The organism is Erythrobacter sp. KY5, assembly GCF_003264115.1.
Taxonomy (GTDB): domain Bacteria; phylum Pseudomonadota; class Alphaproteobacteria; order Sphingomonadales; family Sphingomonadaceae; genus Erythrobacter.
The window spans coordinates 2,686,248-2,743,918 of the sequence record NZ_CP021912.1; the positions used below are offsets into that span (position 1 = coordinate 2,686,248).

Consider the following 57,671-nt stretch of genomic DNA (forward strand, 5'->3'; position numbering starts at 1 on the left):
GCCCGCGTCCTCGCTAGACGTGCTCCGCTTCGCTGCGCACCCGCTGCGGGCGGCCGGTCGGCCTTGCGACGCCTGCGGCGTCGAATTTTCAGGATGTTAGCGACAAAAACAAAAGGGGCCCATGAAGGCCCCTTCCCGGTTTTCTCAGATGTTGGGCGTGGCTGGCCCGAAAACCGGGTTCAGCTTTGCGGTGCCACGCTCGTCAGTCCGCGATCAGTGCGATTGCGAGATAGATCAGGATCGGGAAGCCGATACCCAGAAGGGTGCACACGACAAATCCCAGACGCCAGACCAGCGCATCGACACCCGACCAGTTCGCAAGGCCTGAGCAGACGCCGAACAGTTTGCCATTATGCTTGTCGAGGCGAAACTTGGTGGACGGCGGACCAGCGTTGTTGTTGGTCAGATTGCTCATGCGAGGGCTCCTGTTGCGAAAGTGAGAACGGCGGGGCTTGCGGGTTGAAAAGCGCCTGAAACGGTCGGCACCATCAAGACCGCGGTGATGATCAACGAACCGACAGCGGCAACGGCGCTACGCACACCCTGGCTGCCGGAGAGTTCGAAGAAAGAGTACATTCGTGTTGGTCCTTTTAAAAGAGTGGGCTTAGGCAATCGCCGGGCTGCCGGGGATAATCGCGTAAGCAAAGACGCCGGTGGAAATCACGACCGAGAAAACGGCGGCGAAAATGCGGGTGGCGGTGTCACTGGTAAACATGATGAGGGGGTCCTTTGTGTGTGCGCCTGGCCGGAATTGATCAGGCAAGCGAGGGGGTGGCGGGAACGATTGCGTATGCAAACATCGCGGCGGTCACGATCAGCGAGAAAGCGGCTGCGGCGAAACGGTTCGAGAAGTCGGTAGCGGTCATTGGTATTATGCTCAGTCTGGCATTATGCCGAGTAGCATCGTGAAGTAGCTAGTTTTCATGCGTAAGTCCCCAGGTGGCTCAGCATAACTTGGCGATCTATGCTGCTTTGGGCCCATCATTGTAATGGTCTAAGTCGATGCAACCGTGTGACAGAGTCGAGGTGGGTAGCGCCCTGTGCACTAATCGAGCAGTACGGGTTTCTCATCTTCGCAGCGTTTTGGGAACTCTGGCGATTAGCTCTCAGAAATTCCTTTTCCAAATTAACTCCGGAACGAGGAAATAGAATCGCTCCCGACGAGCAAGACTATTGCGTGGACTGCGAAGATCATTCTTTGTTGGTCCTCAGCGAGTGACGGGCTAACCTATTGATCGACCTCCACTGGTTACCGCCAGCGGGGTCATTTCTTCTGAGCCCTCGTAAACTCTCGAAGCAGCTAGCACCACGGCTCGCGGCGGCCAGACCAAGTTCGAGCAACGCCAGCACGCACCATCTGGTCGCCAATCGATCCCCGCGAATTCGTGACAATCGCGAGCGTCCGGCCATAGCGATCGGTACCTTGGCGGATGATGTTTTAGCGCTCTGAATTGAGAAGGGTCACAAGCCTATTGCGTGCGCGCACCGCTAGCCGGCGCTCGCTTTCGCAGGCCCCGTCGAGTTCTGGTGTATCGATGTCGGCAATGCGTATCCGTTCGCGCTCTACGATAAAGCTGTCGCCATCATGGACGCATGTGATCCGCACCCCTGAGGGAGGACAGATCCCGGTAGGAGAGCTCGCTGCCAGGATGGCGAGAAGGAAGCTCATCGCTCGCACCCAATACCGTCGTTGTCGCGATCTAGATGGCGCCCATAGCCAGGCTGGCCTCGTTGAACCGGCGCTGCACCGGCAGCTCGGGCGGCAGCGCAATTTGGATAGTATACTTCGCCGCTCGGGGTCCTAGTCGGTTTGCTACTAGAAGGAGCGCGATGGCAATGTCGACCGCCATTCTTGCGATCATTGTGGCACCCATCAGCGGCCGTTCGGCCAGGATGCGCGGATACCGCTGAAGAGGCGAGAAACACGACGATACCTATGAGCATGGCCACTTGAACGATCAGCAGGAACGCGAATTCTGCTTTCGCAATCCATGGAGTTCTCGTTTTACCTCGACCGTCCATGTCTTTCTCCCCCCTCACTCGCTCTTGGTATCTCGCCTGAATGCCCAGACCAGCGTGGCTGTAGCCGAGATAAGAGCTGCAACAGCAGTGATTAAAGTCGCGTCAATTTCCAGCATTTCTGCCTCCTTCGACAACGGGGTAACCAAATAGGTTATCTGTAGGAAAGCAGTTTTTGCGGGGTGAAGGAGGCACTCGTATTCGCACAGCCGCATAAATCTCCGCATCCAGCGCTAGCGTCTTCTCCGCAGATCGCAACGGCGCGATGGCTCGAAAAAAAATGTCGGAGATTGTCAATGGGTATCGAAACTATCGCACCGCTGAAACGGTGCGCAATCTACACCCGCAAGAGCACCAATCAGCGCCTTGAGCACGACGTGAACTCGCTGGTGACGCAGCGCGAAATCAGCAGCGCATACATTACGAGCCAACAATATAAAGGCTGGGTCGAGCTACCGAACCGATATGACGATGGCGGTCATTCGGGGAGCGGAATGGATCGCCCTGCCCTCTCGCAGCTCATGCAGGATATCGAAGCGGGAGAAATCGACGTGGTCGTCGTCTACAAGATTGATCGGCTAACGCGCAGTCTCGCCGACTTCGTCCGAATGATTGAGATCTTCGATCGGCGTAACATCGCGCTCGTGTCCATCTCACAGGCATTCGACACTTCCGACAGCATGGGCCGGATGATCCTCAACGTGCTGCTAACTTTCTCGCAGTTTGAGCGTGAGCTGATCGCGGAAAGGGTGCGCGACAGCATCCGCACCCGCAAACGGCATGGCAAGATGCATGGTGGCCTGCCGCCATTTGGCTACATTGCCACCCCTGACGGTCTCAAGATCGACGAGCCAGAAGCGGAGATCGTCCGGTTCATCTTCGACGAGTTCTTGAAAACGCGGCGCTACACCAAGGTCATGACCGCGGTGCGCGAGCGCAGATATTGTAGCTCTGTCAAATACTCGCCGCGCGGCAAGCCGCGTGGCGGAACTGCGATATCACCGAGCACGGTCTACGCTATCGTCCAGAATCCGATGTATGTCGGAGAAATTCGCGGGCACGATACGACCTATCCCGGAGAGCACGAGCCGCTCATCTCGCGCGATATCTGGGACGAAGCGCAGATAATTTGCCAGGAACGCAAAAAGCGCAGACCTCACAATCGCGACACTGACCACTTCCTTGCCGGCCTACTTTGGGACGATCTTGGGCGCCATATGCGGCTCGACCTGAAGTGGCATTGGGGCAAGTTCTATAAAACTTACGTCTCGAGCAACGCCATCTGGTCGCAGAAGCTATTTCTCCGGCAGTATCGTGCGAGCGCCGACCAGCTTGATGAGGTTGTTTAGGCGGCAGTCGCAGCATTCCTGTGCGATCGCATCAAGCTACGGAAGGCTTTAAAAGGGTTGGGCTTGTTCGGCGAAGACCTGGAAACATTGGCAGCAAAGGGGCCTGCGGCTTCCGACCGATTGATGGCGACCCCGAAGCCGCATCTGCATGAGCTTTTCAAGGCGATCGCACATCGCGTGGAACTTGGCGAAGACCAGGTCTCGATCGAGTTCCGTATGCTGGAAGTGCGTCGCTACCTAGAGTGGAGGAGCGAAATGAGTTTCCGTGGGCGTCCATCAAACTGGTCATGCAGCGATGCCCGGTACGAACATGTTGTGGCCGTACGGGCAGTGACCCCGGAGCGCTGGCCATCGCTCCACATCAATCCGCGAGAGGAATCCTGCAAAGGAAAGCCAGACAAGAAGCTTGTCGATCTCGTTCGAAGCGCACGCAAAGCGCAGCGGCTCGTAGAAGAGCACCGCGAGCTTGACCTTGATGCGTTGGCGAAGATCCATGGCTGTCGCACGGCGCAGTTCGCACGTTTGATCCGCCTGAATTATCTCGCTCCGGACATCGTCACCGCAGTCTTCGACGGAACACAACCTCTCGGTCTCAACAGGAAAGTCTTGCTCAATTCCAACGTACCGACCGACTGGGCCGTGCAGCGCAAGCTCTACGGGTTTCCAGCGCCCGAACGTGCAATCGACCCGCGCAATTTGTATGGTCGCGGCATGTGGCCGAGCGCGAGAATAGAAGCTCCATAGGTCAGCGACCTTCCCATGTAAGTGACAGCGTCAGCCAATGTTCACCTCTTCAGGATTGACCAAGGTAAGCGGCCGTTTGACGCTAGAGTTTGCGCCACTCGAAGATCGCGACAAGTTCTGGGGTCCTGAGATGATCCTGAGCTTGGCATTCCGATAGTGGGCGATCCGGAAGGCCATCGCGACTTCCTCGCTCGCAAAAGTCGTAGTGAATTGGCCGTCTGCCGCGTCGCTCAGAGTGCCCTCTGGTACCTCGGAATGCCACCCGCGCTCGACGCGAAATGCAATGACCAGAGCGCTGAAGGTAGGATCGGCATGATCGACATGGGCCTCTTCGAAGGTGAGCAGGTCGCCACTAATCTCGCATTCGACAAAACCGAGTTCGTCGGCATGCTCGTCAAAGAACGCCCGTTTTGCTGTTCGAATGTCCGACAGAACCGCCGCGCGACAGGCATCGGCAAATTCCTGAAACAGTGGTTTTGGCTCACCACGTATCGCCCATATGAAGCTGAAATCGGTCTCGCTGCCATCCGTGCGAATGGCCCAGAAGCCTCTCGTTGCGCCACCAGCTCCTGAATTTGTGCGCACTTCGAAATGGTCGATCCCTGCGCCAGCCTTCGAATTGTTCTCGCCATGCGCAGCATCAAACCGCTCGACCAAGGCAGCAAGGTCACTGTGATCATTCGCATCCTCGATTGGGACGCCGTCCGGATAACGATCCCGCAGCGTACGGAAATGATCAGTCGCAGCCTTCTGTGTATTCCAGACGCGTCCGTTGCTAAGGCTGATCTGCTTAGCCACTACTCGCCCACCGGCTCGGGCGAAGCCTCTGGAACACCCCCACTCGGGAGCTTCATCATCATGTTGAAATGAGCAAGATGTCCCGTTTTCTCAAAGATTTGCCGGAACACTCGCAGGTATCCCTGAACCGCGTTATCGTCTGCGGCCAGGTAGATTTCATCATGCGCGGTGTGAGAGCCATCGTGGGTCCAAGAGAAAAGAGAAGCGCAGATCTGCGCCTCCCTGCCTTCAAATTTGGCTACGATTTCATCTTGCTTCAGGCCGCCGAGCACGATCAGGTAGTTCTCGATGATCCTGCGCAAAGTGTTCTGGATCGTTAGCTTCGAGCGATCGTCATCGCGTACTTCCTCCCATAGCATTTCGTACGACGTCTTCACTGGGTTGAACCCATAGCTCTGAACCGATGAGATGCCCTCGCGCTTGCGCACGACCCAAAATGTTTCATCGCGCCTGCAATTGTCAGTTGCGCGGCTGCGGTCGAAGCTGACTTCCTTATGGAAGTAGATGTTGTGCGTGAGCACAAACACCTGCATTGCGGAGCCATTGCCGTCGCGCACATCTTTGATGACGTTTCTGATAAGCGAACTGACGACAAACAGGACGTCAGCATCCAGGCTGGACACCGGATCGTCGAACACGACGACCTTCTCTTCGGTAGTGCCGGTACCCGAAGTGCTTCCAGAAAGCATGTGATAAAAGTACAGAAACGTCACGAAGGAGCGTTCGCCCTCGCTGAGCGTGCTCCGCGCATCAGAGCCATCCGAACGAACTATGCGGTACATATCACTGCGCTCGCCCGCGACCGAGAGCTTGAAGCTGGTGAAGCCGAAGGAAATGAGTATCGAGTTAATCGCATCGACCGTCGGTTGCACGCTGGTTGCCTTGGCCTCGAGCTCTTTCAACTGGGTGTCGAACTCCGCGCGCGTTTGGCGTTTCGACGCAAGGCTCTGTTCCAAGCCTTCGATGGCTTTTGAGATCGTTCCGGTTGTTGTTTCGTAGGTTGAAAGATCAGTCTTTCGCTCTTCGATGATGAAGCGCCAGACCTGGCTTCTCAGCGTCGTTCTCGAAGCGGCCAGGTCGCGCACAAGCTCATTGTGGGACTGAATGGCTTCGTTCGCCTGCGCGACTATCTCAGCTAACGCGTTGCCGGCTCCCAGGGTGTTTTCGAGTTTAACAGCCTCGCTGGGATTGCGGCGTTTGGCATCGAGCCTTTCGATATTGAGATCGTAGGCGCGCCTGAGCGCCGCATGGCGCTCGGCCAGGACATCGTTGTCTACGAACCGCGACGTCTCGGCAAGCAAGCCTTGCACCCGTTCCTCCACGTTATTGGCGGCAGCGGCATATTGGTCGGCAAGCGCGCTGATTGCAGAAAGATCGTTCTCGTATTGACGATCGAAGAAAGCATCGAGATTGTCACGCAGGTCGGCAGGCGCGGATTGTTGGCAGAACGGACAGCGCCCGTTGGCGGGCTCGATATACTGCACACCTTGTTTCACCCAGTCGCTGTTACCTAGCTGCTCGATGAGCTTGGCGACGATCACGTCGTCGCGACCCACAATCCTGCGCTCTAGGATTGGTGCGTTTTCCATGTCTTGAAAGCCGCTGAAATCGATCGGAGCAATCGGCGCCTGTTCAGTCGCATCGGTTCGGAATGTCGTTTCCGCATGGGATTTGAGCGTATCGAGATGTACGAGTTCGGACGCGTTGTTCTCCGCTTCTGCGATAAGCTTGTCGCAAAATGCGGCCTTACTCTGCCTGTGCCCTGCCATTGCTTCTTCGAAGGCGCCCTTATGGGTTTGTTGCGATGTCCAACAAGCCTCTTCGAGCTGAGCTCTCGCATTTCTCAATTCCTGGCGCCGCCCGCCGGAGGCATCATCACCTTCCAGATTGCGTGTAAGTCCATCGATTTCGCGGTCGAGCTTTCCGATTTCACCCTGTAGCCGTTCAATTTCTTCTGCGCTTTTGGTCGAGTCCTCGCCGAGTGTGAAAATGCCCCGGAGTTGTTCGCCAAAATTGTTTTCCGCGAAGTCGCGATTGTAGACCAATGTAGCCATTGGACGAGCGTTCTCCCAGCGTATCGAATAGCCTTCTCGGGCTGCAGGATCGCTGATTGCACGGGAGATTGTCGTTTTACCGCAGCCGTTATGACCGAAAAGGAAGTTGACCTTCTTGAGGTCACCAAGCTCTACGCCCTCGGTCGGGAAACTGGCCTCGCCAGTAATTGATATGCTAGTCAGCATGGTCCCTCATCGTATTATTGTTGGGAGACTTAGCGGCACTATTGACCATTGTTCTCCAAAGAAAGTCAGAAGTCATCTTACAGATGGTGGATTGCGCCACTAAGCGCCTTGGGGCGATGCTCCATCCATGGACAAGCGTCTTTTTGTCGGAAAACATCGAAGGTCCTTTTTTCCTGCGTTGCTAGCATGCGGCGCGAGAATGCGTGATACCGCGCCTGCCAATCCGCTCTTCCTACAATATGACTGGTTAGAAGAGGCTTGTTATGGGATGACTAGCGGAAGGTTTGTACTACGAGCGGTGAGCCCAAATTTCGTTCATTTGCAGAATGGCCAAGTAAGCCCAATCATCCCGCCTCAGCGTTTGTTCGACGCTTGGTCACCCTTCAAATCAGGCAAGAATAGTGCAAAAACCGCTGCCTAATTCGCGGGTAGCGCGCCAAACGTGGTGACAAATCAGCGCCATGGCGGCATAGTTTGCCGGTGATCGCAAAGAAAGCGGTCATGGGGCTTGGTAACCCCTCCGCCAGCAGAGACTTGGCCGGTTTTCCGGCCGGGTCGCCCACGCGGATGTCCAAGGTGCAAACCCAAAGGCGGGGGCGCATCTGGGCTCTGCTGCAGATGTTACCAAGGCCCGGCTTTACGGACCTTGGGAAACGGGCATCCAATGAAGATCAGCATGAGCGGGCGTTACAGTCCCGATGAATTCGCCGAAGCAATAGATCGGGTTATTCAGAACTTCACATCGAATGGCGCGGATGAGTTCCGTGCCGTGACCCTCTACTTCAACGCGTACAGGGAGAAGCGACACCTCCAATTGCGGGACGAGGAGTCCGGCACAACAGTGCAACACCTCCAGTATGATGGACCTTTCGCACGACCGTACCGATCGATTTCACCACGAATTCAGATTGTCGATCAGCCCGATGACAAAAAGCCGAGATCATGAAAAAGTCTCTGGCAATTTCACTGCTTTTGAGTGGCATCACAATTGCGAACTCAGCGGCCAACGCGCAGACATCGCCGATCTCGACCCAGTTGACCGATGAGTTTGGTGAATACGCCTACAACGGAGGCTACGTCTGGCGCACCGGCCTGTTCGGTTCGTATCGGCATCCGCGTCGCGTACTGGAGCGCGAATGCACAGACAACAGTGGTCGTCTAGCGCATGGGCTGCGTCTCGAACGAGGCTCTGATGCGTCGGTCGTCATTGGCGGTTCGTCTTATTCTTTTGCACCGTCCGATCTCTGGGCTTTGTCGGTCGAAACCTACAATGCATATTCCCGCGAACATGATGTGTCACAGACATCTTTCGTCGTAACCTTTCCGCGCCCTGACTGGGCGCCGGTCGATGCCTGCGGTCTTTTTGGTTGTTACGCTGCAAATGATCTTGAGCCCGAATGGCTCGTGGCGGTAATGGTCCATCATCCAAAGCTTTTGGTCGTCCGAGAGGTCACTGCGGAATTGGCCTCGCAACGACTGAACCGTCGGCAAGCGCAGGACCTGGCCCAGCGCGAACGGACTCGACAGCAGGAACAGAGGGCAATCGAAGAACGAGAACGCGCGATACTGGCGCGGGCGACCGAAGACCAACGGTTAGCCCCTTGGCGAGAGGCATTGAATGTCGGAGATTGCACCAATTGCGGGATGGTCGTCGACACTCGAGGGCCGATTGTAAAAGTTCAGTTGCCTGCGAACATCAACCTTCCATCGGGTGAGCGAGAATTCTGGGCCCGGCGCTCGGAGCTCACCGATTCCGAGCCGGTCACGAATTGCCGCTTCGGTGGGTGAAAGGAAACCGCCCCGCATGCTGAGGAGGTTGAAAAATTCCGAAGATCTAAACCTCTTGGTTTTGTGACATGGCTAAGAGCAGACTGGATCTGCCTCACTCAGTCCGGGCGTTTCGCTGGTTGAACCAAACTTAGTTTCTTTCAAGCAAGGGTTCGATCTTTCACCATTTGGCGCCATGCTTTCCAAGCAATCGAAACTGCGATCAAGATAGTCCAACGACCACGACAGTATAAAACGTCTGACTACGGGCCATGCACCGATGAGAGAAGCTCAAGCTTGGGACATAAACCAATGTAGTCTCGGTTATGACAAAATGAGCCTGCATCGAGGTTATGTTTTCGGACACCCGCCTTCGACATTCAGTCTTGCCAGCGCCTCTTCCGCTGTCTGCAATCCCGGCTGCACGGGTCCGCCGTCCACCGGGATAACCCGCCCCGAACCACCTGTGGTGACGGGCGGCGAGTATACCCAAATTGTGCCGCCAGTGCGGGTCGCGGCTCGTCGCAACAGCCGACGCGCTGCTTCGCAATCCTGCGGAACTCCATCGCCGCGCACATAGCGCATGCCAAGGTCGAACTGCGCCTGCTTGTCGCCTGCCTGCGCGCGATCGAGCCAGACTTGCGCTGCAGGATCGAGGCTCGCCCGATCAATCCCCAAATAGCGTCCTGAACAGGCAGACACTGTGAAAACAACGAGCAGGAGAAGCAGGCGGCTTGCCAATGCGGCTACTGCTTGGTGGCCGAGGCCGCTTCGACCGCAGCCTTGAGTTTCTGACCCGCATCGGCAGTAACCGTCTGCACCTGGCGCTCGCCGGTGTTCGGATCGGTCTGGTGGAACCTGAATTCGGTGCCCTTGAGTGGTCCAGAGATGAGGTCGGCGATCATGATCTCGCGCTGGCGGTTCTGGTTGGTGGCGAAGGGCGCGATCAGATCGACCAGCCATACCCGCTCGCCGCTGTCCCACTCTTCGAGTGTCAGGCGGTTCTCCGGCTCGATCAAGCCTCCTTCGAGCTTCTTCTCCGCTTCGGCGCCGCACTTGGCCCACATGGCAAGCCCGACGGGCTGGCCGCCATCGCGGAAGAGGTAGAATTGCTGCTTCAGGAGAGCCGGCATGCACAGCCATTCGATATCGCCGATCTGCATCGCCTTGTGTAGCGGGGATTGGGTGAGCAGCCATGTCATCTCACCCAAGAGGTGCGAGACGGTCGGAGCGGTGCCCTCTGGGGGCGCTTGGGTAGCCATGGAAGTCCTTACGAGTAGATGTCGGCCAGAGCATATGGCTGATGCCGGTTACGCAGCTGATCTTCAAGCCCTCCAACGGGTCCAAACGCCGCCATATCCTGCCGTAGCAAGGCCAATCGGCGGCTGATGTCCGGATTGTCATTGGCAGCGTGATCGGACTTTGGCGGAATACCATGCTCGAGCCCCCCGGCACCGTCCGCGGTCAGCTCTTCGGGAAGGTCGGACACTTCCAACTGTGAGCGGATGTGGCTGCGCGCATCCAATGAGCCAAGTTTGTCTAAATCGAGCTCGGACAGGTGTATGCCGCGTTGTGCGAACCGCTCACGCGCCCACAGGTCGACCGGATCCTGACCCGCAGCGATGTTCTCGTAGCGACGGAAGAAATCCTCGCTCAGGATATCCTGCAGGCTCAGTTCCTCGATCCGCGGCATGCCATCACGCAGCCACTGATCCCGCCGCAGCGAGTTGCTCGTCGACGACGCTGTCGCCGGCTTGCGCGTTGGCTTGAAACCGAAGGCCACGTCGCCAAGCGTACCCGTCGAGCCATCGGCAAGATTGAAGACAGCGGTCGAGAGAAGGACATTTCGCCCGACCTTGTTTGTGTCCTCCGAGGCAGCGGCTCGAAGGCTGATCGAGACGATACCGTGATCGGCAAGTGTGCGCAGTTCGCCCATATCGCTGCGACCGTCATGATCGGTATCGACCCAGACCTTGAGTTCGCCGAACCGTTCGTCAAGCACCGACACGAGACCGTCACCATTGGTGTCGAACGAAGCTAGACCCTGCATTGCGCTGCGGGCCTCGGGTGCATCCAGGTAGAACGACAGTTCGCTGCCATCGTCGATTCTGCCATTTTCGTTGCGATCGACAACGAGGAACCCGTCACGGCTAGTGGTCCAACCCGTATCGTCGGCGATGCCGTCGCCATTCATGTCGAAGCGGGCCTTGGTCTTCGAGAAGCGCTCCGTCTCTATCCCGTCGCGATCCAGATCGAGCACGATCGCATCGAGATAGCCGTATTTGCGGTTCGCAAACTGCATCTCGGAGACAGCACCCATCGCTCCGGCGCGCGGATCCACCTCTCCCCTGGCCCTGCGCGGCACGATCGCCAATTCGCCGCCCATCGAAGCAACACGATACTTCTTCGCCTTACGCTCGAATGAGAGCGATGCGGCCTTGAACTCGACATCGGCATCTTTGATGCCGGTCAGCGCAGTCGCATGCGTCGAGCCGTTGACTAGGAAGGCAAAGCCGGAATCGAGTACCGTACCGACACCGCCATCGTCACGCGTGAATTCTGCACGATTATAAACGATATTGCTGCCCGCAGTAATGGTTTCGCCTGTGGCGGTTCCGACGAGACCTATCGACGCGACACCGGCCTCGGCGAGACTCAGCAATTCGCCCGCATCGGTCATGCCGTCGCTATCGCGATCGAACCACAGCTTGAACTCGACGAAGCGATCATCGCTCGCATCGAGCAGGCCGTCGCCATTGCTGTCGAACGCAGCCAAGCCTTCGAGGTCGGTTTTCGCGCCTTCCTTGTCGCCTAGGAAAGAGATCTCACCGATATCGTCGATCGTGCCATTGCCGTTCCGGTCGAGTGCGAGAAGAGCATCGCCCGCCTCGATCCAGCCCGTCCGCTCCAGTTCACCGTCGCCGTCCTGATCGAAAAGAGTAGTGCTCGCGGCCAAGGAGACGAGCCCCTCGCCGTCGCCATCAAAATCGAGGACGATCGGTGCCGCCAACCCGTATTGCTGAGCATCATCATCCTGCTCTTCAGGATCGGAGCCCTGCGCGCCTTGCGGCGTTGTCTGCTCGACGTCCTCAGGCGCGACCCAGATCAGTTCAACATCGTCCGGCAGACCTTCGATTTCCGCTTCCTGTGGAGCAGAGGGCTCGAATGCAAAGCTGATATCGCCGACCAAGCCCAGGCTTCCATCGGAGTTGAGATAATCGGTCGTGGCGAAGATCACATTGTGATCGTCGGCCGGCTCCTCGCCGGTCTGGTTCAGTGTAAGATTGAGCTGGACGATGCCTGCCTCGGTGAGAGTGCGCAGTTCGCCCTCGTCGCTGATGCCGTTCTGGTTGGCGTCCTGCCAGACGAGGAACTCCGCGAAACGCTCATCGCCTGCATCGAGCAAGCCATTCTGGTTCGTATCAAACGCGCGCAGACCCTCAAGGTCAGTCAGCGCATTTTCGAGGTCATCGGCAAAAGATATCTCCGAGCTATCGTCGATGATGCCATTACCGTTGCGGTCGAGCGCAAGCAGCGCATCGTCCGCCGCGACCCAGCCCGTACGATCCGCAATGCCATCGAGATCCATATCGAAATAGACCGTGCTCGCGTCGTAGTCGACCAGTTCGAGGCCATCGCCATCCAAGTCGAGGACGATCGGCAGGACAGCAGATGTGCCATGCTTCTTGAAGATGACGGTGACTTCTTCGACCTTCTCGACACCCGAGGCATCCTTGAGACCGATCTGCATGACGTAGTTAAGCTGGAAATACCACCTGCCGCCAAGTGTGGGGTGGTATTTGATCCCGCCTTCCCATTCGCCGTCGCCCGGCAGCGAGAAATAGAGTTTGCCAGCTGACGACCCGCTCGCCGCGACCGAGACATAGGGGTAGCCGGTATTGTCGACATCGGAACTCGAACCGCGCACAAGTCCTTTCTCGAGTTTGCTGACGCTGATAATGCGGTATGACGATGCCGCCGCGCCTGTTTCAGGATCAGTCCCGCGAACCTGGCCTATGTAGCCGGTCTTCTGATCATCGCTGACGTAGAAGGTGCGGGCCGAGCTTAGATTTGGGCCTTCGTTTTCGTCGGTAATCGTCGCCGTGAACGTCCCGGTCACCGAGCGTCCAAGCGAGTCCGTCGCTTTCACGGAAAGTGATTGGGTGGCGAGCGAATGATCGCGCACCGGAACGTAGGTTACATAGGGTTCCTGCGGCTCAGACGGGAAATATGGCTCATAGGGGTCGTTCCACCCACCGCCACCCGGACCAGGATCGGGATAGACCCAGCGCTCTTCATACCGGGTCGTAACTGCCTCATAGTCGGCTACACCCGCGGTGAGATAGACGACCCCTTGTGCGTTGATGCTCCAGATGCCCGACTGGGTACTGCCATCCGCGAATGACCAGGTCATCCCTTCGCCTTCGGGATCCTGCAACATGCTCGAGCGCAGGTTGAAGGACGGACTGAAAGCCGTGTTCGGCGGTGTCGGCCTGTTCTCCAGAATGGAGCCCGAAGCAGCCACAAGCGAATGTAGCTCGTCGACATTGCCGACATTGATCGCGACTGTGCGTTGCGATTGGGTGTATCCGGCCGCGCCGGCATTATCCCTCGCGATCACTGTATAAGAGCCGTTGGGATTGCTCATCGTGTCGTAATCGAAGACCGCGCGCGTCGTGATTGCGCCAGAGGTCGCGTTGATGGCGTAGCGTCCATCGGCAGATACGCCGCTCGCGCTGCTTCCGTTGAGGAAGTAGTAGCGCTGCTGGCCAAACGCAGTACTCGCCGAGTCCGGATCGCTGGCGCTTATGGTCGTAACAACGGTGCCAACCGCCCTGTTCTCGAGGACGGTCTGCGTCGCGACTGCCGCGAGCGCGTTTTGCTCGTTCACATTGTTGATGCCGATCGTGACTGTGCTCTGCGCCTGCTTGTACCCGGCCGCCCCGGCGTTGTCGCGCGCGATTACTGTATAGGAGCCCGACGTATTGCCTGCCTCGAAGTTGAGCGCGGCTTTCGTGGTGATGCGCCCCGAAATCGCGTCGACCTGGTAACGGCCATCGGAAGAAGTTGCGCTCGCCGTGCTACCGTTGAGGAAGTAATAGCGCTGCTGACCGAAGGCGACGGTGGCGGAATCCGGGTCGCTCGCGGCAACCGTTCCAACCAGCGTCCCCACAGCGACGTTCTCGTTAACGTTCCACGAATGGCTCGCCGGAAGCGTGTTCTGCTCGTTCACATTGTTGATGCCGATCGTGACCGTGCTCTGTGCTTGCTTGTATCCGGACGCCCCGGCATTGTCGCGTGCTATGACCGTATACGCTGCTGAGGTATTGCCTGCCTCGAAGTTGAGCACCGATTTGATCGTGATGCGCCCAGTCGATGCTTCGATCTGATAGCGGCCATCGGAGGAGGTCGCACTCGCCGTGCTGCCATTGAGGAAGTAGTAGCGCTGCTGACCGAACGTGATGCTCGCCGAATCCGGATCGCTGGCGGCGACCGTGCCAACGAGCGTTCCCGCAGCGGCATTCTCGTTCACGTTCCAGGAATAGCTCGAGGGAAGCGTGTTCTGCTCGTTCACATTAGTGACCGGAACCACGATCGTCTTGTCGACGTAGCTGCCGTCAGCATCGAAGGCGCGCACGGTGATCGTGTTCGCGGCATCGCGATTGGATGCCTCGTAATCGATATTGCCCCCGCCATTGTTGACGAGCAGGCGCCGCGTGTTGCCGGGATCGAGCACATACCGTCCGCCCGCATTGTTGAGCAGCTGGAAGTGAGTCGGCGCAGGTTTCCCCTCGGCGGTATCCGGATCGATCGCGGAAAGCAGTCCCACGAAAGTACCGCTTGCCGCGTTTTCGGCGACCGAGCCGGAAAGGCTGATATCTGTGGGCTTGCCGTTGACGACCACAGCGAGCGGCGTCCAGCCTGACGTGCGGACCGAAGAACCGTCGCGCGTCTGGACCGCGAAGCTGAGCGATGCGTCTTCGTGACGGCCTGCCGGCACCTTCATTCTGAGGCCGCTCAGCTGATTACTGGTTAGGCGCCACCAGCCCGAGGCGGACTCGAACGTCCCGACGGCCGTGCCCGACGAATTGACCAGGCTATATCCGCCGGGCAGTCCCTTGACGAGCACATCGACGCTCTCCGAACCGTCCGTGTCGGACGAGGTTGCAGCCACCGCAATCGCGATATTGGTCCCGGCATTGCCGCCTGCACTGGCAAGCTGCGTAAGCACGCCGGTATCCGCTGTCGGCGCGATGCTGAGCGCAACCCCGCCCGGATCGAGCGCTGTCCGGGTCGTGCCCCTGATCTGCGCCTTCAACTGCAGCGGCAGCGTTCCGCCCGACAGCAAATGCGTGCTGGCATTGGGCGCGAGCGTCAGCGTCACCGAACGATTGCCGCTCGTATCGGGCGTTCCATAATCGACACCCGTCACATAATCGGCGAGCGCGTGGCCACCCGATGTATAGAGCGAGAGATCGATATTACTCGCCGGAATGTCGACGCCCAGACCCTGCTCGTCTTCGAACCACGCCCGCACGGCGAAGGTAACTTGGGTGATCCCATTGTCGAGCGCTTCGACACCGCTGATGGTGCCCGTATTGCTGATCTTTGGCGGACCCAGGCGGCCCCAGTAATCTTCCATCCCGTTACGGAAGGACATGTTGCTGCCGCGCAGACTGGCCATTTGGGCTTGGGTGGTCGGACGGCTGCCGGAGGGAATCGTCGCCATGAGCGCCACCAGCGCATCGACATTCACTGGCATCGCTGCGCGATCAACACCGTCCGAGATCAGGTCAATCCTGAAGTCGCCACGATTGGGGTCGGCAAACCAGCTCTCAACTGTTACGCTGCCTTCTGTACCTGCGCTGCCAAGTAGCGTCAGGCGCAGGTCGTCACCCACCCGGTCGAACCAGATGTGATCGTAGAGCACGGACCCATCAAAGGTGAGGTGATCGAAATCAGCACCCGTTGCATCGAAGTTGCGAATCCGGTCGTTGCCCTGACCGCGTGAGACGTAGTAGGTATCATTGCCCGTGCCACCGACCAGAATATCGTCGCCAGCGCCGCCATCCAGATAATCATCGCCAGACTGTGCATCGAGCATATCATTGCCCGCACCGCCCAGCAGGTGGTCATCGCCAGCGCCGCCGTAAATCGTGTCGTTGCCTGCGCCGCCCGAAAGCACATCGGCCCCGGCCGAACCGGTCAGCGTGTCGTTGAAGCTTGAACCCTCGACCAGTTCGATACCTGATAGTGTATCGCCTTGGGCATGTCCGCCACTGCCTGTGCCATTGGCGAGGTTCACGTTCACCGCTGCATGGGAGGCAGCATAAGTGACTCCGTCGAACCCGGCACCACCGATCAGCTCGTCCGCACCAGATCCTCCATCCAAATAGTCGTCGCCGTCACCACCATCGAGCAGATCGTTACCGGCCCCGCCGATCAGGCCAGCAGCGGTGAACCCACGAAGAGGATCGGTGCCGCTCGCGCGCGCTCCGTCATTGCCCGCTTCGCCATAAAGGAGATCGTTGCCATCGCCGCCATCGAGCGTGTCGTCGCCGATACCGCCATAAAGCGTGTCGCTTCCCGCTTCGCCTTCCAACCGGTCGTTGCCGCTGCCGCCGAGCAACAGATCGTTCCCGTTGCCACCGTAGATGATGTCGTTCCCGTCGCCGCCATCGAGGTCGTCATTGCCGTCCAGACCCGAAATCGTGTCGTTGCCGCCCAAGCCACGAATGATGTCGCGGTTCTGCTGTCCGGTCAGCGTGTTGGCCGATGCCGTCCCGTCGAGGACATCATCCTGGTTCGCAATGACGAAGGAGAAGTCCTGCTCGAAGGAGAGCGGAGCCGACGACTTGTCGGTCGCGCGAATTGTCAAGGTGATCGCCGTGCCATCGGTTTCATAGTCGAGACTCTGGTTGGCGAGCAGCACTAGGCGGTTGGCGATGTCGACCGCGAAGCGCGTGCTCGGAGTCGTCGAGCCGTTCTCGAACACGGCGAACGCCTGCTGTCCGGTCAGTTGGCCTGGAAGATCGGCATCGGCGACACTGACCGTCCCGAGCACGACTGCCGGTCGCGGCGTACCGCTCGCGATGCGATCGCGCTCGGTGATCGAAGCGGTTTTCCCCGCCAGCGCTATCGCGGTCTGGCGCTGATTCACGTCCTCGATCCGCACGGTGAAGCTGGTCGCCTCGCCCGAAGCAAGCTCGCCATCGAACGCTTCGACGCGGCCCGTCAACGCGATCTCGCCCAATCCGTCGCCATCGCTGTCAGTGATCGCGAAACCCTGCCCGGCAAGCGTCTCGAAATCGGGCTCACTGGCGAATTCCACACGGTTGCCGACGATCTTGAACTGCCCACCTGGATTACCAGAAGTATCCGGCGTGAAGCGCAATGTTGGTACCGCCCCGCCATCGGGATCGCTGAGCGTGAAGGTGACCACCGACTTGCCCAGGTTCGAGGCGTTGGTTCCGGCGACATATTCGCCGGTCATACCCATGCTCGATGTCGCTGTCGGCCTGTTGGGTGCCTCGTTCACATTGCTCACTGTCACGGTAAAGTTCGCGTTTGTCGTCGCGCCATGCGGATCGGATGCCACGACCTGGATCGTATGCGATCCAGCTGCCTCGCGGTCGAGCAGGGCGACGTTCTGGACACGCAATTCACCATTGGGCAGCAATGAAAAACGACCGCCCAGATCGTTTACAAGTGAATAGCGAACTTCCTCGCCTTCGACATCGACGGCCGAGAAGACACCGATGAGAGTGCCTTCGACGGTGTCGCTACCCGGCGCACCTTCGGCAACCGTCAGGAAACCGTTGCCACCGACGACGAGCGCTCGTGGCGCATCGTTGACGGCATCGATGACGACATGCACCGGTACATCGACCGCATGGCCGTCAGCGTCTGTCGCGATAAGGATGAAGCTATCCTCGCCGTTGGCATCGGCGAAGGGTGTATAGGTGAGGGCACCGGTGGCCGGATCGAGTGCAGTGATTGCGCCCAGCTGCGGGCCAGAGCTTTCCAGTACCGTATAGCTGACGATATTGCGATCGTGATCGATCACTCCGTAATTGCCATCGAGCGTTACGGAGCCGTCCTCGGCGAGGCGCACTTCGCGCGGGGCATCGGGCGCGGTAGGCGCAGCCTTCCCGCCCTCGTGCCAATAGGTGGGCAGCAGCGCTGCGACACTTGCCGGCATGACCGCCGGAGCCGCTCCTGCAGCCGTCATCGTATCGATAAGCGCAAGCGTTTCAGGATGATCGAGGAAGATCGCATGCGTGGTCGTGTAAATCGCTTTGACCGGTCGGTCTGTTCCTGAGAAGAAGCCTTTGATCGTCAGGGCCGTATCGCCGCCCATGACTGCAACCCGCAGGTCGCTGCCCGTGCGGGTCATCCAGATCCGATCGTGGCTGACTGTCTCGTCGAACACGACCGTATTGATGCCGGTGCTATCGGCGAGCGTGTCGGCACCCGAGAAACGATCAAGGAGATAGGTGTCGTCTCCGCTATCACCCTGAAGCCAGTCGCTGCCTGCCCCGCCTACGAGGACGTCGCTACCATCGCCCCCGACGAGCACGTCGTTCCCATCGCCGCCAAGCAGTCGGTCATTGCCCCAATTGCCCTCGAGCCGGTCATTGCCCGCATCGCCGAGAAGCTGGTCGTCGCCAGCGCCGCCATAGATCTCGTCGTTGCCAGTTCCGCCGCTCGCAATGTCGTTGCCATCGAGGGCGTAGATTACATCATCGCCTTCGCCGCCGGCGATATTGTCTTCGCCCGCGCCGCCATTGATGAAGTCATCGCCATCACCGCCATCGAGAACATTCGCGCCATCGCCGCCATTGATGACATCGTTGCCGCCCATGCCGAACAAACGATTGTCGCCCGAATTGCCGGTCAACGTGTCGGCCTGATTGGATCCCATCACGCTCTCGATACCCGACAGGACATCGCCATAAGCGTCCGATCCGGAATCGCCGCCCTGGGCACCGGAAAGCGCAAGGTTCACCGTCACGCCCTTGGTAGAGCCGATATAGCGGACCGTATCACCGGCACCGCCGTCATCAGAACCGCCATCGATTATGTCAGCGCCAAGACCGCCTTCGATAATGTCGTTACCGGCACCGCCCGAAAGAGTGTCATTGCCGGCATAGCCGACCAGGACATCGTCGCCTGCGTCCCCTGCAAGACTATCTGCGAACACGCCATAGCGTCCAAGAAGCAGGTCGTCGAAATCACCGCCCGACTTGAGTTGGTCGCTGGTCGCCATGAAAATGCTGGCGAGTGAAAAAGCGAAGCCGTCGCTCAAGATCACGCTCTCGACCGCGCTGTTCGCCGAAGCCTGATCACGCAGCGTCACGCTCGACGCGGTCTGTCCAAGGAAACGGATGACGAGGTCCGAACCTTCCCAGACGAAGGCGAGACTGTCGAGCGTGATCCCCTTGCCAAACTCGAGCACATCGTCGCCGCCGTCGATGGCGGTGTCGTAGGTAAGCCGCGTTGTCTGCTGACCATTGGTGCGGAGATAGCCATCGAGCCAGCCCGACTGGATGTAGGCGGTCGGCAGAGGCTGCGTCGGTGAACTCGATGAGGGATGAAGATAGGCCGAACTGTCATACACGAGCTCGCCATCCGGGCCCTCGACCTGCAGCTGCCAGTAGCGCCAGCCCGATTGCGGGTCGATCGCGCCTGCGGGCTGCCAGCGCGAGACGCTGTAGCCATCGGCCAGCGTGCCTTCGGGGGTTACCGCCTCTTCGACGATGAAAGCCCCTTCCGCGACGATATCGGCGCCATCGCCGACATTCCAGACGTAAGTGTCGTCGCCGATATTTCCGGCAAGCATATCGTTGCCTTTGCCGCCGGTCAGCTCGTTCTCACCTTCGTCGCCGCCCAGCTCATCCGCTCCGGCGCTGCCGATCAGGTCCTCGATCGAATGGAACTCGTCGCCGATCGCATCGCCGCTATTGGTGTGCGCGGCGGACAGATGCACCTTTACGCCGGCTGCGCTTGAGGCGTAGCTCGCCGCATCCTGACCGGTTCCGCCGATCAGGATATCACTGCCCATTCCGCCATCGAGAATATCGTTGCCCGCACCGCCGTATAGAACGTCATTGCCAGCTTCACCGCGCAGAGTGTCGAACCCGGCATTGCCTCCGAGGATGTCGTCGCCATCACCGCTCGCAATGACATCGTCACCGCCACCGCCAGTAATCCAGTCTTGGAGCGCTGTGCCCGATAGCGGAGTCGCCATCGTGCCGTCATCTCCCTCTGTGCCCGCGACGAGGCGACGCTTCGAGGGATCGATGTCGAGAATGCCGGTGCTGTAGAAGGCGAGTTTCTCTACTTCGCCTGAACCGACCGCCCCATTCTTGTACCAGTCTTTTAGGGTGATCGAATCCGACGCCGCCGAACTCTCGGCATTCTCGTCGCCGACCAGCAGCACCAGATCATTGGTGCCCGCTGGGTTGTGCAGCACGATATCCTGAATATCGATACCAAGTGCGAACTCGATCGTATCCACGCCCGCATCGCGGGTTATCGTGGTCGCGCTCGCAGGCGGCGCAAAGCGCTTGAGCTGTCCTGTTGTGGCATCAAAATCGAAACGGCCGACCCATTCAAGTTGAGGTTCGGCGGCCGTGCCGACATTCTTGTAAACATAACTTCCGTCAGGGCCGGTGACTTCGGTCGTGTCCGGGTCCTGATTGAACCCGCCTGCCGTGTTCCATCCTCCCGCCGATGTCCATACAACCTGCCAGTAATTGGCGTAATCATCAAAGACGGTGTCGTGACCATCGCCGCGAGCGTATTTGAAAGTGTCGTCGCCCGCGCCGCCGACCAGAATATCGCCGTCGCCGCGTCCACCGGAGATAATGTCGTCATCATCACCGCCATAAATATCGTCGGCACCGGCATCGCCCGTGATCGCATCGCTACCGCGGCCGCCGATAAGCCTGTCGTTGCCAAGGCCGCCGATCAGCAGGTCGCGGCCATCATCGCCCGCCACCAGATCGTTGCCAGTGCCGCCATTGCCGACATCGTCGCCTGCGAGCAGGCGCAGTTCGTCATCGCCCGCACCGCCATAGACGAAGTCGTTGCCGTTGGTGCCGATGAGCACATCGTCGCTATTCGTACCGATGACGAAGCTGGTGACATCGCCGATACGGATTTCGGTTCCGTCAACGAATTTAAGCCACTCGACCCGCTTGAACGGGTTGGAGAACCAGTCGCGCACGGTTAGCTGATCGCCACTCGAACGTTCCACACCATCCGGGCCGATTTCCATTATTTCGACAATCAGATCTTTGCCGTTCGCCGCCCGGGCGAGGCGAACGTCGCCGATCCCGATACCGTAACCGAATGCGATGGCATCCTCGCCCCCTGCTACTTGGCCCTTGCTGACGCCCGCACTCGTGCCCAGCCAGTCGCGTTTGAGCACACCATTAGCGATCGCCGCGAAACGCGCCGCGATGGGATCGTTTAGATCCACCCCTGGGTAATCGCCGGGGTTGGGGACCGTCGGCGCGATCGGCGCGCTCGCATCGGTGTCGTCAGCCAGATCCTTCCCGTCGCCGCGACGCAATAGGTATGTATCGTCACCCGCGCCGCCATAAAGCTGGTCGCCAGCGAGCCAATTGCCGTTCGCATCAAACTTGTCAGTGCCGCCGGTTAGGATGTCCCCGCCGTCGCCGCCGCGAAGGATATCCGCCCCCGCACCGCCTTCGAGCCAGTCTGCGCCCTCGCGACCGAACAACTGGTCGTCACCCGCGCCGCCATCGAGGTAGTTGCCGTCCCCGCCCAAGCCACCGCTTTGCGCGCCGGCATCGAGCCGGTCGTTGCCGGCGCCGCCGAGCAGCCAGTCATCAAGACGACCGCCATAAAGTGTGTCGTCCCCGTCGCCGCCGAAGATGTTGTTGCCCAAATTGCCGCCGTGGACAGTATCGTTGCCGCCACCCGCATCGATCGTGGCTGCAACTTCAATAGTGATTGCCGACCCGTCGGTTGCGTTGCCGTTGATGATCAGCCCGGTCGTGTTGGCGATACGTCCCGCCCCGCCGAAAACCTCAAAGCCGTCCTGGTTGTGGGTGACGTTTGCGATAGTAATCACATTCGCTGCATCATTGCCCTCGATCTGAGTCTGGCCGGCAATGTCAATCGCGTCGGAAAGCACATATTCTCCAACGCCGACCAATCGCGAAATGCGATCACTGTAAGGATTATAGTCAAAGCCGAACTGCACCGTCGCCGCACTGGTGCTGATGTTGTCCAACAAGGCATTGAAACCACCGAACCAGTCGGCTCGATGGCGTTTCGTAAGACCAAGCTCTACCGCTCGAGCGAGATTGACCGCAGTCTCTGCGGCGAAAGCACTATCAGGTTCGCCTGCAACGATAGCGTTGATGACAGTTCTATTGGCGAGATAACTCTCATAAGCTTGTGCCGAAGCAATATTACCGAGTAGACTCGATGTGTCGAAGTTGGTGGCGCTCTGTCCGCTCAATTCAACTGACGCGTAGATGGCCCGTTTGGCGAACACGTTCCCGCCGATGAGCTGAAAGTCCGGGTCGGTCAGGCCCTTGAAAATGCCGTAGCCGGTAACCTTCGAAAATGCGTTCTCGTCCTTGGAAGATACTCGATAGGTGATCGCGCCGGAGTCGCGCGTCGATATTGGGCGATAGACAAAATCGCTCTTTCGCATGCCGTAATTACCGGTCGTGACTGCGGTAGGATTTAAGAGACGGGCGCCGGACGCCTCAAGCACCATATTGAAAGTTCCTGCGACAGATGCCGCCATTGCCTCTGCCGTCTCTTTTGAGCCGCCTTTGCGGCTGTAGACATTTGCGACGGCGAAACGCCCCTCTCCAGCATCCCAAACAGCATCTGCCCCGGATCTTGGTGTGCCGCCGAAAACAGAACCGATCAGACCACCAAAAACGAATCCGAGGAACGCCCCGGCGAAAGCTCCGAGTGGACCAGCGAAAGCCCCAAGGGCCGCGAATTTTTCAGTGAATAGCAGCGCGAGCCCGGCGCTGGCTACGGACGAACCAACAGCAGATCCAATCTGGCCACCGATAGTGTCGAATTGGATGACTTCAGATGCAAGCTTGGTGCCGAGAAACGAACCGATAGCGGTCCCAACCATGGTCAGGTTTACACCGTCAAAGACCGCCTTTCCTGCCGAAATATTCGTGAGCACTTGCCCTATTACGGCACCAGTACCAGTATTGAGCGCCTCTCCCGCAAAACCCCCGACACCCAGGGTCTTGACGAGCTCGGCAGTCAAAAACGAGGACAGCGCCCCGATCCCCGCCGCCTTGAGATTAGACAGTAGTTCGGGCCCGAATGCAGAGAATGCGTCTCTGGTCGCAGTCGTAACCGATTGACCGCCGACGATACCGTCGAGAGCATCTCCCAAGTTGTCGCCCAAGGTACTTAGCAAACTCGAACTTGCAATGCCCAAAACGGTATCATTGCCGCTAATACGATAGCCAAGCTGATTACCTAGCGCTCCGCCGACGTCCGAGAAATCGAAAGGCAGCGGGTTGCCGGGAAGCCGGATCGAAGTTGAGACTGGTTTTCCATCGGCGGATAGGCGTTGATCAACTACTACCCTCGGCTTACCCGTACCGTAATCCACGGCGTCGTAAACAATTTGGCGCACGACAGTTTCGACGCCATCGATAACTTCGGTTTCATATTCGACAGCTCGCCCAGTCCCACGCTCTATTACCGAGGTATCCGTTCCATCCTCTCCCTCCGTCCGCGGCCTCAATCCGTATGGAAGAAGCACCCCCGTGCGCGGGTCGACCACTCGCGCGACACTGTCGAGGTTGACGCGGCGCCTATAGCCAGTGACGATAATCACATTGTCTTCGGTGTCGACTATCTCATTGCCAACACGCAGGGGTGCAAGGTTGTTGATCGGGAAGTCGTTAATATCCAGGCCCAACAAGCGACCAACGGTGTTGATGTTGTGCGCGAACTGATAAAAATCAGTGCCGGTTGCATCGTTATTCAAAACGATGCTTGGACCGTAGATTTTGGTGAGCAAGCCGACAACGCTCGATTCCCCGACTACCAAGTCGCCATCGGCAGTGAACGAGATTACGCGCTCTAAGTTTCCTTCTTCCAGCCAGGCAATATAGCTATCCGCCAAGGCAACAAGTTCGGGATCTACCGCGTCACCGAGGAGAGCAAAAAGCGCTCCGCGGAAGATCGGCGACTCAAAGCCGCGGATGTCAATACCGGCGGGCGAGAATTGGAAAATTCCATTAATTCTTTCGCCGAAGCCAGCGATGTTCAAATCCGCTGCATAGATCGTCGAAAGTTGCGAACCTTTCGAGTGCGAGAAGATGTTGATGACATCGTCTGGGTAAAGCGCGATAAATGGATCAACCAGAGCCTTGAGAGCAAGAAACTCTCCCATGTCAAATCCGTACACGGACGATTGGGCGAGAAGTTTCGCTCCTTCCGCGACATCGAGATCGTAAGGCCCCACACCACCAATCGAAATCACAAGTTCTTGGCTCGTTCGCGAGCGCAAAACGACTGCGTCGAGGCCACTGCGGTTGTTTTCGCCGTTCGTCGAAGAACTTCCGACAATTTCGTAATTCGCAATAAAGTACTGGATTTCGCTGGGCGAGAGCGATGTAACGAACCCTTGATTGAGTGGGCCGCCGCTTGTTTGCTGAAGGCTTTGGATGGCGCTTGTGATCTGCGCAGGCGTCATGCCCGGCCGAAGAACGCTCGCATAATACCCATAGCGAGCAAAGACCGACGCCTGTTGATAGTCGCTCGGAGAACCCGGATCGGCGCCCTGACTTTCAGTACCACTCATGCCTCAAGTCCTTTCTCAACGAAATCGAAATACGTTCGCCCCCTAACCGAGAAGCAGTCGATGTCGTAATATTCGGGGGATGAGATCGAGATCGACCCACCCCGCTTTATTTTGGCTTGCGGAAGCAAAATAATTGCGGTTGCCGCATCAGAAGCAGTCACCTTTATTTTCGCAATTTCGAGATTTTCAACGCTTGATGAGTCCGGACTTTCAATTTTCTCAGTTAATATTGTTTCGAATTGAAGGTCAGTCTGGGGATCTATTTCACCCATATTAATAAGCATTCTGATACGAGCAAGATTGGGCTCTTCGCTCTCCTGCACAAATTGAAAATCGCGACAAAACTCTTCGAAACGCCCTTCAGCAACTGCAGTGCCATTATCGCAACCCACTAGCGCGAGGCAAAGCAACGCGCTGAGTCTGATACCGATGCGGCGGGTGGAGATGATCGCGATGGTCGGCATCGAACCTACTCCCGCTCGGACCAATAGGGTCGAATTTCGAAAAGCCCCGCATCGGCGTTTTCTTCCGGCGTCGGCGCCTGCAATGGCGTAAAGAGAGCCCCCTTCAGACCAGCTTGGCGCCAGGCATCGACGATGGTTTCGTCGAAGATGAAACCGGTTTGATAGCGAAGCAGATAGAAGGCGTGCTCGTCTTCACGCACCGTAGGAAAGCGGACGTCGTCGAGCCGGGTGAGGAAGGGGTTGTCGGCAGCCTCTTCGACACCCGGATAAAGGTCCGAATGCCAAAGAACATTTGATCGCTCCTCGTCGAATCTATCGACGACGCGAACGACATCCATCATCCAGTAGGGTTCTACCGGCCCGCCATCTCCATCGACCGCAGCGCATTCGGCGAACTCGAACGCATCGGGGTCGATCTCGACCAGCAGGTTCTTCGCGCGCAGCGAAACGAAAGGCTTACGGAAACCATAAATGTCCAGAAGCTCTTCATTGTCTACACCCACCACCAGCGCCGGTTTCGCACGCAGCGTCGGTAGGCCAAAGCGCAATGGCGCGCCTAGGCCCTCGATTGCGTATTCATGATTGCCCGCCAGAACGTAAGCGCCCGGGACTGTGCTTGGCACCAAAGCCTGGGCCTTGTTAACAAACTCGAAATCGCTTGGATTGAGGCGCAAATCGGAGCCGACGCTGTAGAAGCGTCGCCGGTCGTGATTACGAGGCTGCATATCGAGATCCCGCGTTGGGTCTTTTACGGGCAATATGGAATGCGTCGAGATTGTGCCCAGACGCGTTCAGCAGAAATTGAGCATGATCGGAATTCAGGCGGATTGCACGCAGGTATTTGTGGTGACAACTCGCCCAACTAAGCACGCTACTTCCTCAGCACTTCCTCGCGACCCCCTACGGTCGGAGATAACTTCAAACGGAGACGCACTTTTAAGGGTGAGTCAGAGCACGGAGTAGTTCGAATTCAAATAACCGACAAGACTATATTTGAAGAAATATCACTTTTTATCGCTCCCGCCCCGCCTCGTTCACCGCCCGGCTGATCGGCGAAAGCAAATACTGAATGATTCGTCGTCGCCCAGTCTTGATCTCGGCCTGAACCGACATGCCAGGCTGTACGCTGTCGCAGAGCGGATGACGCGCGGGATCATTCGTGGCACATGCAAGGTCGATCCTAGCGGCATAGACCAGGCCGGGTTGGACCGGGCGCCCATTCTGATCGCGCACGCTGCTAGCAGGCTGCTGGCTCTGATCGATCGCATCGCGACTGATGTTCGTTACGGTGCCTTCGATCAAACCATAGTCGGTGAAGTTGAACGCTTCGAGCTTGACCGCGACCCGTTGGCCGACGCCAACAAACCCGATATCCTTGTTCTGGACGAACGCCTCGACAGAGATGCCGCCATTGCAGCTCGAGGTATTGGCCGCGTCGCCCGAGGTGCACGGCACGATCACCATCAGCGGCTGTGCCGGCTGCACAACCCCTCCGACTGTGGTCACGGCGAGCTGCTGAATCACCCCGTCCACGGGTGCTCGCAGTTCCTGAAATTGCCGCCGGCGCTCGGCCTTTCGTAGTTCCTCGCCTGCCAGACTGACGCGGTCGCTCGCTTCGGCCAGGTCGGTGACTGCCGTCCTACCATAGCTCGCCCGCAATGCACGCAGCTCTGCATCAAGTCGACCGATCGAGGCTTCGGCGCGCATACCATTTGCGTTCTGAATGTCGATATTCCGAATATGTTCGGCGCGGAGCTGTTCATATTCGAGGAGCTGCAGTCTTGAGTAAAAGCCTTTCTCGGCGAGTTGAGCACGGGCATTCAGCTGCTGGTCGATATAGGGCAGTGCTTCTTCGAGCTTGGCGATCTCGGCACGCGCCGCCGCTAGCTGCGCCTCGCTTTCCGCGCGCTGCTGGGTAAGGCTCGCACTTTGTGCCTCATATTGTGCAATCGCGGTATCGATAAAGGCTTGCTGAGTTGCAGCGACGTCCGGAGGCGTGCCTTCAGGAGCGGCAAATCGGGTGGATCCGCCTTGCAAATGTGCAAGTAGCGCATTGTTGCGCGCTTCGATGATCTGGGCAGACTGGAGCGATTGCGCGCTCTGTGCCTCGTCCGCAGTGGCAAGAGTGGGATCGAGCTCGATTAGCAGGTCGCCTTGTCGGACGAACTGCCCGTTACGCACATGAATCGCGCGCACCGCCCCAATCTCAATTGGCTGCACGACCTTCACGTTGCCGTCCGGCACAGTTCTCCCGGCAGCGGTCGCGACAACATCGATCTTGCCGAACACGGCCCAGGTCAGGGCGAGGACGAACAGTCCGCAGGTAAGCAGCAGCAACCAGCGCATTCCGGGACTGGGCGGCTTTTCCATGATTTCGAGCGCTGCGGGCAGGAACTCATGCTCGTCCTTCGGCTTGAACGCCTTGTCCGTCTCGTTCTGTCCGCGCCACGCTTCGACGAGCACCTGGCCGTGCTTGACCAATGTCGGAGAACGGGAAGCAAACCAACTCATGAGGCGAACTCGCGTATGCCGGTCTGTTTTGCGTGGAGCTGGGCGTAGCGTCCCCCAGCTCGGACCAGCTCCTCATGACTACCGATTTCGGTGATCTCGCCGGCCTCGACCGTGATGATGCGATTGCATGGACGTACTGCGGAAAGGCGATGCGCAATGATCATTACGGTGCGGCCGTCCGCGATGCGGCCGAGGTTGTTTTGGATGATCTCTTCGCTTTCAGCATCGAGCGCACTTGTCGCCTCGTCGAGAATAAGGATGCGCGGATCGGTGATTAGAGCGCGGGCAATAGCGAGTCGCTGGCGCTGCCCGCCACTGAGGTTCGCGCCGCGCTCCTCGATCACCGTGTCGTAGCCGTGCGGCAAAGTGAGTATGAACTCGTGGGCGCCGGCGAGCTCTGCCGCCACAATAACCTTGTCCATTGCGATCGTGGGATTGGCCATCGCGATATTCTCGCGCACCGAGCGGTTGAAAAGGATGTTCTCCTGCAACACCACGCCCACCTGACGCCGCAGCCAGGCGGGATCGACCAGCGCGAGATCCGTCCCATCGACCAGCACGCGGCCCTGCTCCGGCACATAGAGCCGCTGGACGAGCTTGGTAAGCGTCGATTTGCCGGAACCCGAGGGGCCGACGATCCCAAGCATCTCGCCCGGCGCGATGTTTAGGTTCACCCCGCGGAGCGCTTCCGGCGCATCGGGGCGGTAGCGGAAGCGAACCTTGTCGAACTCGATACGCCCCTTGATCGGCGGTAGACTCGCGCGGTTGGGATTGTGCTCGGGTTCGGCGGGGGCATTGAGGATATCGCCCAACCGGTCGACCGAGATACGCACCTGCTGGAAATCCTGCCATAGTTGAGACAAGCGCAGGATCGGCTGCGCGACGCGTCCCGCCAGCATGTTGAACGCGACGAGCGCACCTACTGACAGGTCGCCATTGATGACGGCCTTTGCGCCGAAAAACAGGATCGCGACCGTCGTGAGCTTCGATACGAGCTGGATCAGATGGCTGCCCCAGGTCGAAAGCACGGTCACATCCCACCCCGTCTTGATGTAGCCGGCGAACTGCTTCTCCCAGCGGTCGCGCATGCGCGGCTCGACCGCCATCGACTTCAAGGTACCGATGCCGGTGACGGTCTCGACGAGGAAGGCCTGGTTCTCCGCCCCACGCTTGAACTTCTCGTCGAGACGGGCGCGCAAGGGTGGGGTGACGGCGACCGAGATCAGCACATAGACCGGGATGGTCAGCGCCACGATCAGCGTCAGCAGCGGCGAATAAAGGTACATCACCGCGAAGAACACGATGGTGAAGAACAGGTCGATCACCACCGTGACGGCGTTGCTGGTCAAAAAATTACGGATGTTCTCCAATTCGCGCACCCGCGCGACGCTGTCGCCTACGCGCCGCGCCTCGAAATAGGAGAGCGGCAGCGCGACCAGATGGCGGAACAGACTGGCCGAGAGTTCGGCATCAACCCGGTTTGAGGTATGGGCGAAAAGCCAGTTTCGCAAGGCGGAGAGCATGGTCTCGAAGATCAGCACCGCCGTCAGACCGATCGCCAACACCTCCAATGTGGTCATCGACTGGTGGACGAGCACCTTGTCGATCACAAGCTGGAAGAAGATCGGCGTGGCGAGCCCTACCAGCTGGAGGAAAAAGCTGCCGATCAAGACGTCGCGTAAAGGCTTGCGATACTTGACCAGCGCAGGGATGAACCAGCTGATGTCGAAGGCGCGCTTTTGTCCCGCGATATGCTCGCGGCTTGTCATCATAAGTAGGTCGGCCTCGCCGCCGGTGAAATCGAAACCGTCGGCGACCTCGTCCTCGGACCAGATCTCGGGCCGCTGACTCTCGGGTTTGAGGACCATGTGGCGATTGCCGGTATCCCCGGTATCGTCGACCTTGAGCAGGATCGCCGTGCCACCATCGGCAAGCCGAACCAGTGCCGGCAAAGGCAGCTTGGCAAGGTCATGCGCCGCAGCCTTCTTGCGCCGCGCCATCAGGCCGAGCTTCTTGGCAACACGGATCAAGTCGTCGAAATCGTACGGTCGGTCGCCCTGGCCGCGATCGTGGTGGATCTGCGCCGGTTCGGCGGGCACGCCAAGGAACTGCGCGAGCAGCACGAAGCTCGCCAGCGCCGCGTCGGCGGAACCCCCGGATGGGTTGGTTTGCGAATCTGTCATGATGTTCTGCGACCCCGGACAAGCCGTCTAGTTGCGTTTTACTTCTAGGTAAACAAATAAGTAGCAGAGCCTATTGCGATCGAAGAATAGTCCTCGACTGTATCTCAGAGGCAACGGCCGCACTCGCAATGTAGCGCGACACGCATGACGAATTTTGCGGCGCACTTTTCTCGAAGTCGGCCTGGTACAGCCCAGCGGGTTGGCTTCGATGCCTGTGGGACCGAGACAGGACAGTGATTTGTGAAAGGTCGAGGTTCGTAATGATGACGATAGAACGACAGTGCGCGTTTGCGCCGAGAAGGTCAAAATGAGCAACCTAAGTCTCTAACGCTCGCGGATAGTCAAACACCCATCGCCATTTGGCGCATACGGCGTTCAATGCGAAAAGGATGGCCGTGAAGACTTCAACGAAAGGGTCGCGAACGAATATCCAACACACAAGCAGCAGCACCGATACGAGCGCGGAATGCCGCCGATCCAATGAGAGCACCCATTGCCACCTGGGATGAACATCGATGGGTTGCTTGGACGCGTGGATGTGAACCGTCGCCGCAGAGATTTCAGGCGCGGCCGGCTCGCAAATTGCCTCGCGATCATCGCCCGTGTACTGTGGTCGATACGGCAATGATCGAGAGAGTGCTTCATACTCCCGGAGCCTCATAAGCCGCGCATTCCATCGCATGATCTGCTCACCGATCAACCTTCCGAACTGTTCCGCAAATTCCTCCAAGACGCTCGGCAGCCCGATATAAGTCACACGCCGCCGAGTATCTTCGATCCGCGCCTCGCCAATGCTGGGCGAATGCAGGTGAAGGTCGATTTCGGTCTGAATCACAAGCCGTTCGATTTCGGCGAGGTCGCGAAACTCTCCTCCGAGCAACCCCACCCCGCCTTCTTCGATTGGCCTTCTCAAATCGTCAGCGTTGAGTTCTTTGCCCTGGAGAAGAACCCAGAGCGGGCTGCGAAAGATGCGGACAGCCTCGGGAACACTCTGTTCCAGATCTGCAATCACGCTGCCCGGCCCATCCTTCGGCACGTGTGTTCCGTCGAGATACCTTGGGTAAAGGCGATGCTCGACCGGTTTTGGCTTCTTAGCAGCGCCGGGATTCCCTCGCCACGCGCGATCGGCGTAGCGAAAGGTGAGCGCGGTTCGCATCCTGTCGGCAGGTGTGGTTTTGCGACCGTCGGCCATCTTTGTTTTCCGCCATGCAACGCATCTCAGTTCCGTTGTACATTTATTGTCGCAGCGGAATGTGCAAGCAAAACCGAATCACCGCCATTGCGGAGTCTTACGTCAAGGCGGCGCGATAACGACCGAAAGTTTGCAAGCTTGCCAAGCCACAGCTGGAGCAGCTCTTTCAGACTGAGAATGTTGGAAGGAAGACGACCATGACTTGAAGAAGCACGCTGCTTTCAACCATTTCCGTTCCAGAAATGCGCGAGGCCGCCGGTGCTGGTACGCCGACGACCTCGAAATGACTATGTCACAAACTCTCTGATCTCGCATTTTTGGGTTCTTGTCAATCTGCAGTGGAAGACCGCTGCGCCAATAATGCTGGATACACCAAACATGACAGATCAACGCTACTTTCTAGGAGCGAACCGCGTCGAGCAAATGCTCAACGCATTTACACGTCCTTTTGGCGGAGGATCCCCCTTCGCCGTGGCACTTCAACAGCCCGAACACATGGCCGATTTCTGCGAACGCGCGACAGGGCCAACAGCCGCCTCGGCTTTTCGGCGCACAGCACTCGCATTTGCCGAATTGCTCCAGGCCGGAACGATCCAGCCTACCGCTTCGCTTGGAGAAGTAACAAAAACCGTCCATCGGGCGGTGTGCGCACGCGATGTGACGCCTCGGACCAGCTTCAATCGGCTCAAAATAATCCCGCGTCTCGTTCTTTTCGCCCAGTACCAAGGCGCAATGAATTCATTCGACTGGGCGCATGAAGACGTCACGGTAGCGAGAAAGTTCCACGACCGGCTGCTGAGTGAATGCCAGTCAGAGAAAGTTGCGCAACGAGATTGGTCTCAAATCGTCCACCTTATTATCTGGTGCCGATTGAACGGTGTTCGCAAGGGTGAGCTCTTTCCCGATCGGATCGAAGCATTTGTTGCGCACACGTCCGGCTGCCCATGTTTTCAGTGTCTGGCGGACAAGCCTTCAAAAGACAGTCAATTGATTCGACCGCGTGCGCTATATCGCTGGCAGCGGTTCCTCGATGACAAACCGATCGTCAAGGAGAACGGGTTGGTCGTCCGCCAGAAAGAGGCCGGGTGGGAGAAACCCGAAAGCGTCGCGGCCTATGCTCACTATCTCGAACATGATCGGGGCCTCGTCAAAGACACGATCCGAGGCCAGGTCAGCTGCCTCGAGCGATGCCATCCGCAATTGGGCGAGGATGCTTCCCTATGGACGGCCCGCCACATCCGCGACGTTGTACAGGCAGCGATCACGGGCAAGTCACCTGGCCGACAAAGCACGATCATTTCCATCATCCGCGGATACATCCGGTTTCGAGCAATACGTGGCGAGTGTTCGGCCGATCTCGTCGAAGCGATAATTTCACGGCCAGTTTACCGGCATACACGCCTTCCAACAGAAGCCTCCTACGGTGAGCTCAGAGCCTACATCGAGGGTTGCGACACCTCAACCGCGACAGGCCTGCGCAACCGCGCCATGATGACAATCCTGGCCGACACTGGCGCGCGGGCGCGCGAACTTTCAACCCTGAAATATTCGGACATCGACTGGGAGGAAGCTGAGTTTCGTACTCTGTCGAAAAACCGGCGCGAAGACATCATGCCGCTGACCAAAGACATCGCCCGGGCGATCGAGGCATGGACGAGAGATGGCCGCCCCAAATCGGAGGATCCTCATGTCTTTATCCGGCTACGAAGGCCCTACTGCGGTTTGAGTCACAACCAGATCTCGACAAGCGTGCACGATGAATTGAGACGGCAGGGCTATCGAGGCAAAGGTGCAGCGCATCTTTACCGACATGCGATTGCATCCAAACTTCTGAGCGAAGGCTGCACACTGCCAGAGATCGGTCGTGCCCTGCGCCATCGCCTGCCAACGACCACGATGATTTATGCAAAGGCCGATGCAGAAAGACTGAGGCAAATCGCTCAGCCTTGGCCAGGAGAGGAGCAATGAGGGAAGACGTCGAGCGTTACATCGAGGCTCGCGCTGTCCTAGGCTACAAGGACAGAGGGCTGAAATATAAGCTTCGGAACTACGCAAAGTTCGTCGAAGGCATCGGCGCCAAGCATATTACATGCGAGAACGTCGACTTCTGGCTGGATCAGTTTCCGAATGCAAAAGCCAGGGCCGAGCATAAGTGGCCCGTCGCCGGTTTGGCAAGATTTCTGCGTGCGGAAGATCCCAGGCACGAACGCGTCGACGACCAATACCAGGATCGGCGAAACTTGGGGCCTAGGTTCCTGCCTTTTATATACAAGCCACAGGAGATCAAGCAGGTCATTGATGCGTTCCCCGTGGTGCGACACCGTGACGACCCGCAGATGACAGTCACGATGCAAACTATCATCGGGCTTCTGGCAGCCTCCGGCATGCGCCTCGGAGAAGCACTACGCCTTAGGCTCGAGGACTACGATGGCGACCGCCTGACCGTTTACAACAGCAAGTTTGATCGCAGCCGCCATGTCTATCTTGACCCAACCACTATCAAGCGCCTCGCCACATACATATCCAAAAGACCGAACAAGCTCGACAGCCCTGCGTTTTTCGTCTCCTCGCACAACCGCCCCCCGGCAAAACCAACAATGCAGATGCACTTTCGGCGCTGCACCGACCATTTACGAATGTATGGTCGGGCCGGGAGCGGGGCGCCCCGCATCCATGATCTGCGTCATACTTTCGCGGTTCGCTCACTCGCCCAATGTGCAGAAACCGAGCAGGCGGTCGAGAATCACATCGTCGCGCTCAGCACCCATCTCGGACATGTGAGCGTCGACTCGACCTACTACTACCTCAGACTTCTTCCTGGTCTGAGCCACCAACTTGCTTCTCATCTGGCAGGGGCGCGTCATGAGCAAAAGTGATCATCTCGAACTCTCCCGACTGATCAGCGATTACTTCATAAAATATCTAGGCGAAGAGCGCGGTCTAAGTCACGAAACGCAGAAAAGCTATCGCGATGGGTTGTTGTTGTATCTCTCGTATATCGCCGAACAACGCGGAGTGCTCGTATCGACAATCCTTCCAAGGCATCTTTCGATCGACAGCGTTCTGGATTTCCTGACGCATTTAGAGGTGCGCCGTAAAAACAGTGTCCGCACGCGCAATCAACGGCTGTCAGCGGTGAAAACCTTTTTTGCGTTTGCATCAAGACATCAGCCCCGACTTATCGTGGATGCCGCAAGGGTGATGCTCATATCGGGCAAGAAATACAAAAAAGGGACTGTCGATTATCTGGCAGATGCTCAGGTCAAGGTGATCCTTGCCGCGACTTGCGGCAACGATCCTTGGGCGCTCCGAGACCACGCTCTTCTTACGCTGATCTATGCCCACGGCTTACGGGTTTCCGAAGCGTGTTCGATCTCAGCCGACGATCTGTGGCTCGGCGCCGAGCCGACGATGGTGATCCATGGCAAAGGGGGAAGGACCGATATCGTTCGCTTGCCGAAAGAGTGCGTCCTTGCCGTGGAGGCCTGGCGCGAAGCTCGCCCTGCACATATTCGAAGCAGTCGGATTTTCGTGAATCGACGCGGCGAGCCAATCACACGCGGCGGGATCGCCTATATTCTGAACAAATACGTGACGAAAGCGACAGAGACGATGCCTTCGATTAGTCGCAAGAAGGTGACCCCGCATGTGCTCAGACATTCCTGTGCCATGGAGGCGTTGGCGAAGACCAAAGACCCGCGAAAAGTGGCACTTCACCTGAGGCACGCCGACTTTAATTCGGTCTTGCACTATATCCATAGCTCGGCCGACGAAAAAATGAACGTGCTTCTCGACTTGTCAGGCACCGGCATCGAACGCGCCAACATCAAGAAGCATGTCCCGGGGATCCTTGAAATTCTCAAAAACGTGGGCGTAACGATTCCGTAAGAGCGGTGTCATTCGCGGCCTGTCGGGCACCGTTGTCCGAGGCAAATTTGCTGGCGATCTTCCACCGATTTCGATTAGACTAGGTTCTGTGGGAAAGGGCGGAAATCAACCAAGCGTATCCTGGGCGCAATTCTTGAATAACACGAGCAGCGTCCTTGACCTCGCCACCAAGCAACCCGTGGTGTTGACCGTTGGTGGCCGAGACCGTCTTGTGATCGCCGACAGCAACTATTTCCATCACCTCGAAGAAGTTGCGCGAAGGACCCTTGCCGGAGAAATGGCACTCGATGCGGTCAGGGCGAACGAGATGACCGAACAGGACAGGACGGCATTCACCAATATGCGCCCGTCGGCGACCGAGTTGGAAAATGACCGTTGGGAAGACTGAATTTCCGAGCAATGGCTACGGTCGACGCAATTGGCGGCGGTTGCGGTCGACCATCGCCTGACTGACATCGCCATCATAGCATGCTGGAGACCTCCCACCCGGTTTGCTCCACGCACTTCGACCGCCACATCGCCGACCGGCTCCAACTACATGGAGAGGGCACGGGCAACTGCCTGAAATGCCGCGACCGATTGACGGATCAGACTCGCTTACCTGCTCGTCGGTCTTTTGTGCGCTCACCGGAGCCGCTGGCATAATCGCGACAGCGACCCAGAAAGCACATGCCATTTCCAGCGCCATTGGTTTCACGACTAGTTGATTAGCACCCCCTCCCGCAATCTGGTTCCCAGACAGGGTTACAATCTTGTTAGGCTCAGACGCGAGCGCGGATTGAGGCTGCACCAATCCGTCCACCGATTATGCTGACGAAACCGACGGGTATCCTTTGAATTTCAGTATCTTCAGATGATAGCTGCACATAAAGTCTTTCTGCACATAAAATCGCTTATGTTGAGCTGCGCATAACTCGTAGTCTCCTGTTTGTGTTTCCCGGGACCATCCCGGGGTTGCCAAACACTTTGCAGGAGGTGTGCCAAACTCGAAGAATGGCGGAATTCAGCCATTCTTAACTCTGACGAACCTGAACCTCTCGTTCATCAATCCGAAAGGTTGGGAAAAAATCCCACTGTTTGGGATCGGGGATTTGAACGTTGCTTTTGATGGCCTTTTCGCGCCCGCATGCTAACCGCATTCGAACCTATGGCGCTCGCGAAAATCACCTTGCAGAACTTCCGCAACCATGCGGCCAGCGAGCTTGCCGAGACCGCGCATTTCAACCTGCTCGTGGGGGAGAATGGCGCTGGGAAAACCAACGTTCTCGAAGCGATTTCGCTGCTCAGTCCGGGCCGGGGCCTGCGCCGTGCGAACCTTGCAGAGCTCGCGCGCAAAGCCCCCGGCGACACGCCGCCCGGAGCCTTCGCCATCGGGGCCAGCCTGATCGAGCAGGGACAGGTGTCCGCCCGCATCGGCACCTATACTGAGGCCGAGCGCCCCACCCGCCGTCTGGTACGCATCAACGGAGCCGATGCGAGCGCCAGCGCGCTCTCAGAATGGCATGCGGTTTCCTGGCTCACCCCGGCAATGGATGGCCTATTCACCGACAGCGCAGGTGCACGCAGGCGCTTTGTCGACCGGATGGCGCTCGCGATTGAGCCGGGGCACGCAAAGGCGGTGAACCAGCTCGAGATCGCGCTACGCGAAAGAAACCGCCTTCTCGAAGAACGCGGCGATGCGCGCTGGCTCGACGCGATCGAGGCACAGGCGGCGCAGCATGGCAGCGTGGTTGCCGCCACCCGCTCGCGCCTGATTGCGATGCTGAGCGACGAATTGACGGCATTCCCGCCCGAACCCTTTGCCCGCCCGATCCTGACCTATCGCCCCGGCGGGCCTCTCTCTCCCGAGGAACTGCTTGCCGAGTTTGCCCGCGCCCGCCCACGCGACCGGGCCGCAGGACGCGCGCTGACCGGGCCGCATCGCGATGAATTGGAAGTGGTGATGATGGGAACCGGCCAGCCTGCCGCGTCGTGTTCCACCGGCGAACAAAAGGTGATGCTGATAGCCATCACCCTTGCTCACGGCGTCCTTGCCTCGTCGGGCCGACCGAGCGTCCTTCTGCTGGACGAAGTCGCCGCCCACCTCGACCCCGTGCGTCGCAAAGCGCTGTTCGACCGCCTGCGCGCCGGAAAGGCTCAGGTCTGGATGACCGGAACCGAACTCGCACCCTTTGCCGAGATCGAGGAGGAAGCCGCCGTGTGGCGGGTCAGCGGTGGGGCGCTGGAGCGGATTTAACCTTCGCCAGCGTCTTCGGGCAAAGCCGCCTGCACTTCGTCCACCGTCGATGCGACCAGTGCCTCGATCCCCTCTGCCGTGGGATGGATGCGATCGTTCTGGAACAGGCTCTGATCCTCGTAAATGTCTTCGAGCCAGAACGGGATGAGCGCCGTGTCATATTGCTGCGCCAGCTCGCGATACATCGCATCGAACTGCGCCTGATATTCCGGCCCGTAGTTTGGCGGCGCGCGCATTCCCATCAGCAGCACGGGGATCTCGCGCTCGCGCAAGGTGGTCAGCATTGCGTCGAAATTGGCACGCGTTTCATCGGGTGAAAGACCGCGCAGCAAATCGTTGCCGCCCAGCTCCAGAATGAAAAGGTCAGGCTTTTCCCCCTGCCCATCGAGCACGAATTGGAGCCGGTCGCGCCCGGCAGCGCTTGTGTCGCCCGACACCCCTGCGTCGATCACGCGCGCATTGATACCGCGCCCGCGCAGGGCCGCTTCGAGCCTCTCGGGATATCCTTCGGGTTCGGCCAGATTGTAGCCGGCGAACAGGCTGTCGCCGAAGGCAAGGATGCGCACTTCCTCGCCCATGACGGGCACAGCAAGCTCTCCTTCGGCAATTGCGCCCGGTTCGGTTCGGGGCGCTTCTACGGGAGCTTCGGAGCCGCAGGCGGCCAGCAAAAGCGCCGCGCTGAAACCAAAAAAGAGGGGTATACGTTTCTGCAAGGGGGGCATAGCGATCTGCGAACCTTCCGTTTCGATCTTGTTTGAAAACCGTTCCTATCCCATTTGAGCCCTGTGACAAATACAGTGACAAACCCAGCTAATGTCGCCGACATGGCGATCTGTGCCCGAAATCTGACCCTTACGCTCGGCAGCAATGCTGCGCCGGTGGATATCCTTAAGGGGATCGATCTCGATATCGCCCATGGAGAAGTGGTCGCGCTGCTCGGGCCTTCGGGTTCGGGCAAAAGCTCGCTCATGGCGGTCCTTTCGGGCCTTGAACGCGCGAGCGGCGGTGATCTGACGGTCGCCGGACAGGATTTCGCCAGGCTCGACGAAGACGGCCTGGCCGCTGCACGCCGGGGGCGGATCGGGATCGTGCTTCAGGCATTTCACCTCCTGCCGACCATGACTGCGGCGGAAAACGTCGCCACCCCGATGGAACTGGCCGGAAGCGACGATGCCACCCCGCGCGCCGAGGCGGAACTGAACGCCGTGGGTCTGGGCCACCGGATCGACCACTACCCCACCCAGCTTTCCGGCGGCGAGCAACAGCGCGTTGCCATCGCCCGCGCCACCGCCCCGCGCCCCAGCCTGATCTTCGCTGATGAGCCGACCGGCAATCTCGACGTTGCGACGGGCGAGGAGATTGTGGACCTGCTGTTTGCCCGCCGTGCGGAAACCGGCGCGACCTTGCTCATCATCACACACGACCCGCTGCTCGCCGAGAAATGCGACCGCGTGCTGACCATGGCGGACGGCGTGATCGTCTCCGACACCCGCACGGATATCGCTGCGGCCAGCGAGGCCGCGGAGTGAGCGCCAAGGTCGACGCGGGCGGCTTGACCTGGGGCGGCGCGTGGCACATCGCCCGGCGCGACCTCAATGCGCGGTTCAAGGGCCTGCGGCTGCTGCTGGTCTGCATATTCCTTGGTACGGCAGCGCTTGCCGCCATCGGAACGCTCACCGCTTCGATCGAACGCGAGCTGCAATCTTCGGGTCAGGCGCTTCTGGGCGGCGATCTTGAGGTCGAGGTGTGGCAGCGCGACCTCACCGAAGAGGAACTGGGCACTCTGGGCGAATATGGCCAGCTGTCGGGCGGATACCGCCTGCAAGCCATGGCGACCACTGACGACGCTGCCGCCCCTGTAGAACTGAAGGCCGTCGATGACGCCTGGCCGCTTTATGGCAACTTCACGCTTGTCGATGGCCGCGAACCGGGCGCGCCGAGTGCTAACGATGCCTTCCTCGCGCAAGGCGCTCTCGACCGCCTCGACATCGCTGTGGGCGAAGAATTCCGCATCGGCACGATGACCCTGCGCGCAGCGGGCGTCATCGAGGACGAACCTGACCGCCTTTCGGAAGGCTTCCAGCTTGGCCCGACTGTCCTGGTGGCCAAAGACATCCCGGCGGCGGCAGGACTGCTGCAACCCGGATCGCTTTACCAAAGCAAGTACCGCATCGCGTTCGAGGATCAGTCCGACGATCCCGAAGCCATCGAGGAAGCCCTGACAGAAGCGTTCCCCAATGCAGGCTTCGACTTCCGCAACCGCGACCGCGCCTCGCCCGGCGCGGATCGGTTCGTGCGGCAGATGAGCGACTTTCTGACGCTGGTGGGCCTCGCCGCGCTGGTGATTGCCGGGATCGGCATTGCAGGCGGCGTCTCGTCCTATCTCGACCAGAGGCGTGCGAGCATCGCGACCCTCAAGGTGCTCGGCGCATCATCGCGCGATATCGTGCGCGTCTATGCGCTTCAGATTGCCGTTGCAGCCGTTGCAGGCAGCGCGCTGGGCCTTGCAACCGGGGTGCTGGTGACGCCGATCCTCGGCATGGCACTGGAAGGTTTGCTCCCGGTGGAAAGCGGCTTTGTGATCGAACCGGCGCCCCTGCTTCTGGCGGGCGCTTACGGGCTGCTGGTCGCCTTTGCCTTCGCCGCTGCGCCGCTGCTGCGCGCACGGTCCTTCCCCGCGATGGCTCTCATGCGCAGCCGGATCGTGCCGCTCGCGCGCGACAAGCGTGCGCTTATCGTCACCGGTCTTGGCATTGCGGCGATCTGTGCGCTTGCTCTTTTGACCACGGCGCAGCCGCTGCTTTCCGGCGGCTTCCTGATCGGAGCGGGCGGTGCGCTGGTGCTGCTTGCGGGTCTCGGGCTTGGCCTTCAATGGGTCGCTCGCAAATTGCCGCGTCCTTCCAACCCGCTTCTGCGCAGCGCGCTAGCCAACATCCACCGCCCCGGCGCGCCGACATCGGCGCTCGTCACGGCGCTTGGTTTCGGCCTTGCAGCTTTCGTCCTGCTCGCCGCGATCCAGAGCGCGATTGACGGCAATATTCAGAGCCGCGTCCCGCAAGAAGCGCCCGATTATTTCGTGCTGGACGTGCCGGTCGAGGGCGAAGATCGCTTTTACGAGCTTATCCAGGAGCCATTCCCCGACGCCGCCATCCGCACCGTCCCCACGATGCGCGGCGCAATCCTCGCCTTTGGCCCCGAAGACGACATGCAGGTGGTCGCCGAACTTGAGGAAATTCCCGAGGGCGCGTGGGCCCTTCGCGGTGAGCGCGGGATCACCTATTCCGACACCGCCCCGACCGGCAGCCGGGTGGTCGAGGGCGAATGGTGGAGCCCGATGCATGACGGCGAAGCCCTGGTTTCCATCGACAAGGAGTTTGCCGACGCGGCAGGCCTTGGGGTCGGCGACATGCTGACCATCGGCATCCTCGGCTCTGAACGCGACGTTCGCATCGCGAACCTGCGCGAAATCGATTGGGAGACGATGGGTTTCAATTTCGCGCTGGTCTTTTCGCGCAACGCCATTGCCGATGCCCCGCACAAGCTATCCGCGACGATCGAACTGCCCGAAGGCGCGGACACACAGCAGCGCGGCGAATTGTTGCGCGCTCTGGTTCGCGAATATCCGTCAAGCTCGGTGGTCGAGGTGGGCGAAGTGCTGGTGCAGGCGCGCACGCTGCTGGAGCAGGTGGGCCTTGCGACCCTTGCCGCGGCTGCGGTCGCGGTGCTGGCAGGGCTTGCGGTTCTGATGGGAGCGATCGCCGCTGCACGTGCCGCCCGAACCTACGATACGGTGGTCCTGCGGGTGCTGGGAGCGAGCCGGCGACAGATCCTTGGCCTGCAACTGGCAGAGTATGGCCTGATTGCCAGCGCTCTCGCGCTGGTCGCACTGGCGCTTGGATCGGGGCTTGCCTGGGTTATCATCACCCAGCTGTTCGAATTCGACTGGCTGCCCGATTGGGGCGCTGTGCTCGCGGTGCTGGGCCTTGGCCTTGCCATGGTGCTTGCCTTTGCGCTGGGCGGCTCGCTGCCGCTGCTGCGCGCCAAGCCTGCACAGGCGCTTCGCGAACTCTAAGAGAAGGCCCTGCCCCCGCTTCAGGAGAAAGTCCGCGTCGCCTCTTCGGCCCGCGTGTCGGTCAACTGCGCGTGCAGGCAGGCCCCGATGACAATCGCGATGACCGAATAGATCAGAAACAGCGGGATGATGAGAAGGAACCCGCCGATCACCGACCCGGCTGCTGCAAGGCTCGCAGCATCGCTCCCGGTCGCTCCGGCGATAAAGACCGATCCGAACATCAGCGAGAACGGCACAATCAGCAGCACCAGTGCGAGCGCGATGATGACGAGGTACACGCCCAGGATCGAGAGCACATTGCCAGACGTCATCCCCCATGCGCGCCGGATCGCGGTGATCGGATTGAACACCCGGTCGACCGCGACCACCGGCACTATGACGCTCAGCCTCAAGGCAAGGTAAATCAGGAGCGGCAGGAACAAGACGGCAGTGAGCACCACCGCAGCCTCGCCGATCAAAGACAGGACCATCCCGATCAGCGTGTAGGCCAGGAAGAAGGCGAAATAGGCGATGGCCAGCAGGATCGAGACCGCGATGAAGGTCACGCCTCCCTTGAACCCGGCAACCATGGCTTCATTGAAAGGCGTCTGCCTGAGCGGGGTGCCAAGCGCCGACATGGCGCATTGCTGCGCGAAGATGATGACCATCGAACCGAGGTAGAAAAGGATCATCATCAGGACGAGCCCGACGCCAAGCCCGCCCAGCAGAGCCCCCGGATCATCGACGCCCGTTGCCGCCGCGCCCATGGCAAACATCGACCCGCCCATGAACGCACCGCCGATCGTCATGTAAAGCAGGTTGATGACCAAGAAGACGATCCACATGCCAAGCAGCTGAAAGAAGCGCTGCTTGATCATGGCCCAGCTGTCCGAAAAGACGCGCGCGATATCGACACTCATGATGCCCCCTTGTGATCCGCTTCGCGCGGCTATCGCAGCGCCTGATCCCTGAGACTGCACATGCAGCGCGCCCGGGGCAATTGCAAAATCCGTGAGCCCGCTTTGCGATCAGCCGAACCGAACAAAGAAAAAGGGCCCCGCCATCGCTGGCGGAGCCCCTTCTTGTTCGGTTGATCCGTTCGATCAGAAGCGGAAGCGAACCAGGCCGCCATAGGTGCGCGGCTGGTTGGGATAGCCCGAGACCGTGCCCGATTGCGCCACACCGTCAAACACGGTGAGGATATATTCATCGTCGAGCAGGTTGCGGCCCCAGAGGCCGAGTTCGAGCCCGCTATTCAGGGCGAGCGTGATCGCGCCGTTGACGAGGTTCACTTCGCGGCGGAAAATCTGGGTGTTGCCCAGAGCCGCATTGAAGGTCGGCAGGCCGTTGTTGATGTCCTCGTTCGATTCGTGATTGTAATCGAGGCGAGTGATCAGGCGCGTGCCGCTGTCCCATTCGTGAGTGTAGGTCGCCGACGTGGCAATCGCCCAGGCCGGAATGCCTGCCGGACGTTCGCCCGTAAGGTCGCCCACGACCGATCCGACGAAGCTGTCGAACAGCGGATCGAGATGCGTGACGGCGAAGGTCAGAACAAGACCGTCGGTCGGGTTGATCGTGGTGTCGAACTCGAAGCCCCTGACCGACTGCTTACCCGCATTGCGCAGCGCAAAGCCCGTGCCGGTGAAGGCAAAGCTCTGGAAGCCTTCGATCGCCTGGTCGAAGATCGCGAGGTTGAAGCCAACCCCGTCGAACTGACCCTTGATGCCGACTTCATAGACTTCGGTTTCTTCAGGACCGGCAAAGCGCGTTCCCGAAACGAGGTTTGCCGTGGCGATACCTGCGTTGATGATCGGGCTTGAAGGCGCTGCGAAGGTCGAGTTGCCCGGTCCTGCCACAAAATCGCTACCCAGCGGGCGGCTGTCGCGCGACAGGTTGACCGAGCTCGCCTTGAAGCCGGTTGCGTAGCTCAGATAGACGTTGATCTCCGGCGACACCTCATAGGCTGCACGCAGCAGGTAGGTGAATTCGTCATCATTCGTCTGACCATCCTCGACCGCGTTGGGCACATTGAGGAAAGGCGGCTGGAACTGGAACGGCGAGAGCGCAACGAACGGGTTGCAGGTCGGCGTGCCCGGAGGCGTACCGGGAGGGCATGGAGTCGTCGCAACCGCCAGAAGCCCGGCCTGCTGTGCAGCGGGCAGAGCCTGGAACTGGTCGCGGGTTGTCACGCCGCCAGCGGTCGCCAGAGTGATGAAGGCATCGACCAGGTTCACGTTTGCGAGCGGATCGGGCATGTTTGCCGACAGGGCAAAATCCTTGCTGTCGTCGGTGTAGTTACCGCCGATCGTGAAGACGAGGCCGTCAACGGGCTCGAAATCGATCGTACCGAAGATCGAGTATGCCGTGTTTTCCATCCGGAAGTTTTCATCCGAAAGGAGCGGTGTCAGGAAGATCGATTCCTGCTGCAGACCGAGGCCGGCTTCAACCCCGTTGAATACACTCGGATTGCCAGCGAGGACATCGGCAGGATTTCCGCCAGCCAGAATTTCAAAGAAATCGCGGATTTGCGACCCGTTTTCGACCTGACTCAGCTGGGTGATCGTTTCATCGAAGTAGAAGCCACCAAGCAGGAAGTTGATCGGACCGTCGAAATCCGACGTGATGCGGAATTCCTGCGTGAAGGTCTTGACCTCCTGGTCGCGCTGTTCGTTCGCGATGTCGGCTGCGGTGTAATCAATGTCCGAGCGGAAGAAGTTCTTCAGCTCGCGGTAGGCCGTGATCGAGGTGAACGAGAGGCCCATATCGGTCTCGTAATCCATCTGGATCGAGCCGCCATAATTGTCGACCTCGTTTTCTGGCACGATGTTGAGATTGGCCGTGCGGTCGAAGAAGGTGTCGAACGTCTGCACCTGGCCGCCCAGCAAATTGAGCGCCGGAGCGGTGGGGCCGAACACCACGGTGCCGACCTGACAGCACACTTCGTCGATGCGCGAATAGTCGGCGATTGCGCGAATGGTGAAATCGGGCGTGGGCTCGATCAGCAACTGACCGCGGGCAGACCAGCGATTGCGATCGTTCTGGTCAACACCGAGATTGACGATCTCAGCCGTACCGTCGCGGTTCTGGTAAGTTCCGTCGAGCGAGAATGCGATATTGTCGCTGATCGGGCCGGTTACATCGCCGCGAAGGAACAGGTTGTTGAAGTTGCCGTAAGACGCCTCGACGCTGCCGCCAAAGTCGAATTGCGGTTCGCGCGTGACGATCGAGATGACGCCGGCCGATGCGTTCTTGCCGAACAGGGTCGATTGCGGACCGTTCAGGACTTCGATGCGCTGGACGTTGTTGAGGTCGGACAGGGCACCGGCGCTGCGCGAACGGAACACGCCGTCGATGAAGACGCCGACCGAAGGCTCGACACCGAAGTTGTTGTCGCCGTTACCGAAGCCGCGAATAATGAAGGTCGAGGCCGACGAAGTCTGAAGCTGGCTGACACGCAGCGACGGAGTAACCGTCTGCAGGTCGAGCACGTCGCGGATCTGCGCCTGCTCAAGCGTTTCGCCGCTGGTGACGCTGACCGAAATCGGCGTTTCCTGAAGCGTCTGTTCGCGCTTCGATGCGGTAACTATGATGACGTTGGAGCTGCTTTCGTCTTCGAGCTCAAGTGCGAGCTGATCAGCATCGTCGCTGTCGACTTGCTGCGCCATCGCGACGCCGGGCGCGGTCAGGGCAAGAGCACCAGCGCCAGCGAGCAGCGCAAAACGATACGACCCGGCGGTGCCGGAAACAGGTGAACGCATGGAAAATCCTCTCCTCATATCCCACCAAAGCTGCCGGATGATTGTATGTGCATCCCCAGATGCTTATTTCCGACAGTCTGGAGTTAGCCACGTGCAATAAAGCACTGTTGCATCAGCGACAAGCAACTAACGCCCGGATTTGCACGGGACTTGAGGGTATTGTTGCACTGCCGACACAGTTTCTCATCGGCATTTTCGACCCGGTGCGTGATGTCAAAGCTTGCCCACCGGCCTCCCTTGGGCTAGGCGCGCGCTCGACTTTCCGTGCAATGATGCAATGCAACATGATACCGGGGCGCTCCCCTTTCCGTAGCGTCCCTCAAGTGGCAGCATTTTGTGCCGATCAAACCCTTCTATTGCGCTGCACAACAACGCAGCAATCCGGCACTTTCGACCATCGAGCCGGTAATTTTGGAAAAGTGAAAAAGATGCCCAAGGCCCCCTCCTCGCTTCGAAATGTCGCCATTATTGCGCACGTTGACCACGGCAAGACCACTCTGGTGGACCAGTTGTTCCGCCAATCGGGGACTTTCCGCGAGAATCAGCGGATCGAAGAACGCGCAATGGACTCGGGCGATCTTGAAAAAGAACGCGGGATCACGATCCTCGCCAAATGCACCAGCGTCGAATGGGAAGCCCCCGACGGCGAAGTGACCCGTATCAATATCGTCGACACTCCGGGCCACGCCGACTTTGGCGCCGAAGTGGAGCGTATTCTGAGCATGGTCGACGGGGTGATCCTGCTGGTCGACAGTGCAGAAGGCGCAATGCCGCAGACCAAATTCGTCACCGGCAAGGCGCTAGCGCTGGGCCTCAAGCCGATCGTCGTCGTCAACAAGATCGACCGTCCCGATGGCCGCCCGCAGGAAGTGCTCGACGAAGTGTTCGACCTGTTCGCATCGCTCGACGCGAACGACGAACAGCTCGACTTCCCCTCGCTCTGGGCGTCGGGCCGCGATGGTTACGCATCGAATGACGAGACCGCGCGCGAGGGCGACCTTCAGCCGCTGTTCCAGCTTATCGTCGACCATGTGCCCGAGCCGGGTCTTGAAGAAAACGCACCGTTCAGCTTCCTTGCAACGCTGCTCGACCGCGACAATTTCATGGGCCGCGTGATTACGGGCCGCGTCCAGTCCGGCACGCTCAAGATCAACGACCCGATCCACGCAATCGACATCGCCGGTAACGTCGTCGAAACGGGGCGCGCGACCAAGCTGCTTTCATTCCGCGGCCTTGAGCGCGTTCCGGTCGAAAGCGCCAAGGCGGGCGACATCATCGCGCTTGCCGGCCTCGAAAAGGCGACCGTTGCGAATACGATCTGCGACCCGTCGGTCACCGAACCGATCGCGGCGCAGGAAATCGACCCGCCAACGCTCGCCATGCAATTCTCGGTCAACGATTCCCCCCTCGCAGGCCGCGAAGGCGACAAGGTGACGAGCCGCATGATCCGCGACCGCCTGCTGCGCGAAGCGGAAACCAACGTGGCCATCCGCGTCACCGAAAGCGATCAGAAGGACGCCTTCGAAGTCGCCGGGCGCGGTGAACTTCAGCTCGGCGTGCTGATTGAAACAATGCGCCGCGAAGGGTTCGAGCTGGGCATCAGCCGTCCCAAGGTGCTGTTCCGCGAGGAAGACGGCCAGCGCACCGAGCCTTACGAAACGGTCGTCATCGACGTCGATGACGAGCATTCGGGCACTGTCGTCGAGAAGATGCAGAAGCGCAAAGCCGACCTCACCGAAATGCGCCCCTCGGGCATCGGCAAGACCCGCATCACCTTCTCCGCCCCGTCGCGCGGCCTCATCGGCTATCACGGTGAATTCCTGTCCGACACGCGCGGCACCGGCATCATGAACCGCCTGTTCGAAAAGTACGGCCCATACAAAGGCCAGATCGACGGCAGGAATAATGGCGTCCTCATTTCCAATGGCGATGGCGAGTCCAATGCCTATGCGCTCAACATGCTCGAAGAGCGCGGCGAATTGTTCGTGGGCCCGCAGATGAAGCTCTATGAAGGCATGATCATCGGCGAGAACGCGAAGCCGGACGACCTCGAAGTCAACCCGATGAAGGCCAAGCAGCTCACCAACATCCGTTCGTCGGGCAAGGATGATTCCATCCGCCTTACCCCGCCGCGCCGGATGACGCTGGAACAGTCGATTGCGTATATCGACGACGATGAAATGGTCGAAGTCACGCCCAAGTCGATCCGTCTGCGCAAGACCCTGCTCTGCCCGCATGAGCGCAAGAAGGCCAGAAGAAGCAAATAGGGCGTAGCAAGGGGCGCGTAAGCCCCCCGCTCTCCACTGCCCGCCTCTACCTCTCGTGACCGGATCAGCCCAGCGCCCCGGTCACCAGGTCTTTCTTTCGCATCATCGCCTGGATGATATGCTCCATCAACGCCCGGATCCTCGGCGTGTCTCTGAGGTCCGGGTGAGTGAGTACCCAGATATCCTGCAAAGGCTCGGGATCAGCGCCCGGCAGGCGAACGAGGTCCGGCTCCGGATCGGCCATGAAGCATGCCCCGCGACTGAGCCCCAAACCCGTGACCAGCGCGCGGTGGCGGGCGGTCACATCGTCGAGGCTCAGCACAATTGGAGCATTGGGATAGGGTGACTTTTCCAGCCAACCGGGCGTGCGCGCCTCCGGGCTTGGCGCTATCCAGCGCAGCTTTTCTGGCGGGGTCGAGGCGAGATAATCGCGCTGGCCGTGATAGGTGACGCAATTGGGAAAAAGCCGCCTGCCGACCAGATGCCCCGGCGGATCTTTCGCACCGCGCACCACCACGTCCGCCTCGCAGCGGTCGAGATCGGCAAAACGCGAACTCGTCTCGATCTGAAGGTCGATTGCCGCATGGGTCTGCGAGAATTCGACCAGATCCTCCAGCAAGAGGTATTGCGCGATCGCTTCCGGCAGCGACAGCCGTATCGCCCCTGCAAGGTCCGGGTTGCTCGCCCGTTCGAACCGCTCACCCTTAAGCGACAGCTCTTCCATCTCCTGAGCAACTTCGATCAAGGCTTTTCCAAGAGGAGACGGCGCGTAGCCGCCGGGCACCTTGTCGAAGACCTGCCCTCGCCTTGCCTGAAGCGCAGCCAGCCGGCGCGAGACGGTGGTGTGAGTCAGGCCAAGTTCGCTCGCCGCGCTTCGCAGGGTACCGTAACGCGCAATCGCGAGGATCAGCCGAAAATCGTCCCAATCATCCATTGGAACGCAATTGCACCAATAATGCCGCAAATCTAGCCAACTTTGCGCAATTCTTTGCGGTATTGGTGCGTCCGCCAACCAATTCGGACCGGGAGACGATCCATGACCCTATTCAAATCCATCCTGCTGGGCGCAACGGCATGTCTTGCCGCAGCAACGTTAACAGGCACCACCGCCGCGCTCGCTGAAGCAGACGGTCATACCGCCAACGCCAGTCCGGCCTTCACTCTCGACATGAAGCGCGGCGAGGTGTTGCAGGTCATCGTCTCGCAGCAGCGAGCCGACGGGCGCGAGGCTGCGCGCACTTACGGGCAAGCCGCATTCCCGCTTGCCCAGCGGCACGGATATGCGCGCATCGGACAATTGAATGTCCGGCAGACGATCCGCAGCGACTTTGCCCCGCAGGCGGTGTCCTTCTTCTCGTGGCCGAGCCAGGCGGCACTCGACAGTTTCTCCGCCGAACCCGACTGGCCCGCGATCAAGGCGACGCGGCCCGAGGCGTGGAGCGGCCTCGATATCTACTCGGCTGAGTTGCAACACGACCTCAAGATCGCGACCGACCCTGACAAGCATTACACCGTGCTCATCGCATGGCTCAAAAGCGACGAGGCGACGGCGGATTACGACCGCTATCTAACCGGGATCGAGCCGGCGGTTGAGCGTTCAGGCGGGCGGTTCCTCTACAAGATGCGCATGCCGGAGCGCGAGGCCTATGCGCCCGATGCGACCGCGCCGCACCAGCTGACCTTCGTCGAATGGGAAACCACCGACGGATTCGAGAAGGTCCAGCAATCGCCCGAATATGCCGCGAACCAGCAATATTTCGGATCGTCGATGGAGAAGTTCGAGTTCTATTGGCTGACCACGCCTTAAGGGCGCAGCGCGTTTTCCTACATGCTGCGCGGCTGATAAACGGCGCGGCATGACGGATCGGTCTTCATTCTGCGTTTCTGGGCGAAAGGTGACACTTTCAGCGCCCAAGGTGACACTTTTCGCACCTAAGGTGACACAAACCCGCTTTTGCCCCTGGACCGTGTAACATGCGGTCCACTTCTGCCTACAAGTGCTGCAATAGCAGGGGCTTAGGCGAAACCCTACCCCTGCTGCATGTAAGCGAGGAAGTTGGGCTGCCCGTTCGATGCGCTGACCCCGCCGTCGACCGGCAGATTGACGCCGGTGATGAAGGCGGCGTCCTCGCTCGCAAGGAAAGCCGCAGCGGCGGCGATGTCTTCAGGCTCACCAATCCGGCCCATCGGCACACGGCGCATGAACGCCTCGACCAGAGCATCGTTCGACAAGATGCCATCGACCATGTCGGAGCGGGTGATCGAGGGATTGATCGCGTTGACGCGGATGCCCATCCCGCCGATCTGCTGAGCCAGACCACGCGTGAGGTTGGTCACCGCGCCCTTCGAGGCGTTGTAGATCGGCAGCATGGAATCGCCGCCAATGCCCGACACGCTCGATATGTTGATGATCGATCCGCCGCCCGCAGCCTCGCTCTTGCGCAGGTGAGGGATCGCGGCGCGGCACAGATAGATGACGCCCTTGACGTTGATGTCGATGATGCGGTCGATCTCGTCATCGCCGGTCTTGTGCAGCATGTGCGACCCGCCGACGCCGGCATTGTTGACGAGGCAATCGAGCCCGCCAAAGCGTTCAACCGTCTTGGCGACGATCTCGTTCGCAAAGTCGCTGGAGCTGACATCGCCGGGGCAGGTCAGCGTGCGATCCGCGTCGAGCGTGTCGGCGACCTCGGCGCACTTCTCGGCATTGCGAGCGTTGATGACGACATTGGCACCCTCTGCATGGAAACGCCGCGCGATCCCCTCTCCGATGCCAGCCGAAGAGCCGGTGATGATGACGGTCCTGCCTGCGAAGCGGTCGTGGTGTGCCATGGTGATGTTCCCTGCCTTGAAGTCGTGTGTGATGCCTGAACGGTCGGACCCACACTTTGTGCCTGCGCCGAACGGTGCGCACGATCCTTGCGCGCAAAGGGCGGCTGGGCGCAAGAGGCTTAGCCCGGAACGCCAGCCGGGGAGCGAAACGGCCCGGCTCGGTGTGCGCTGTGGTCATGTGCGCGCCGGTTTGTTAGGCGCGGGTCCATCATGAACACAGCAACCCTTGCCAGTCTTGCCGCCTACTTCGTCCTGATGATCGCCATCGGGCTTTACGCCTGGAGGAAGTCGACCGACACGTCCGAGGGCTACATGCTGGCCGGGCGCAACCTGCCGCCATCGGTTGCCGCGCTGAGCGCGGGGGCGAGCGACATGTCGGGCTGGCTGCTGCTGGGGCTGCCGGGGGCATTGTATATCGCTGGTCTGAGCGCGGCGTGGATCGGGATCGGGCTGTTCGTGGGCGCTGTCGTCAACTGGGTCGTGGTCGCCCCGCGCCTTCGCGAACAGACGGAGAGCTACGGCAACGCGCTCACCATCCCGCAATTCCTCGCCAACCGCTTCCCCGACCAAGGCACGAACCTGCGCGTTATCAGCGCGATCGTGATCGTGGTGTTCTTCACCGTGTACACCGCCGCTGGGCTCGTGGGCGGAGGCAAGCTGTTCGAAACCGCCTTTGCGGGCTTGCTGCCCGGTATCGGGCTTTCCGACTACATGCTGGGCATCGTCATCACCTGCGGCATCGTGCTCGCCTACACGATGGTCGGCGGGTTCCTTGCCGTCAGCCTCACCGACTTCGTGCAGGGCATCATCATGATGCTGGCGCTCGTCATCATGCCGCTGGTCGTCATGTTCGGCAGCGGCGGCGATGCGGGCGGTTCGCTTGCCGACGTTCCGGTCGACGGGTTCCTGAGCCTGACCGAAGGGCTGACCCTGCTCGGCTTCATCAGCGCAGTGACGTGGGGCCTTGGCTACTTTGGCCAGCCGCACATCATCGTGCGCTTCATGGCGATCGACACGGTCAGGAAGGTCGCGCGGGCGCGCACTTACGGCCTTTCATGGATGGCGGTCTCGCTGCTGGGCGCGGTCGGCATGGGCCTTGCCGGACGCGCTTATGCGGAGCGTAACGGGCTGGTGGTCGAGGATGCCGAGACGATCTTCATCGTCCTGTCAGAGCTGCTGTTCCACCCCGCCATAACCGGCTTCCTGTTCGCCGCGCTGCTCGCCGCGATCATGAGCACGATCTCTTCGCAGCTGTTGGTCTCGTCGAGCTCGCTGACGGAAGACTTCTACCGCCTGTTCCTGCGCAAGAATGCAACCGAGCGCGAGGCGGTGAATGTAGGTCGCATCTGCGTTGCGCTGGTCGCGATCGCTGCGGTCATCATGGCGAGCGATCCCGACAGCCAGGTGCTTGGCCTTGTCGCGAACGCTTGGGCGGGCTTCGGCGCTGCCTTCGGGCCGCTGATCATCCTTGCGCTGACATGGAAAGGCATGACGGGAGCCGGTGCGGTGGCGGGGCTTGTGACGGGCGCCGGCGTCGTGATGGCGTGGATAGCGCTTGGCTGGAATGCGAGCTTCATGGGCGGCGAAGGGCTATACGAAATCGTGCCGGGCTTCATCGCCGCGTGGGTCGCCATCGTCGCGGTGAGCAAGGTGACGCAAGGGTCGAACCCGGCTGCGCAACCAGCCGAGTGAAATGACCCCGGCGCTGTAACCAAAGGGCGAGTGCGCGCGAACTTTCGAGGGCAATCCCGGCGATAGTGCCGGACAGTCCCTGTTGGAGCTTACTCGAATGACCCGCATCTTCCTCCTCATCGCCGCCCTCGGCGCGCTCGTCATCGGCACCACGCAACTGACCGCACAGGCCAGCACGCAAGGGTGGACCCCCTATGACGAAGCCGAGTTCATGATGGCCCAGAAGAAGGGCAAGACCATCGTGGTCGACGTCTATGCCGACTGGTGCCCGACCTGCCGCGCGCAAGCACCGATCCTCGACGAACTGCGCGAACAGCGCCAGTCGGGCGACGTACTGTTCGTGAAGGTCAACTTCGACGACGAGAAGGCCTTCCTGCGCGCCCACCGCGTGCCCCGCCAGTCGACAGTGCTGGTCTTCAACGGCATGGACGAAGTCGCCCGCTCAATCGCGGAGACTAACCGCACTCGTCTGCGCAGCGTGGTGCTGGGCGCGCTCTAAGCGCCCTGCCCTCGCCAGAGGCCTTGATCCATGTTCGGCAGCACTGTCCTCTCCTTCGTGGCCGGATTGGTCACAATCCTGAACCCTTGCGTTCTGCCGCTGGTGCCGATCCTTGTCGCATCGGCGCTTGGCAATAGCCGGTTCGGGCCGTTGGCTCTGGCGGGTGGGTTGGTGACGAGCTTCACGCTGTTCGGCTTCACCGTGATCGCGTTCGGCTATTCGCTCGGCATCGATGAACAGGCCGTGCGCCTGTTTGCAGGAGCCATGCTGGCAGCAGCCGGGATCGTGCTGCTCGTGCCTCAGGCGCAGGCAGCGTTGAGCGCCGCCGCTGCCCCCATCGCCAATTTCGGCAACCGGCGGCTTTCGCAGGTGAGCGGCGACGGATGGCACGGGCAGTTTGCCATCGGCCTGTTGCTCGGCATCGTCTGGGCTCCGTGCGTCGGCCCGACGCTGGGAGTGGCGATTGCCGCCGCCAGCCAAGGGCAAGACTTGGCGAGCAGCTTCCTCATCTTCCTCGTCTTCGGGCTGGGCGTCGCGACCTCAGTGCTCGTCTTCGCTTACGGTTCGCGCAAGGCGATGGGAGAGCGCCGCAAAACGCTCGGCCTCATCGCGCGATACGGCAAGCCTGTGTTCGGGGCAGCACTGCTGGTGGTTGGACTGATGGTGGTGACCGGCTTCGACAAGATGATCGAGATCGCACTTCTCGACGCGCTTCCGGAAAGAGTCGTCCTCTTCACGACATCGTTCTAGGCCACGCGCATCGGCGCGCGGGCGGTCGCCCTTGCAACGCCCTTGGCATCGTAGGACCTATCCTCGCGTCGTGCTTTGCGGCATTGTGCCGCCGGGAATGGGAGGAGATCATCATGAGCAATGCAAGCGGTCCGCGTGTCACGGGGCTGGGAGGCGTCTTCTACGTAGCTGCCGATCCGGAGGCGACGCGGGCATGGTATCGAGAAACGCTGGGTGTGGATGGCGCTTACGGCCCGCAGTTCGCGTGGGCTGACGATCCCAAGACGAACCCCTACTCTCTCATCAGTCACTTCCCCGACGACCAATACATCAAGCCGGGCAAAGGCGGCTTCATGATCAACCTGCGGGTCCACGACCTCGATGGATTTGTCGAAGGCCTGAAGGCTAAGGGCGTCGACATCCTCGACACCGCCGACGAAGGCTATGGAAAGTTTGCCTGGATCCTCGACCCCAACGGCGTGAAGATCGAGCTGTGGGAACAGGTGGCGGAACAGCTTCCCTGATCCCGGTTCGAACAGATTGGTCGCAGCCCAGACACGTGTAATCGCGTAGGCGGCGCGGCACATCTCATTGAGGCTGCGCGTTACCACAGCGTTAACCATTTTCGCGTATTCATCCTTAGGTATGAAACGCGCGCGATTCTCGACACTTGCCCTCAGCAGCCTCGCCGCGCTCGCACTGGCGGGTTGTGGTTCGATCGTGCCGTCATCGTCTGATCGCGGTTCGACGGGCGCCAGTGCAAGCCGCGCGCCGTATTCGACGCCGGGGACCTACATTCAAAGGCCGCCGCGTGGGATCAGCTCGGCACAGCCTGCCGTCGCCACCCGGCCGCAGGATGCCGCTTGCCTGAACGCGCTCGGAGCCGCCGGTGCCGGTTTCAATCCACTGCCCGACACTTACGCCGCACCCGGTTGCCATACGCTTGGGTCGGTTCAACTGTCCTCGATTGCAGGCGATGCATCGACGTTCGGGATCAGCAATATCGGCCCAGTCCGGTGCGAGGTTGCATCGGCATTCGGACAATGGGCACGCTTCGGCGTCGACCGCGCCGCGCGGCAAATTCTGGGCAGCCCTCTTGCCCGGATCGAGACGATGGGCAGCTATTCATGCCGCAATATCGCCGGTTCCAATCGCCGCTCCGCTCATGCGCGTGCCGAGGCGATCGACGTATCGGCTTTTGTTCTGGAAGACGGGCGGCGAATTTCGCTGATCGACGACTGGAACGGCGGGAGCCGGGCGGAACGCGAATTCCTGCGAACGGTTCATCGCAGTGCCTGCAAGCGATTTGGTACGGTTCTCGGCCCGGAATACAATCGCGCCCATGCCGATCACTTCCATCTGGAAGAGACCGGCCAAGGCCCGGGCACCGGCTTCTGCCGCTGATACGACGGCGGCCACGCCCCAGCCATCATCGAAACGCGAGACGGCCCCGGCATTCAAAGGAATACCGAGGCCGTCCGGGCACCGAGAGCGAGGTCAGGAATTGCTGCTCCGGGAGATTTGGTCAGGACCGATAAGCGGGCCATGCAGATTGCCGAGCAACGCTATAAGCCGGCTTCGCGCATGGGTTCGCACGGGGTCAGACTGTTACTTCGATCTGTGGCTCCAAATTGGCTTCTATCTTCAATCGGACAGCTTCGGCGGCATGGCGTGCGCCCAGCTTGTGCATCATGTTGGCCCGGTGAATCTCGACCGTGCGCGGGCTGATATCCAGTTCGCGTGCGATGACCTTGTTGCTGCTGCCTTCGGCCAGCCATTCGAGCACTTCGCGTTCGCGGGTCGACAAGGAGGCGATACGATCGCGCGCTTCGATCATGCGGCGTCGGGCTGCGCCGAAAATCTCGGCCTCTTTCTCTATCCTTGTAAGGCAACGCTCAAACCGGTCGGTTTCGATCGGCAGCGTCAGGTAGTCTAGCGCGCCAGCCTTTATGGCTTCGACGATGCGTCCGGGTCGCGGATCTGCGTCCATCGCGATGACCGGCAGCCAGATGCCGAGCCTGCTTAATCGTTCGAGTATGATGCCCACGCCTCCCTCGTCGGCCTGGTCGCGGGCGATGATGATACCATCGCGCGGAGGGTGAGCGGAAAGTTCCGACAGGTCGCCATACACTTCTGCATGGTGGCCCAATTGGAACCCGACGCGGGCCAGTTCAGCGCGGTGCCGACTGTTCGCGTCAATGAAGTGGAGTGAGGCTTTGCGTGACATGTGGAGTGTGGTGCGCGCCCACGCTCCAAAATTCACCTCGGACCTAACCCATTGTGGAGGTAAGATTGCTTAGTTAACCCTCCAAACGCGCGCACACCCTCGCAATATTACCTCCGAAACCGAGCATACATCGGCGCTCGCATCGGGGTAAATCACGATTTAGCCGCGTCCGCCTCACTTCGATTCGAACGTATAGCCCGGCAAGGAATGGAATGCGGCCCGCAAGGCGTCGCCCCAGTTCGCTGAAATCTCGGCAAAATACGGGTCGTCGTGCATCACGCGGTGTTCGTGCGTGGGCGCAAAGTCGTCCTTGCCGATCACAAGCAGGTCGAGCGGCAGCCCGACCGACAGGTTTGCCTTGAGCGTGGAATCGAACGAGACCATCAACAGCTTGACCGCTTCCTCAAAACTCATGTCGCGGTCATAGCCGCGAATGATGATGGGCCTGCCGTATTTCGTCTCTCCGATCTGGAAGAACGGTGTGTCCAGGCTGGCCTCGATGAAGTTGCCTTCCGGGTAGATCATGAACAGGCGCGGCTCCATCCCGGCAATCTGGCCAGCCAGAATGATCGACGCTGTAAATCGTCCCTTGCCGCGATCGCCATTGGCATCTTGGCGTTCTTCGATCGTGTTGCGCAAAAGGCGCCCGATTTGGGTGGCGACGTTGAACATCGTCTTGCCTTTGATAAGCGTGTTGTCGCGTTCATCGGGGGCCTTGGTGCGCTCTTCCAGCTGGCTGACCACTGCCTGCGTGGTCGCAAGATTGCCCGCCGTCATGACGGCGATCATGCGCTCGCCCGGAACCTGCCACTGGAACATCTTGCGAAACACCGAGATATTGTCGACGCCGGAATTGGTGCGGGTGTCGCTCATCAGGACGAGGCCCTTATCGAGCACCATGCCAACGCAGTAAGTCATCTTAGATCTCCAAGAGGATTTGGAGCGCGGATTACGTCAATCCGCGCCTCGCAGGAAGCGGTAGAATTACTGCTGACCCTGCTCTTGCTGTTGCTCGACCGAGACGTCGACCTGCAGAATATGTTCGGTTGTGCCGAAACTGATCCCGGTGACGGGCGACGCATCGCGGTAATCGCGCCCGGTGGCGACGCGGACATAACGCGGGTCCGGGCTGATACCGTTCGAAACGTCGAAACCGACCCAGCCAAGTCCGTCAATATGCGCCTCGGCCCAGGCATGGGTGGCTTCCTGTTCGATCCGGTCGTTCATCATCAGGTAGCCCGAGACATAACGCGCCGGGATGTCGGCTGCGCGCGCAGCCCCGATAAAGATATGGGCGTGATCCTGGCACACCCCGTTGCCGGCAGCGACCGCCTCTTCCGCTGTGGTCGACACGCCGGTCATGCCGGTCTGATAGGTAACGTCATCGCGAATGCGGGCAGACAGGGCATGGAGGAAATCCAGCTTTGCGCCTTCTTCGGGCCCATCCAGATCGCGAAGCATGGCGCTCATCCGCGCACCGGGCCTCGTAAGCTTCGTCTGGCCGAGGAAGCTCCACAGCGGCAGATGCCCCGCATGTTGACCGATCACGCCAGCATTGTCCTGAGTTTCGACTTCGCCGGTGCAGGTGACAGTTACCTCGCTCGCGCCGGGTTCAACGGCGATCAGGGTGACGGTGTTGAAATTCTGGTCGTCATATTCGAGTTCGCGATGGGCGTTCTCATACCGCATTTCCCAGTTGAGGATCGACTGGCCCTGAGTTTCCTTGGGCGTGAGCCGCAGGCGCTGAAGCGCATGGACCACAGGATCGCTGAACGAATAGTGCGTCGTGTGCCGGATAGAGAGCTTCATGCCAGGAACCTGTAATCGTCTGCAATCGCCTGACCGACAGCGGAATTGCGCGTCATGAACTGCGTCAGGAATTCATGCAGGCCCATTTCGAATATCTCATCAACTGTCATGTGAGCGATGAAACTTTCCGATTCCTGCATCAGGCGGTTGGCCTCGCTCGGTTGTCCGTGAATGCGTTCAAGCTCGTCGAGATTGGTTCGCAGCGCGCTGCGACAGAAGGCGAGGCTGCGCGGGAAACGATCGTCGAGCACCAGGAATTCGACGATCCCGCGCGCATCGATATTGCCCGCGTTGAGCCAGCTATACGCGCTGGCCCCGGCGACCGATCGCAGCACCTGATCCCATTGCCCGCTATCGAGGCTGGAGCCGACATAGGATAGCGAAGGCAGAAGCAGATAGTACTTCATGTCGAGGATACGCGTGGTGCTTTCCGCACGTTCGAGGAACGTCCCTGCGCGCGCGAAGTGATAGCCTTCACTGCGCAGCATCGACCCGTCCATCGCCCCGTGGACCTGCATGCCCGTGCGCCTCAGCCTCGCAAGCACCTCGCCCAGCGCCGACTGACTGACGGGGCGCGACAA

At 59.7% G+C, this 57,671-nt stretch carries 42 protein-coding genes (1 of these 42 only partly in view); 17 read left to right on the top strand and 25 right to left on the bottom strand.

Translation table 11 applies throughout. From position 1 onward, the window contains the following. Positions 1-202 precede the first annotated feature (202 nt). From CD351_RS12870 to CD351_RS12880, 6 genes are all read right to left on the bottom strand, one after another. Positions 203-415, bottom strand: coding sequence for a PspC domain-containing protein (locus CD351_RS12870; protein WP_007164804.1), 213 nt, complete (start codon positions 413-415; stop codon positions 203-205). A gap of 189 nt (positions 416-604) precedes the next feature. Then, positions 605-715, bottom strand: coding sequence for a hypothetical protein (locus CD351_RS15885; protein WP_007164806.1), 111 nt, complete (start codon positions 713-715; stop codon positions 605-607). 40 nt (positions 716-755) lie between these two features. After that, entirely contained in the window at positions 756-866 is a 111-nt protein-coding gene (locus CD351_RS15890; RefSeq protein ID WP_199797875.1) for an enoyl-CoA hydratase, read from the bottom strand. Positions 867-1,300: 434 nt separating this feature from the next. Further along, a complete protein-coding gene (locus CD351_RS15970) occupies positions 1,301-1,435 on the bottom strand; it encodes a thermonuclease family protein (RefSeq protein WP_369880815.1) in 135 nt (44 codons plus the stop codon). A gap of 3 nt (positions 1,436-1,438) precedes the next feature. After that, positions 1,439-1,669, bottom strand: a complete 231-nt coding sequence (locus CD351_RS15975; protein WP_234027135.1) for a thermonuclease family protein — start codon at positions 1,667-1,669, stop codon at positions 1,439-1,441. Next, positions 1,666-2,022: an excalibur calcium-binding domain-containing protein gene (locus CD351_RS12880; protein ID WP_199797876.1), complete on the bottom strand. Its 357-nt coding sequence runs from the start codon at positions 2,020-2,022 to the stop codon at positions 1,666-1,668. The genes CD351_RS15975 and CD351_RS12880 overlap by 4 nt, the downstream gene beginning before the upstream one ends. Positions 2,023-2,315: 293 nt before the next feature. On the opposite strand from CD351_RS12880, the gene CD351_RS12890 reads away from it, so the two are divergent. Further along, positions 2,316-3,368, top strand: a complete 1,053-nt coding sequence (locus CD351_RS12890) for a recombinase family protein (RefSeq protein ID WP_111993009.1) — start codon at positions 2,316-2,318, stop codon at positions 3,366-3,368. Positions 3,369-3,431: 63 nt separating this feature from the next. Further along, positions 3,432-4,112, top strand: a complete 681-nt coding sequence (locus CD351_RS12895) for a hypothetical protein (RefSeq protein ID WP_162627723.1) — start codon at positions 3,432-3,434, stop codon at positions 4,110-4,112. Positions 4,113-4,142: 30 nt separating this feature from the next. Here the strand turns inward: CD351_RS12895 and CD351_RS12900 are convergent, their stop codons facing one another. Next, positions 4,143-4,910, bottom strand: a complete 768-nt coding sequence (locus CD351_RS12900) for a DCL family protein (RefSeq protein WP_111993011.1) — start codon at positions 4,908-4,910, stop codon at positions 4,143-4,145. Next, positions 4,910-7,150 (bottom strand): AAA family ATPase, encoded by a 2,241-nt coding sequence (locus tag CD351_RS12905; RefSeq protein WP_111993012.1) that lies wholly within the window; start codon positions 7,148-7,150, stop codon positions 4,910-4,912. The genes CD351_RS12900 and CD351_RS12905 overlap by 1 nt, the downstream gene beginning before the upstream one ends. 942 nt (positions 7,151-8,092) lie before the next feature. On the opposite strand from CD351_RS12905, the gene CD351_RS12915 reads away from it, so the two are divergent. Next, positions 8,093-8,938 (top strand): hypothetical protein, encoded by an 846-nt coding sequence (locus tag CD351_RS12915; protein WP_111993014.1) that lies wholly within the window; start codon positions 8,093-8,095, stop codon positions 8,936-8,938. 330 nt (positions 8,939-9,268) lie between these two features. On the opposite strand, the gene CD351_RS12920 is transcribed toward CD351_RS12915, so the two are convergent. From CD351_RS12920 to CD351_RS12955, 8 genes are all read right to left on the bottom strand, one after another. Then, entirely contained in the window at positions 9,269-9,658 is a 390-nt protein-coding gene (locus CD351_RS12920) for a sel1 repeat family protein (protein WP_111993015.1), read from the bottom strand. Positions 9,659-9,663: 5 nt separating this feature from the next. Then, positions 9,664-10,179 (bottom strand): toxin-activating lysine-acyltransferase, encoded by a 516-nt coding sequence (locus tag CD351_RS12925; protein WP_111993016.1) that lies wholly within the window; start codon positions 10,177-10,179, stop codon positions 9,664-9,666. Positions 10,180-10,187: 8 nt separating this feature from the next. Further along, positions 10,188-24,752, bottom strand: a complete 14,565-nt coding sequence (locus tag CD351_RS16050) for a cadherin domain-containing protein (RefSeq protein WP_111993017.1) — start codon at positions 24,750-24,752, stop codon at positions 10,188-10,190. After that, positions 24,749-25,216: a hypothetical protein gene (locus tag CD351_RS12935; RefSeq protein WP_111993018.1), complete on the bottom strand. Its 468-nt coding sequence runs from the start codon at positions 25,214-25,216 to the stop codon at positions 24,749-24,751. The genes CD351_RS16050 and CD351_RS12935 overlap by 4 nt, the downstream gene beginning before the upstream one ends. A 5-nt stretch (positions 25,217-25,221) precedes the next feature. Continuing rightward, positions 25,222-25,941: an imm11 family protein gene (locus tag CD351_RS12940; RefSeq protein ID WP_111993019.1), complete on the bottom strand. Its 720-nt coding sequence runs from the start codon at positions 25,939-25,941 to the stop codon at positions 25,222-25,224. A gap of 286 nt (positions 25,942-26,227) precedes the next feature. Continuing rightward, on the bottom strand, positions 26,228-27,727 hold the full coding sequence (locus CD351_RS12945) for an HlyD family type I secretion periplasmic adaptor subunit (protein WP_111993020.1): 1,500 nt from the start codon (positions 27,725-27,727) through the stop codon (positions 26,228-26,230). After that, positions 27,724-29,850: a type I secretion system permease/ATPase gene (locus tag CD351_RS12950; RefSeq protein ID WP_304529385.1), complete on the bottom strand. Its 2,127-nt coding sequence runs from the start codon at positions 29,848-29,850 to the stop codon at positions 27,724-27,726. Before CD351_RS12950 ends, CD351_RS12945 begins: the two co-directional genes overlap by 4 nt. A 376-nt stretch (positions 29,851-30,226) precedes the next feature. Further along, positions 30,227-31,102 (bottom strand): hypothetical protein, encoded by an 876-nt coding sequence (locus CD351_RS12955; RefSeq protein WP_111993022.1) that lies wholly within the window; start codon positions 31,100-31,102, stop codon positions 30,227-30,229. Positions 31,103-31,480: 378 nt separating this feature from the next. On the opposite strand from CD351_RS12955, the gene CD351_RS12960 reads away from it, so the two are divergent. From CD351_RS12960 to recF, 5 genes are all read left to right on the top strand, one after another. After that, positions 31,481-33,070 (top strand): tyrosine-type recombinase/integrase, encoded by a 1,590-nt coding sequence (locus CD351_RS12960; RefSeq protein WP_162627724.1) that lies wholly within the window; start codon positions 31,481-31,483, stop codon positions 33,068-33,070. Beyond that, on the top strand, positions 33,067-33,978 hold the full coding sequence (locus CD351_RS12965; RefSeq protein WP_111993024.1) for a tyrosine-type recombinase/integrase: 912 nt from the start codon (positions 33,067-33,069) through the stop codon (positions 33,976-33,978). The genes CD351_RS12960 and CD351_RS12965 overlap by 4 nt, the downstream gene beginning before the upstream one ends. Beyond that, entirely contained in the window at positions 33,965-34,990 is a 1,026-nt protein-coding gene (locus tag CD351_RS12970; RefSeq protein ID WP_111993025.1) for a tyrosine-type recombinase/integrase, read from the top strand. Before CD351_RS12965 ends, CD351_RS12970 begins: the two co-directional genes overlap by 14 nt. A gap of 133 nt (positions 34,991-35,123) precedes the next feature. Continuing rightward, complete coding sequence (locus tag CD351_RS12975) at positions 35,124-35,378, top strand: hypothetical protein (protein ID WP_162627725.1); 255 nt, start codon at positions 35,124-35,126, stop codon at positions 35,376-35,378. A gap of 759 nt (positions 35,379-36,137) precedes the next feature. Then, on the top strand, positions 36,138-37,226 hold the full coding sequence (gene recF / locus CD351_RS12980; RefSeq protein WP_111993754.1) for a DNA replication/repair protein RecF: 1,089 nt from the start codon (positions 36,138-36,140) through the stop codon (positions 37,224-37,226). On the opposite strand, the gene CD351_RS12985 is transcribed toward recF, so the two are convergent. Further along, the gene (locus CD351_RS12985) at positions 37,223-37,948 is read right to left on the bottom strand and encodes an arylesterase (protein WP_111993027.1); all 726 of its coding nucleotides are present in this window, start codon (positions 37,946-37,948) and stop codon (positions 37,223-37,225) included. The two genes, recF and CD351_RS12985, sit on opposite strands and share 4 nt — an antisense overlap. A 102-nt stretch (positions 37,949-38,050) precedes the next feature. Between CD351_RS12985 and CD351_RS12990 the strand changes: the two genes are divergently transcribed. Then, entirely contained in the window at positions 38,051-38,755 is a 705-nt protein-coding gene (locus tag CD351_RS12990) for an ABC transporter ATP-binding protein (RefSeq protein ID WP_111993028.1), read from the top strand. Further along, complete coding sequence (locus CD351_RS12995) at positions 38,752-41,298, top strand: ABC transporter permease (RefSeq protein ID WP_111993029.1); 2,547 nt, start codon at positions 38,752-38,754, stop codon at positions 41,296-41,298. The genes CD351_RS12990 and CD351_RS12995 overlap by 4 nt, the downstream gene beginning before the upstream one ends. A gap of 20 nt (positions 41,299-41,318) precedes the next feature. Here CD351_RS12995 and CD351_RS13000 read toward each other — a convergent pair whose 3' ends face one another. Then, positions 41,319-42,197, bottom strand: a complete 879-nt coding sequence (locus CD351_RS13000; RefSeq protein ID WP_162627726.1) for a hypothetical protein — start codon at positions 42,195-42,197, stop codon at positions 41,319-41,321. 183 nt (positions 42,198-42,380) lie between these two features. After that, a complete protein-coding gene (locus CD351_RS13005; protein ID WP_111993031.1) occupies positions 42,381-45,035 on the bottom strand; it encodes a TonB-dependent receptor in 2,655 nt (884 codons plus the stop codon). 428 nt (positions 45,036-45,463) lie between these two features. On the opposite strand from CD351_RS13005, the gene typA reads away from it, so the two are divergent. Next, positions 45,464-47,302, top strand: coding sequence for a translational GTPase TypA (typA, locus tag CD351_RS13010; protein ID WP_111993755.1), 1,839 nt, complete (start codon positions 45,464-45,466; stop codon positions 47,300-47,302). A gap of 64 nt (positions 47,303-47,366) precedes the next feature. Here the strand turns inward: typA and CD351_RS13015 are convergent, their stop codons facing one another. Continuing rightward, entirely contained in the window at positions 47,367-48,236 is an 870-nt protein-coding gene (locus tag CD351_RS13015) for a LysR family transcriptional regulator (protein WP_111993032.1), read from the bottom strand. Between the two features lie 102 nt (positions 48,237-48,338). On the opposite strand from CD351_RS13015, the gene CD351_RS13020 reads away from it, so the two are divergent. Then, positions 48,339-49,109: a hypothetical protein gene (locus CD351_RS13020; protein WP_111993033.1), complete on the top strand. Its 771-nt coding sequence runs from the start codon at positions 48,339-48,341 to the stop codon at positions 49,107-49,109. Positions 49,110-49,330: 221 nt separating this feature from the next. Here CD351_RS13020 and CD351_RS13025 read toward each other — a convergent pair whose 3' ends face one another. Then, positions 49,331-50,134 carry an SDR family NAD(P)-dependent oxidoreductase gene (locus tag CD351_RS13025; protein WP_111993034.1) on the bottom strand — a complete coding sequence of 268 codons (804 nt, stop codon included), beginning with the start codon at positions 50,132-50,134 and terminating at the stop codon, positions 49,331-49,333. 210 nt (positions 50,135-50,344) lie between these two features. Between CD351_RS13025 and putP the strand changes: the two genes are divergently transcribed. The 5 genes from putP to CD351_RS13050 all read left to right on the top strand — a co-directional run bounded on the left by putP (position 50,345) and on the right by CD351_RS13050 (position 54,458). Then, entirely contained in the window at positions 50,345-51,826 is a 1,482-nt protein-coding gene (putP, locus tag CD351_RS13030; RefSeq protein ID WP_111993035.1) for a sodium/proline symporter PutP, read from the top strand. A 97-nt stretch (positions 51,827-51,923) separates the two neighbouring features. Continuing rightward, positions 51,924-52,325, top strand: a complete 402-nt coding sequence (locus CD351_RS13035; RefSeq protein ID WP_111993036.1) for a thioredoxin family protein — start codon at positions 51,924-51,926, stop codon at positions 52,323-52,325. 30 nt (positions 52,326-52,355) lie between these two features. Then, a complete protein-coding gene (locus tag CD351_RS13040) occupies positions 52,356-53,075 on the top strand; it encodes a cytochrome c biogenesis CcdA family protein (RefSeq protein ID WP_111993037.1) in 720 nt (239 codons plus the stop codon). A 113-nt stretch (positions 53,076-53,188) separates the two neighbouring features. Next, positions 53,189-53,578 (top strand): VOC family protein, encoded by a 390-nt coding sequence (locus tag CD351_RS13045; RefSeq protein ID WP_111993038.1) that lies wholly within the window; start codon positions 53,189-53,191, stop codon positions 53,576-53,578. 121 nt (positions 53,579-53,699) lie between these two features. Then, the gene (locus CD351_RS13050; RefSeq protein ID WP_111993039.1) at positions 53,700-54,458 is read left to right on the top strand and encodes an extensin family protein; all 759 of its coding nucleotides are present in this window, start codon (positions 53,700-53,702) and stop codon (positions 54,456-54,458) included. Positions 54,459-54,654: 196 nt separating this feature from the next. Here CD351_RS13050 and CD351_RS13055 read toward each other — a convergent pair whose 3' ends face one another. From CD351_RS13055 to CD351_RS13070, 4 genes are all read right to left on the bottom strand, one after another. Next, entirely contained in the window at positions 54,655-55,281 is a 627-nt protein-coding gene (locus CD351_RS13055; protein WP_111993040.1) for a response regulator transcription factor, read from the bottom strand. Positions 55,282-55,455: 174 nt separating this feature from the next. Next, on the bottom strand, positions 55,456-56,199 hold the full coding sequence (locus CD351_RS13060) for a proteasome-type protease (RefSeq protein WP_111993041.1): 744 nt from the start codon (positions 56,197-56,199) through the stop codon (positions 55,456-55,458). A gap of 66 nt (positions 56,200-56,265) precedes the next feature. Beyond that, positions 56,266-57,090, bottom strand: a complete 825-nt coding sequence (locus tag CD351_RS13065; protein WP_111993042.1) for a transglutaminase family protein — start codon at positions 57,088-57,090, stop codon at positions 56,266-56,268. Continuing rightward, positions 57,087-57,671, bottom strand: partial view of an alpha-E domain-containing protein gene (locus tag CD351_RS13070; RefSeq protein ID WP_111993043.1) — the 3' portion only. The gene runs 360 nt beyond the window's last position; only the last 585 of its 945 coding nucleotides appear in the window; its start codon lies off the right edge, out of view — the gene reads right to left on this strand; its stop codon occupies positions 57,087-57,089. Before CD351_RS13070 ends, CD351_RS13065 begins: the two co-directional genes overlap by 4 nt.

Excerpts from the sequence above, each read along its gene's own strand:
- CD351_RS13045 (WP_111993038.1), top strand. The coding sequence starts at position 53,189 with ATGAGCAATGCAAGCGGTCCGCGTGTCACGGGGCTGGGAGGCGTCTTC.
- CD351_RS12880 (WP_199797876.1), bottom strand. The coding sequence starts at position 2,022 with ATGGACGGTCGAGGTAAAACGAGAACTCCATGGATTGCGAAAGCAGAA.
- CD351_RS12905 (WP_111993012.1), bottom strand. The coding sequence starts at position 7,150 with ATGCTGACTAGCATATCAATTACTGGCGAGGCCAGTTTCCCGACCGAG.
- CD351_RS12890 (WP_111993009.1), top strand. The coding sequence starts at position 2,316 with ATGGGTATCGAAACTATCGCACCGCTGAAACGGTGCGCAATCTACACC.
- CD351_RS13065 (WP_111993042.1), bottom strand. The coding sequence starts at position 57,090 with ATGAAGCTCTCTATCCGGCACACGACGCACTATTCGTTCAGCGATCCT.
- CD351_RS12985 (WP_111993027.1), bottom strand. The coding sequence starts at position 37,948 with ATGCCCCCCTTGCAGAAACGTATACCCCTCTTTTTTGGTTTCAGCGCG.
- recF (WP_111993754.1), top strand. The coding sequence starts at position 36,138 with ATGGCGCTCGCGAAAATCACCTTGCAGAACTTCCGCAACCATGCGGCC.
- CD351_RS13020 (WP_111993033.1), top strand. The coding sequence starts at position 48,339 with ATGACCCTATTCAAATCCATCCTGCTGGGCGCAACGGCATGTCTTGCC.
- CD351_RS13055 (WP_111993040.1), bottom strand. The coding sequence starts at position 55,281 with ATGTCACGCAAAGCCTCACTCCACTTCATTGACGCGAACAGTCGGCAC.
- CD351_RS13000 (WP_162627726.1), bottom strand. The coding sequence starts at position 42,197 with ATGAGTGTCGATATCGCGCGCGTCTTTTCGGACAGCTGGGCCATGATC.
- CD351_RS13050 (WP_111993039.1), top strand. The coding sequence starts at position 53,700 with ATGAAACGCGCGCGATTCTCGACACTTGCCCTCAGCAGCCTCGCCGCG.
- CD351_RS12960 (WP_162627724.1), top strand. The coding sequence starts at position 31,481 with ATGACAGATCAACGCTACTTTCTAGGAGCGAACCGCGTCGAGCAAATG.
- CD351_RS12870 (WP_007164804.1), bottom strand. The coding sequence starts at position 415 with ATGAGCAATCTGACCAACAACAACGCTGGTCCGCCGTCCACCAAGTTT.
- CD351_RS12925 (WP_111993016.1), bottom strand. The coding sequence starts at position 10,179 with ATGGCTACCCAAGCGCCCCCAGAGGGCACCGCTCCGACCGTCTCGCAC.
- CD351_RS12990 (WP_111993028.1), top strand. The coding sequence starts at position 38,051 with ATGGCGATCTGTGCCCGAAATCTGACCCTTACGCTCGGCAGCAATGCT.
- CD351_RS12955 (WP_111993022.1), bottom strand. The coding sequence starts at position 31,102 with ATGGCCGACGGTCGCAAAACCACACCTGCCGACAGGATGCGAACCGCG.
- CD351_RS12915 (WP_111993014.1), top strand. The coding sequence starts at position 8,093 with ATGAAAAAGTCTCTGGCAATTTCACTGCTTTTGAGTGGCATCACAATT.
- CD351_RS12940 (WP_111993019.1), bottom strand. The coding sequence starts at position 25,941 with ATGCAGCCTCGTAATCACGACCGGCGACGCTTCTACAGCGTCGGCTCC.
- CD351_RS12970 (WP_111993025.1), top strand. The coding sequence starts at position 33,965 with ATGAGCAAAAGTGATCATCTCGAACTCTCCCGACTGATCAGCGATTAC.
- CD351_RS12965 (WP_111993024.1), top strand. The coding sequence starts at position 33,067 with ATGAGGGAAGACGTCGAGCGTTACATCGAGGCTCGCGCTGTCCTAGGC.
- CD351_RS15975 (WP_234027135.1), bottom strand. The coding sequence starts at position 1,669 with ATGAGCTTCCTTCTCGCCATCCTGGCAGCGAGCTCTCCTACCGGGATC.
- CD351_RS13035 (WP_111993036.1), top strand. The coding sequence starts at position 51,924 with ATGACCCGCATCTTCCTCCTCATCGCCGCCCTCGGCGCGCTCGTCATC.
- CD351_RS13025 (WP_111993034.1), bottom strand. The coding sequence starts at position 50,134 with ATGGCACACCACGACCGCTTCGCAGGCAGGACCGTCATCATCACCGGC.
- CD351_RS15890 (WP_199797875.1), bottom strand. The coding sequence starts at position 866 with ATGACCGCTACCGACTTCTCGAACCGTTTCGCCGCAGCCGCTTTCTCG.
- CD351_RS13015 (WP_111993032.1), bottom strand. The coding sequence starts at position 48,236 with ATGGATGATTGGGACGATTTTCGGCTGATCCTCGCGATTGCGCGTTAC.
- CD351_RS15885 (WP_007164806.1), bottom strand. The coding sequence starts at position 715 with ATGTTTACCAGTGACACCGCCACCCGCATTTTCGCCGCCGTTTTCTCG.
- putP (WP_111993035.1), top strand. The coding sequence starts at position 50,345 with ATGAACACAGCAACCCTTGCCAGTCTTGCCGCCTACTTCGTCCTGATG.
- CD351_RS12945 (WP_111993020.1), bottom strand. The coding sequence starts at position 27,727 with ATGAGTTGGTTTGCTTCCCGTTCTCCGACATTGGTCAAGCACGGCCAG.
- CD351_RS13040 (WP_111993037.1), top strand. The coding sequence starts at position 52,356 with ATGTTCGGCAGCACTGTCCTCTCCTTCGTGGCCGGATTGGTCACAATC.
- CD351_RS13005 (WP_111993031.1), bottom strand. The coding sequence starts at position 45,035 with ATGCGTTCACCTGTTTCCGGCACCGCCGGGTCGTATCGTTTTGCGCTG.
- CD351_RS16050 (WP_111993017.1), bottom strand. The coding sequence starts at position 24,752 with ATGAGTGGTACTGAAAGTCAGGGCGCCGATCCGGGTTCTCCGAGCGAC.
- typA (WP_111993755.1), top strand. The coding sequence starts at position 45,464 with ATGCCCAAGGCCCCCTCCTCGCTTCGAAATGTCGCCATTATTGCGCAC.
- CD351_RS12935 (WP_111993018.1), bottom strand. The coding sequence starts at position 25,216 with ATGCCGACCATCGCGATCATCTCCACCCGCCGCATCGGTATCAGACTC.
- CD351_RS13060 (WP_111993041.1), bottom strand. The coding sequence starts at position 56,199 with ATGACTTACTGCGTTGGCATGGTGCTCGATAAGGGCCTCGTCCTGATG.